Origin of the sequence: Pseudomonas bharatica (assembly GCF_048586865.1) — a bacterium.
Taxonomy (GTDB): domain Bacteria; phylum Pseudomonadota; class Gammaproteobacteria; order Pseudomonadales; family Pseudomonadaceae; genus Aquipseudomonas; species Aquipseudomonas bharatica.
The window spans coordinates 57672-113421 of the sequence record NZ_JBMAWR010000012.1 but is presented as its reverse complement, the minus strand read 5'-3'; the positions used below and the strand labels follow the sequence as shown (position 1 = coordinate 113421).

The 55750-nt window shown below is 65.5% G+C and carries 53 protein-coding genes and 2 pseudogenes (2 of these 55 only partly in view); 23 read left to right on the top strand and 32 right to left on the bottom strand.

Annotation, left to right across the window (positions count from 1 at the left end; translation table 11 throughout):
* The 6 genes in view from ACKLLE_RS15495 to mdcA are tightly spaced (at most 5 nt apart) and all read right to left on the bottom strand, a layout consistent with a single transcriptional unit that may run on beyond the window.
* Nucleotides 1-58, bottom strand: the start of a protein-coding gene (locus ACKLLE_RS15495) for a malonate decarboxylase holo-ACP synthase (RefSeq protein WP_420058439.1). The gene continues 560 nt to the left of window position 1, outside the view; 58 of the gene's 618 nt are visible here — the first part of the coding sequence; it begins with the start codon at nucleotides 56-58; its stop codon lies off the left edge, out of view.
* A gap of 5 nt (nucleotides 59-63) precedes the next feature.
* Complete coding sequence (gene mdcE / locus ACKLLE_RS15490; RefSeq protein ID WP_420058438.1) at nucleotides 64-846, bottom strand: biotin-independent malonate decarboxylase subunit gamma; 783 nt, start codon at nucleotides 844-846, stop codon at nucleotides 64-66.
* Complete coding sequence (locus tag ACKLLE_RS15485) at nucleotides 843-1697, bottom strand: biotin-independent malonate decarboxylase subunit beta (protein WP_420058437.1); 855 nt, start codon at nucleotides 1695-1697, stop codon at nucleotides 843-845. Before ACKLLE_RS15485 ends, mdcE begins: the two co-directional genes overlap by 4 nt.
* Nucleotides 1690-1989 carry a malonate decarboxylase subunit delta gene (locus ACKLLE_RS15480; RefSeq protein ID WP_009401959.1) on the bottom strand — a complete coding sequence of 100 codons (300 nt, stop codon included), beginning with the start codon at nucleotides 1987-1989 and terminating at the stop codon, nucleotides 1690-1692. Before ACKLLE_RS15480 ends, ACKLLE_RS15485 begins: the two co-directional genes overlap by 8 nt.
* Before the next feature lie 2 nt (nucleotides 1990-1991).
* Nucleotides 1992-2846, bottom strand: a complete 855-nt coding sequence (locus tag ACKLLE_RS15475) for a triphosphoribosyl-dephospho-CoA synthase (protein ID WP_420058436.1) — start codon at nucleotides 2844-2846, stop codon at nucleotides 1992-1994.
* The gene (gene mdcA, locus ACKLLE_RS15470) at nucleotides 2847-4508 is read right to left on the bottom strand and encodes a malonate decarboxylase subunit alpha (protein ID WP_420058435.1); all 1662 of its coding nucleotides are present in this window, start codon (nucleotides 4506-4508) and stop codon (nucleotides 2847-2849) included.
* Nucleotides 4509-4626: 118 nt separating this feature from the next.
* Here mdcA and ACKLLE_RS15465 point away from each other — a divergent pair, with 118 nt between their 5' ends.
* Entirely contained in the window at nucleotides 4627-4809 is a 183-nt protein-coding gene (locus ACKLLE_RS15465) for a DUF1289 domain-containing protein (RefSeq protein ID WP_420058434.1), read from the top strand.
* Nucleotides 4810-5126: 317 nt separating this feature from the next.
* Here the strand turns inward: ACKLLE_RS15465 and ACKLLE_RS15460 are convergent, their stop codons facing one another.
* From ACKLLE_RS15460 to ACKLLE_RS15450, 3 genes are all read right to left on the bottom strand, one after another.
* The gene (locus tag ACKLLE_RS15460; protein ID WP_420058433.1) at nucleotides 5127-5618 is read right to left on the bottom strand and encodes a hypothetical protein; all 492 of its coding nucleotides are present in this window, start codon (nucleotides 5616-5618) and stop codon (nucleotides 5127-5129) included.
* Entirely contained in the window at nucleotides 5612-5932 is a 321-nt protein-coding gene (locus ACKLLE_RS15455; protein WP_420058432.1) for a hypothetical protein, read from the bottom strand. The genes ACKLLE_RS15460 and ACKLLE_RS15455 overlap by 7 nt, the downstream gene beginning before the upstream one ends.
* A gap of 190 nt (nucleotides 5933-6122) precedes the next feature.
* Nucleotides 6123-6419 carry a DUF3077 domain-containing protein gene (locus ACKLLE_RS15450; RefSeq protein WP_420058431.1) on the bottom strand — a complete coding sequence of 99 codons (297 nt, stop codon included), beginning with the start codon at nucleotides 6417-6419 and terminating at the stop codon, nucleotides 6123-6125.
* A gap of 457 nt (nucleotides 6420-6876) precedes the next feature.
* Between ACKLLE_RS15450 and ACKLLE_RS15445 the strand changes: the two genes are divergently transcribed.
* Entirely contained in the window at nucleotides 6877-7035 is a 159-nt protein-coding gene (locus ACKLLE_RS15445; protein WP_167654036.1) for a hypothetical protein, read from the top strand.
* 120 nt (nucleotides 7036-7155) lie between these two features.
* On the opposite strand, the gene ACKLLE_RS15440 is transcribed toward ACKLLE_RS15445, so the two are convergent.
* Both ACKLLE_RS15440 and ACKLLE_RS15435 read right to left on the bottom strand, forming a co-directional pair.
* Complete coding sequence (locus ACKLLE_RS15440; protein WP_279898994.1) at nucleotides 7156-7797, bottom strand: 3-oxoacid CoA-transferase subunit B; 642 nt, start codon at nucleotides 7795-7797, stop codon at nucleotides 7156-7158.
* An 8-nt stretch (nucleotides 7798-7805) separates the two neighbouring features.
* Nucleotides 7806-8501, bottom strand: a complete 696-nt coding sequence (locus ACKLLE_RS15435) for a 3-oxoacid CoA-transferase subunit A (protein WP_009404708.1) — start codon at nucleotides 8499-8501, stop codon at nucleotides 7806-7808.
* A 336-nt stretch (nucleotides 8502-8837) separates the two neighbouring features.
* Between ACKLLE_RS15435 and ACKLLE_RS15430 the strand changes: the two genes are divergently transcribed.
* The 3 genes from ACKLLE_RS15430 to leuD are packed head-to-tail and all read left to right on the top strand — an operon-like array spanning nucleotide 8838 to nucleotide 11755.
* A complete protein-coding gene (locus tag ACKLLE_RS15430; protein WP_420058430.1) occupies nucleotides 8838-9731 on the top strand; it encodes an alpha/beta fold hydrolase in 894 nt (297 codons plus the stop codon).
* Nucleotides 9724-11145, top strand: a complete 1422-nt coding sequence (gene leuC, locus ACKLLE_RS15425) for a 3-isopropylmalate dehydratase large subunit (protein ID WP_420058429.1) — start codon at nucleotides 9724-9726, stop codon at nucleotides 11143-11145. The genes ACKLLE_RS15430 and leuC overlap by 8 nt, the downstream gene beginning before the upstream one ends.
* A 1-nt stretch (nucleotide 11146) precedes the next feature.
* Nucleotides 11147-11755, top strand: a complete 609-nt coding sequence (gene leuD / locus ACKLLE_RS15420) for a 3-isopropylmalate dehydratase small subunit (RefSeq protein WP_420058428.1) — start codon at nucleotides 11147-11149, stop codon at nucleotides 11753-11755.
* 112 nt (nucleotides 11756-11867) lie between these two features.
* Here leuD and ACKLLE_RS15415 read toward each other — a convergent pair whose 3' ends face one another.
* Nucleotides 11868-12782 (bottom strand): LysR substrate-binding domain-containing protein, encoded by a 915-nt coding sequence (locus ACKLLE_RS15415; RefSeq protein ID WP_420058427.1) that lies wholly within the window; start codon nucleotides 12780-12782, stop codon nucleotides 11868-11870.
* A 165-nt stretch (nucleotides 12783-12947) separates the two neighbouring features.
* Between ACKLLE_RS15415 and ACKLLE_RS15410 the strand changes: the two are divergent.
* Nucleotides 12948-14339: pseudogene (locus tag ACKLLE_RS15410) on the top strand (GAF domain-containing hybrid sensor histidine kinase/response regulator); the annotation flags it as partial.
* Nucleotides 14340-14343: 4 nt separating this feature from the next.
* Here the strand turns inward: ACKLLE_RS15410 and ACKLLE_RS15405 are convergent.
* The gene (locus ACKLLE_RS15405) at nucleotides 14344-15351 is read right to left on the bottom strand and encodes an alpha/beta fold hydrolase (RefSeq protein ID WP_420058426.1); all 1008 of its coding nucleotides are present in this window, start codon (nucleotides 15349-15351) and stop codon (nucleotides 14344-14346) included.
* 62 nt (nucleotides 15352-15413) lie between these two features.
* On the bottom strand, nucleotides 15414-16313 hold the full coding sequence (locus tag ACKLLE_RS15400) for a LysR family transcriptional regulator (protein WP_064302927.1): 900 nt from the start codon (nucleotides 16311-16313) through the stop codon (nucleotides 15414-15416).
* A 127-nt stretch (nucleotides 16314-16440) separates the two neighbouring features.
* Here ACKLLE_RS15400 and ACKLLE_RS15395 point away from each other — a divergent pair, with 127 nt between their 5' ends.
* From ACKLLE_RS15395 to ACKLLE_RS15345, 11 genes are all read left to right on the top strand, one after another.
* Entirely contained in the window at nucleotides 16441-17562 is a 1122-nt protein-coding gene (locus tag ACKLLE_RS15395) for a muconate cycloisomerase family protein (protein ID WP_420058425.1), read from the top strand.
* Nucleotides 17563-17575: 13 nt separating this feature from the next.
* Entirely contained in the window at nucleotides 17576-17866 is a 291-nt protein-coding gene (gene catC / locus ACKLLE_RS15390) for a muconolactone Delta-isomerase (protein WP_064302925.1), read from the top strand.
* Between the two features lie 170 nt (nucleotides 17867-18036).
* Nucleotides 18037-18993 (top strand): AraC-like ligand-binding domain-containing protein, encoded by a 957-nt coding sequence (locus tag ACKLLE_RS15385; protein WP_420058424.1) that lies wholly within the window; start codon nucleotides 18037-18039, stop codon nucleotides 18991-18993.
* A gap of 213 nt (nucleotides 18994-19206) precedes the next feature.
* Nucleotides 19207-20562: a benzoate 1,2-dioxygenase large subunit gene (benA, locus tag ACKLLE_RS15380; RefSeq protein WP_420058423.1), complete on the top strand. Its 1356-nt coding sequence runs from the start codon at nucleotides 19207-19209 to the stop codon at nucleotides 20560-20562.
* Complete coding sequence (gene benB / locus ACKLLE_RS15375; protein ID WP_064302922.1) at nucleotides 20562-21050, top strand: benzoate 1,2-dioxygenase small subunit; 489 nt, start codon at nucleotides 20562-20564, stop codon at nucleotides 21048-21050. The genes benA and benB overlap by 1 nt, the downstream gene beginning before the upstream one ends.
* Nucleotides 21051-21096: 46 nt before the next feature.
* Entirely contained in the window at nucleotides 21097-22107 is a 1011-nt protein-coding gene (benC, locus tag ACKLLE_RS15370) for a benzoate 1,2-dioxygenase electron transfer component BenC (protein WP_420058422.1), read from the top strand.
* A 61-nt stretch (nucleotides 22108-22168) separates the two neighbouring features.
* Nucleotides 22169-22930 (top strand): 1,6-dihydroxycyclohexa-2,4-diene-1-carboxylate dehydrogenase, encoded by a 762-nt coding sequence (locus ACKLLE_RS15365; protein WP_009404676.1) that lies wholly within the window; start codon nucleotides 22169-22171, stop codon nucleotides 22928-22930.
* 50 nt (nucleotides 22931-22980) lie between these two features.
* Nucleotides 22981-24309: an MFS transporter gene (locus tag ACKLLE_RS15360; RefSeq protein WP_420058421.1), complete on the top strand. Its 1329-nt coding sequence runs from the start codon at nucleotides 22981-22983 to the stop codon at nucleotides 24307-24309.
* Between the two features lie 41 nt (nucleotides 24310-24350).
* Nucleotides 24351-25277 carry a catechol 1,2-dioxygenase gene (gene catA, locus ACKLLE_RS15355; RefSeq protein WP_420058420.1) on the top strand — a complete coding sequence of 309 codons (927 nt, stop codon included), beginning with the start codon at nucleotides 24351-24353 and terminating at the stop codon, nucleotides 25275-25277.
* Nucleotides 25278-25446: 169 nt separating this feature from the next.
* Complete coding sequence (locus ACKLLE_RS15350; RefSeq protein ID WP_064302919.1) at nucleotides 25447-26649, top strand: benzoate/H(+) symporter BenE family transporter; 1203 nt, start codon at nucleotides 25447-25449, stop codon at nucleotides 26647-26649.
* A 90-nt stretch (nucleotides 26650-26739) separates the two neighbouring features.
* A complete protein-coding gene (locus tag ACKLLE_RS15345; RefSeq protein WP_420058419.1) occupies nucleotides 26740-28005 on the top strand; it encodes an OprD family porin in 1266 nt (421 codons plus the stop codon).
* Nucleotides 28006-28012: 7 nt separating this feature from the next.
* On the opposite strand, the gene ACKLLE_RS15340 is transcribed toward ACKLLE_RS15345, so the two are convergent.
* From ACKLLE_RS15340 to ACKLLE_RS15265, 16 genes are all read right to left on the bottom strand, one after another.
* Nucleotides 28013-28879 (bottom strand): DUF6282 family protein, encoded by an 867-nt coding sequence (locus tag ACKLLE_RS15340; protein WP_420058418.1) that lies wholly within the window; start codon nucleotides 28877-28879, stop codon nucleotides 28013-28015.
* Nucleotides 28876-29655 carry an alpha/beta hydrolase gene (locus ACKLLE_RS15335; protein WP_420058417.1) on the bottom strand — a complete coding sequence of 260 codons (780 nt, stop codon included), beginning with the start codon at nucleotides 29653-29655 and terminating at the stop codon, nucleotides 28876-28878. Before ACKLLE_RS15335 ends, ACKLLE_RS15340 begins: the two co-directional genes overlap by 4 nt.
* A gap of 14 nt (nucleotides 29656-29669) precedes the next feature.
* Nucleotides 29670-30659, bottom strand: a complete 990-nt coding sequence (locus ACKLLE_RS15330) for an NAD(P)H-dependent flavin oxidoreductase (protein WP_420058416.1) — start codon at nucleotides 30657-30659, stop codon at nucleotides 29670-29672.
* 55 nt (nucleotides 30660-30714) lie between these two features.
* Entirely contained in the window at nucleotides 30715-31083 is a 369-nt protein-coding gene (locus ACKLLE_RS15325) for an antibiotic biosynthesis monooxygenase family protein (protein WP_279899018.1), read from the bottom strand.
* 29 nt (nucleotides 31084-31112) lie between these two features.
* A complete protein-coding gene (locus ACKLLE_RS15320) occupies nucleotides 31113-31673 on the bottom strand; it encodes a flavin reductase family protein (protein WP_009404662.1) in 561 nt (186 codons plus the stop codon).
* Nucleotides 31670-32836, bottom strand: a complete 1167-nt coding sequence (locus ACKLLE_RS15315) for an LLM class flavin-dependent oxidoreductase (protein WP_009404660.1) — start codon at nucleotides 32834-32836, stop codon at nucleotides 31670-31672. The genes ACKLLE_RS15320 and ACKLLE_RS15315 overlap by 4 nt, the downstream gene beginning before the upstream one ends.
* Before the next feature lie 42 nt (nucleotides 32837-32878).
* Nucleotides 32879-33583, bottom strand: coding sequence for an RraA family protein (locus tag ACKLLE_RS15310; RefSeq protein WP_009404659.1), 705 nt, complete (start codon nucleotides 33581-33583; stop codon nucleotides 32879-32881).
* Complete coding sequence (locus ACKLLE_RS15305; protein WP_420058415.1) at nucleotides 33580-34755, bottom strand: isocitrate/isopropylmalate dehydrogenase family protein; 1176 nt, start codon at nucleotides 34753-34755, stop codon at nucleotides 33580-33582. Before ACKLLE_RS15305 ends, ACKLLE_RS15310 begins: the two co-directional genes overlap by 4 nt.
* The gene (locus tag ACKLLE_RS15300; protein WP_420058414.1) at nucleotides 34755-35777 is read right to left on the bottom strand and encodes an aldolase catalytic domain-containing protein; all 1023 of its coding nucleotides are present in this window, start codon (nucleotides 35775-35777) and stop codon (nucleotides 34755-34757) included. Before ACKLLE_RS15300 ends, ACKLLE_RS15305 begins: the two co-directional genes overlap by 1 nt.
* A 323-nt stretch (nucleotides 35778-36100) precedes the next feature.
* The gene (locus ACKLLE_RS15295; RefSeq protein WP_420058413.1) at nucleotides 36101-37021 is read right to left on the bottom strand and encodes a LysR family transcriptional regulator; all 921 of its coding nucleotides are present in this window, start codon (nucleotides 37019-37021) and stop codon (nucleotides 36101-36103) included.
* Nucleotides 37022-37096: 75 nt separating this feature from the next.
* Nucleotides 37097-38287, bottom strand: coding sequence for an MFS transporter (locus tag ACKLLE_RS15290; RefSeq protein ID WP_009404649.1), 1191 nt, complete (start codon nucleotides 38285-38287; stop codon nucleotides 37097-37099).
* Nucleotides 38284-39285, bottom strand: coding sequence for a zinc-dependent alcohol dehydrogenase family protein (locus ACKLLE_RS15285; protein WP_420058412.1), 1002 nt, complete (start codon nucleotides 39283-39285; stop codon nucleotides 38284-38286). Before ACKLLE_RS15285 ends, ACKLLE_RS15290 begins: the two co-directional genes overlap by 4 nt.
* Nucleotides 39286-39361: 76 nt before the next feature.
* Nucleotides 39362-42535, bottom strand: coding sequence for an efflux RND transporter permease subunit (locus ACKLLE_RS15280; protein ID WP_064302909.1), 3174 nt, complete (start codon nucleotides 42533-42535; stop codon nucleotides 39362-39364).
* A complete protein-coding gene (locus tag ACKLLE_RS15275; protein ID WP_420058411.1) occupies nucleotides 42535-43701 on the bottom strand; it encodes an efflux RND transporter periplasmic adaptor subunit in 1167 nt (388 codons plus the stop codon). The genes ACKLLE_RS15280 and ACKLLE_RS15275 overlap by 1 nt, the downstream gene beginning before the upstream one ends.
* Nucleotides 43702-43728: 27 nt before the next feature.
* Nucleotides 43729-44877, bottom strand: coding sequence for an acyltransferase family protein (locus tag ACKLLE_RS15270; RefSeq protein WP_420058410.1), 1149 nt, complete (start codon nucleotides 44875-44877; stop codon nucleotides 43729-43731).
* Nucleotides 44878-45045: 168 nt separating this feature from the next.
* Nucleotides 45046-46227, bottom strand: a complete 1182-nt coding sequence (locus tag ACKLLE_RS15265; protein WP_420058409.1) for a serine hydrolase domain-containing protein — start codon at nucleotides 46225-46227, stop codon at nucleotides 45046-45048.
* Between the two features lie 130 nt (nucleotides 46228-46357).
* Between ACKLLE_RS15265 and ACKLLE_RS15260 the strand changes: the two genes are divergently transcribed.
* Complete coding sequence (locus tag ACKLLE_RS15260; protein WP_064302905.1) at nucleotides 46358-47236, top strand: LysR family transcriptional regulator; 879 nt, start codon at nucleotides 46358-46360, stop codon at nucleotides 47234-47236.
* A gap of 449 nt (nucleotides 47237-47685) precedes the next feature.
* On the opposite strand, the gene ACKLLE_RS15255 is transcribed toward ACKLLE_RS15260, so the two are convergent.
* Nucleotides 47686-48696 (bottom strand): AbrB family transcriptional regulator, encoded by a 1011-nt coding sequence (locus tag ACKLLE_RS15255; RefSeq protein ID WP_420058470.1) that lies wholly within the window; start codon nucleotides 48694-48696, stop codon nucleotides 47686-47688.
* 182 nt (nucleotides 48697-48878) lie between these two features.
* On the opposite strand from ACKLLE_RS15255, the pseudogene ACKLLE_RS15250 reads away from it, so the two are divergent.
* Nucleotides 48879-49763: pseudogene (locus tag ACKLLE_RS15250) on the top strand (LysR family transcriptional regulator); the annotation flags it as partial.
* Between the two features lie 82 nt (nucleotides 49764-49845).
* On the opposite strand, the gene ACKLLE_RS15245 reads toward ACKLLE_RS15250, so the two are convergent.
* Nucleotides 49846-50739: a LysR family transcriptional regulator gene (locus ACKLLE_RS15245; protein WP_009407939.1), complete on the bottom strand. Its 894-nt coding sequence runs from the start codon at nucleotides 50737-50739 to the stop codon at nucleotides 49846-49848.
* Between the two features lie 147 nt (nucleotides 50740-50886).
* On the opposite strand from ACKLLE_RS15245, the gene ACKLLE_RS15240 reads away from it, so the two are divergent.
* The 4 genes from ACKLLE_RS15240 to ACKLLE_RS15225 form a co-directional block, all read left to right on the top strand.
* Nucleotides 50887-51966, top strand: coding sequence for a 4-oxalomesaconate tautomerase (locus ACKLLE_RS15240; RefSeq protein WP_081263226.1), 1080 nt, complete (start codon nucleotides 50887-50889; stop codon nucleotides 51964-51966).
* Between the two features lie 60 nt (nucleotides 51967-52026).
* A complete protein-coding gene (dctA, locus tag ACKLLE_RS15235; RefSeq protein ID WP_009407943.1) occupies nucleotides 52027-53346 on the top strand; it encodes a C4-dicarboxylate transporter DctA in 1320 nt (439 codons plus the stop codon).
* Nucleotides 53347-53452: 106 nt separating this feature from the next.
* A complete protein-coding gene (locus ACKLLE_RS15230) occupies nucleotides 53453-54757 on the top strand; it encodes a CitMHS family transporter (RefSeq protein ID WP_420058408.1) in 1305 nt (434 codons plus the stop codon).
* 33 nt (nucleotides 54758-54790) lie between these two features.
* Nucleotides 54791-55750 carry the 5' portion of an OprD family porin gene (locus ACKLLE_RS15225; protein WP_420058407.1) on the top strand. Its footprint extends 294 nt past the window's final position, so only the first 960 of its 1254 coding nucleotides appear in the window; the start codon lies at nucleotides 54791-54793; its stop codon lies beyond the right edge, outside the window.

The following is a 55750-nucleotide window of genomic DNA, read 5'->3' as shown; positions in this document are numbered from 1 at the left end:
GCAGTTGCGCGGGGGGCATGCCCCACAGCAGATCGTGTGCGCGAAAGGTGCTGTTCATCCGAGTTACCACTGGGCCCGCAAGCGCTCGCGCACCCGCGACGACATCGCCCGGTTCGGTGCGCCGAGGCGGCCGCGCAGGTCGGTGCTCGTGCCGATGTCCAGCACCGCGCGGGCCAGCACCTCGTTGACCCGGGCAGTGTCCGCCGCGCCGGGCTGCTCGATGCGCTCGACCTTGACCCGCTCCCACAACAGCCCCAGCGAGGCATAGCTGGCGATGTCGTAGGCCATGGGCGGGACGCTGGCGGCCAGGGCTTCGAGTTCCTCGACGCTGCGCAAGGTGATGCGCGCGGCGGCGGCCTTGCCCATGGCATGCACCATCACGCCGTCGTCGTCCAGGGCGATCAGGCGCTGGGCCTGGTAGCCGTGTGCCAGGAAGGCCCCCGACATCGCCTTGCCGACCAGCAGGGCAATCACCGGGTGACCGGCGAGCCGGGCGCGGGCATAGGCATCCACCGCGCCGGCCAGCGCCTGGTGGATACCCAGCGCCTCCTCGCGCCGGCCATAGGCCTGGCTCGGTACATCAACCACCGCCACCAGCACCCGCGGGGTAGCGCCGAGGTCGGCCTCGATGGCTTCGTCTATGGCCTTGGCCAGGCCCCAGCCTTCAAGCAGGCCGACCTCGCCGTGGCGCGCCCGGGGGAACGGATTGCGTGCGTCCGGTACCACCGCCAGGTAGCGCGCGGGGCGGTTCGCCAGTTCGCCATCGATGACTTTCACCGAGGCGGGAAAGCCCGGCAGTTCCTGCCCGGCGGCCAATGCGCGCAGCCACTGGTATCCTCGGCTCATTGCAATTCTCCCTGGTAGATGGCGCGCACGCGGCGCGCGTCCAGTTGTTCGCAGTCCGCCCCGAGCTTGTTCAGCAGGGCAAGAAAATCGGCATGGCGCCGGCTACGGGGCAGGGCGGGTTCGCCGGCGGCGAGGGCCCTTGCCAGCGCCGTACGCAACTGTTCGACATCGTCCGCGATGTAGCTGTCTGCCAGTGCGCAGGCATGCCGTTGTTCGCCGCCGGTAAGACTCCAGATGAAGGGCCGGTCGCGGGAGTCGTATTCGTCGATGCCCGCTTCCTGTTCGATCACCTGAGGGCCATTGAGGCCGAGGCGCGCTTCGCGGGTGACGATCAGGTGACTGCACAGCCCGGCAGCGATGGACATGCCGCCAAAGCAACCGACGGCACCGGCGACCAGGCCGATAACCGGCTGGAACTGACGCAGCTCGACGATCGCCGCCTGGATCTCGGCGATGGCCGCCAGGCCCAGGTTGGCTTCCTGCAGGCGTACGCCACCGGTTTCCAGCAGCAGTACCGCGGCGGTGGGGATGCCCTTGCGGTTGTCCTCGACCGCCAGTTCAAGGGCGCCGGCGATCTTGGCACCGCCGACCTCGCCCATGCTGCCGCCCTGGAAGGCGCCTTCGATGGCGGCCACCAGCAGCGGCCGGCCGTCCAGGGTGCCCTTGGCGATGACCACGCCATCGTCGGCCTGGGGCACGATGCCCTGGCCGGGCAGCCAGGGCGACATCAGGCGATCGAACGGCCCGAGCAGTTCGCGCATGCTGTCGGCATCGAGCAGCGCCCGGGCACGCTCGCGGGCGCCGAGTTCGACGAAGCTGCGGCTGTTGAGCAAGCGGGCGACGTCAGTCATGGGCAATCTCCTCGAAGCCTTGTTCCAGGCGCAGGCGCACCACACCCGGGGTAGCGCCGAAATCGTGGATGTCGATGTTCATGGCCGGCGGCAACTGCTCGGTGAACAGGCGCTGGAACAGCTGCTCCCAGCGTGGTGCGCTGCCGTTGACCGAGGTGACCACGGTGATCGCCAGCACACCGTGGGCGCCGGGTTCGAGCAGCACTTCCAGATCGCCGGAACCGACGCAGCCCACCAGGGCACGGCCGGCGCCAGGCTCGCCGGCGGGAAAGGTGAAAGACAGGGTTTCCATGGTCAGAGGCTCCCGGCGTTATCGAGGAACAGGCAGGCCGCCAGCAAGTCTGCGGCGCCGCCTGGCGAGGCGTTGAGGGCCAGCAGGCTGGTGTCCAGTTCGCGCAGGCGGCGGCGCCCGGCAAGGCTGGCGCTGCCGCCGGCATCGAGGATGGCCCGGGCGCCTTGCTGCATGGCGTGCAAGCCCTGCGGGCCGGCGCGCCAGAGCACGCAGGTGTCGTCGAGGGTGGCCATGATCGCCAGCAGAGCGTCGAGGCGCGCATTCTGCTCGCCCGCGCCGCGGCTGCGGCTGGCCCGCAGCTGTGGCAAGCCATGGCCGAGTACCGCCGGGAAGCCCGATTGCGCTTGTTCCCGGGCGCCGCGTGCACCGTAGCGACGTTGCACCTGAAGGCCGTGGCTGTCCGGCTGCCTTGGCGCGAAGCGGTCGTCGATCAGGGCGATGCGTCCGGCGCGCGCGGCGACTGTACTGGCGTCTTCGCCTGGCTCGCCGAGCGCACGGGCGGCGACCAGCAGGCCCAGGGCCCAGATCGCGCCGCGGTGAGTGTTGACGCCGCCGGTGGTCGCCAACATCGCGCGTTCACCTTCACGGCCAATGCGCCCGAGCGCTTCGCGCAGCGGCAGGCCGACTTCGCCCAGGGCCAGTGCAGCCTCCGCCATTTCCTTGAAGCAGGGCCAGAGCGCCAGGGCCGAGGCGTGCATCAGGCCAAGGTGCAGATCGTGATGGGCACCCGTGCCGCGGCGGTCCACCAGTGCCGGTTTGGGCGACAGGTCGGCCTCGTCGATCAGGGCGTCCACGGCGGCATCGGCCAGCCAGTGGGCGAACGGAAGCGGGGTATGGATCAGTGTGGATACGCTCATTTACCAGCTCCTGAAACGTGCGGGCGGGTTGTACAGTCCGCCGGACCACTCGACCAGTTCGGCGATGCTCTTGGCCGCGAGCAAGGTGCGACTGGCCTGGGTGCGCTGGATGCCGAGGTCCTCGGGCAGGGCGATCAGGCCTTCGCGGCGCATGCGCTGGGTGTTTTTCGGATCGTGGCGCAGGCCGATGGCGGTGACGCCGGCGACCGCGGCGATCATCGCCTGGCGTTCTTCGAGGCTGCGCGCTTTGTACAGGTAGGCGATGCCCTCCTCGGTGAGCAGGTGGGTCACGTCGTCGCCGTAGATCATCACCGGCGCCAGGGGCATGCCGGCTTTCCTGGCCACGTCCACGGCATCCAGGGTCTCGACGAAGGTGGGCTTGCCGCCTTCCTGGAAGGTCTCGACCATCTGCACCACCAGCTTGCGGCCCCGTTCCAGCAGGGTCACCGGCTCGGTCATGTCCAGCCAGGCCGGGGTCGCGTGGCGCCGGCCGCGTGGGTCGTGGCCCATGTTCGGCGCGCCGCCGAAGCCGGCCAGGCGGCCGCGGGTAACGGTCGAGGAGTGCCCGTCGCCATCCACCTGCAGGGTGGCGCCGATGAACAGGTCGACGGCATACTGGCCGGCCAGTTGGCACATCATGCGGTTGGAGCGCATCGAGCCATCGCGCCCGGTGAAGAACACGTCCGGGCGCTGCGCGATGTAGTCTTCCATGCCCAGCTCGGTGCCGAAGCAATGCACGCTCTCGACCCAGCCGGACTCGATCGCCGGAATCAGCGTCGGGTGCGGGTTGAGCGTCCAGTTGCGGCAGATCCTGCCCTTGAGCCCGAGGGATTCGCCATAGGTCGGCAGGATCAGCTCGATCGCGGCGGTGTTGAAACCGATGCCATGGTTGAGCGACTGCACGTTGTGCTTCTCGTAGATCCCGCGGATCGCCATCATCGCCATCAGCACATGGACCGGCTTGATATGGCGCGGGTCGCGGGTGAACAGCGGCTCGATGTAGAACGGCCTGTCGGCGACCACTACGAAATCGACCCAGGACGCCGGGATATCGACCCGGGGCAGGTCGCGGACATCGTCGACCAACTGGTTGACCTGGACGATCACGATGCCGTCGCTGAAGGCGGTCGGTTCGACCAGCGCCGGGGTATCCTCGGTGCTCGGGCCGGTATAGATGTTGCCCTCTCGGTCGGCCATGAAGCCGGCCACCAGGGCCACGTTGGGGATCAGGTCCACCAGCAGGCGCGAGTACAGTTCGATGTAGGTATGGATGGCGCCGACCTCCAGGCGGCCGTCTTCGAGCAACTGGCCGATGCGCAGGCTTTGCGGGCCGGCGAAGGAGAAATCGAGCTTGCGGGCGATGCCCTGTTCGAACAGGTCCAGATGCTCGGCGCGGCTGACGCTGGGCATGATCATGTGCAGGTCGTGCAGCTTGCCGGGGTCGGCCTTGGCCAGCGAGCGAGAGAGGAAATCGGCCTGTTTCTGGTTGTTGCCTTCGAGCACCACCCGATCACCGGGGGCGATCAACAGTTCCAGGGCTTCGACGATTCGTTCACCGGGTATCACCGCGCCATCTGCGAGGTGGCGTAGCTGATCGAGCCGCCGCTGCTTCTCGGTGCGCCGGCGCGACCACTGCGGTGGGGGGGAGGGTCTTGTTGTCATTGGGTGACTCCACGGGTCCGCTTTCGTGGAGGTCAACATACGAGGGGAGGAGGAAAGGCATCAATCAAGATGGTTCGCGGATCATTACGCTTAAATTAACGATCGCTCAGGCTGGAACATGGCAAAAGATGTTGAAAACCCTTGTGTATCGCTCTGTCAGCTGAACAGCGAGATGTGCGTCAGTTGCGGGCGGACCAGGGAAGAAATCCGCAAATGGCGCGGGATGAAAAGGCCGGAGAAGATGGCCGCGGTGCAAAAGGCGGCGCTACGGATGAAGGGCCTCGCGAAGAAGAAAAAGTAGAGCCCGGGATATATGCGCCGCAACCCGGGCCAGCAGCGACAGCAGCTTGCCGCCGACGATCTGGCTGTAGTGCGGAAACTGTGGGAGTCCGCCCAGCCTTTCAGGCTGCGCTGTCGCGCAGAGAACAGTTTCCAAAGCACGACGCGTACCTTGTGGGAGCGGGTTCACCCGCGATTGCGGTAGTGAGTTCACCATAGCAATCGCGGGTAAACCCGCTCCCACAAAGTCCCTGGAAAGAGTTATGTTTTGTTCTATGACAGCTGGCTTGCCAGCGATAGCGGCGGTGAAGTCACTACCGCAATCGCGCGCAAGCTCGCTTATGCAGTAGGCCCACATTGACCTGTCGGGTTGTTGGTTACACCTCGAACGTATCGTGTGAGGCCCTGCAACAACTGAGCGAAACGGTGGGCCATCACTCCACCTTCGGAAGGGCGCAGCAGGGTGCTGCTGATTTCCAACTGCAGGGTCGGGACCTGCTTGCTCGAGGCAAAGCGGGTAATTGTCTGGTTCTTTTCTGCAGCGAAGTAATTATTCGAGAGGTTGGTCATTCCCTCCTGGCGCAGATGTTCAACAAGATCAACCAGAAGGGCCTGATTGCCCAATAACGATTTGCCATTCATGGTGCCGATATCGACATCGTAGGGCCTGAAATCACTGCTTCCGTGGATATCCAATACGAGTGCTGGACGATGGCTGCCGATCAGTTCTGCCAGTTGGTCTTTAAACTCGTTGTCATCGTAATAGTTGGGATCGGATGGCGTGCGGTACTGCGTATAGATGACCGTCGCGCAGGTAGTTCGATTCAGCATTTGCGCCAATGCTGCAGTGCCGGCGCCATCGGAGAACCGATACTTGCCCTCTCGGAAAGGTTCCGTGGCGTGGGGAGCGGTGATGATGACCTTGCTGCTGCCCTTGAAACGACCACTGGCGACTCGCCGCTGGGCGCGGCGGTATCAGCCTGTGCGGAGATTCGGTTCTCCAGCTCGATGGCCTGCTGCACCATCGCGGGCTCGATAATGGCCCGTTGTAACGATGTTTCACGCGGTACTTCGTTGGAGTCAAATGCGAAAGCTGCCGGGCTCAGTGACAAGATGACGAAGGCGGTCATATATGCCTGCTTCATGGTGTCTCCTGCGGTGATATCCATTTCGTTGACGGCCATTTCGAATTATAGGTGTCGACGGCAGGAAGAAACTGATCGTTTTGCCAGGGCGGGGTAAAAGTGGAAAGGGGGACAAGGAAAAAGGGAGGACCGATATCTTTTGTCTTCGATCCTGTTTGAAGGGCCGCATACGCGGCCCTCGCATCGGCTGTCAGCCACTTGCTCTCTGCTGTGCCAACCCACTCAGTAATGACTCCACCAACGCCTGTGAAATCTCCAATGAGTGATAGGTTGCCCAGGCCAGCCCGCCCAGCGACCGTTCGGTCTGTTCGCAAACTTGGGTGTTGGTTTCGGCTGCCGATTTCAGGGTCATCGACAGATGCACCAGCGCATCCTCGATATCGACGCCATCACAGACCGCGAACAGCGGTTTGTGGCTGTTGTTGCAGGCGCTGAACTGGGTATGGACGGTAGTGAGGCGAGGGGGATCGGGTACGGGTTTTTTCATGGTGCATCTCCTTCTGCGGCCAAACTGCCAGCCCTCGCCGCGAAACGAAGGGTGGCAGCTGTACGTGGGTTCGCGGACCGAGGCAAAAGGAACCCGGCAGACCCGAGGGTCTCCCACGCACAGCCGCCATTGGACAAACGGCAGGCGCAAAAAAAGCGCCTGCTATCTGGATGGCGCTATCGAAGCACCTTTCGCCAACAGACCGCGAAGTCTGTGTCGCTGGATCGCAGCGACCGGCGAAGCGTAGGCAGCAAATGCCCAGGAGCGCAACGACTGAGAAGGCGGAAAAGTATGCTTGGGAAATTGCCTACATGAAAGTCGGAAACGGTCCGAGGCCTGTAGGGTTTTTCGGCCATCGGTGAACGATCAAGTCCCTTGCAACGCCTGCATCGCCCACGAATTTTTGAACGACACCTCCCGGCCCCGCCTCCAACGCCCATCACCCGGAGGATTTCCCATGCAGCCCAAGACCGAAGGACTGGAAGAGCACGGCCCAAGCGGCGTGCCCTTCATCAACGACCCCGAGAAGCCGTCTTCGCCACCCTTGAACGATGCCGACGCGACCGACGCCGCAGAGGCGGAGGAAGATATCGAGGACGACGGCCAGGCGCTTTGATCGGCAGCGCCTGGTGGCATGCCGGTGGCTTTGCCGCAGTGTCCCCCTAAGGTTTCCCAATAAAAAATCCGATGCCTGTTACCGGGCACCGGATTTTTCGTGGCCTGCACGTTCAGCGAATCACTTGATCAGCGGTACACCGCTGAGCTTCTGCAGCTCGTCGAAGTCGATATCGGCGCAGATCTCGATGACTTTCAGGCCCTCGGCCGTGACTTCCAGCACCGCCAGGTCGGTATAGATGCGGCTGACGCAGGCGATACCGGTCAGCGGGTAGGTGCATTCGGGGACGATCTTGCTTTCGCCGGTCTTGGTCAGGTGGTCCATCATCACGAACACCTGGCGCGCGCCGGTGGCCAGGTCCATCGCGCCGCCTACGGCGGGAATCGAGCCTTCGGCGCCGGTGTGCCAGTTGGCCAGGTCGCCCTTGACCGATACCTGGAAGGCACCCAGCACAGCGATGTCCAGGTGGCCGCCGCGCATCATCGAGAACGAGTCGGCGTGGTGGAAGAAGGCGCCCCCCGTGAGCAGGGTCACGTGCTGCTTGCCAGCGTTGATCAGGTCGTCGTCCTCCTCGCCCGGGGCCGGGCTCGGGCCCATGCCCAGCAGGCCGTTTTCGCTGTGCAGGAACACTTCCTTGTCGCCCAGGTAGTTGGCCACCAGGGTCGGTGCGCCGATACCGAGGTTGACGTAGGCGCCTTCCTGGATGTCGGCGGCCACGCGCTGGGCCATCTCGGTGCGGGAAAGTTTTTTGGTGATGGTCATGGCAGGCCTCAGACAGCTTTGGCGATCGAAGAAGCGGCAGCGCCGGAAACGGCGACCACGCGCTGGACGAAGATACCGGGAGTGATGATGTGCTCCGGGTCCAGTTCGCCGAGCTCGACGATCTGGTCGACCTGGGCGATGGCGGTCTTGGCGGCCATCGCCATGATCGGGCCGAAATTGCGCGCGGCCTTGCGGTAGGTCAGGTTGCCCCAGCGGTCGCCCTTGTGCGCCTTGATCAGCGCGAAGTCGGCGTGCAGCGGCATTTCCAGCACGTACTGGCGCCCGTCGATCTCGCGGGTTTCCTTGCCTTCGGCCAGCAGGGTGCCGTAGCCGGTCGGCGAGAAGAACGCCCCGATGCCCGAACCGGCAGCGCGGATGCGCTCGGCCAGGTTGCCCTGCGGGACCACTTCCAGTTCGATCTTGCCGGCGCGGTACAGTTCGTCGAACACGTAGGAGTCGGACTGGCGCGGGAACGAGCAGATCACCTTGCGCACGCTGCCAGCCATGAGCAGTGCGGCCAGGCCGATCTCGCCGTTGCCGGCGTTGTTGCTGATGATGGTCAGGTCGCGGGCGCCAGTGGCGATCAGCCCGTCGATAAGCTCGGACGGCATGCCGGCAGTACCAAAACCACCGACCATGATGGTCGAACCGTCGGTGATCCCTTCCACCGCACTGGCGATGGACTCATACGTTTTATTGATCAAAGCGGGCTCCTGGTCATTCCTGGAGTATTGATTGCCGGACTGGCCGACGCGCCACAAGGCCTGGGCCAGTCAGCGCCTGGAGTCGTTGGCTGACTTGTCCATAGCGTGCCGCAGAGAGGGCGACAAGTAGAGGGGGTTTGGCGGAATTGGTGCGATTATCGAACTGTTGTGCGATCTGCGAGCGCTGGCAATTTCTTATAGGAGCGAGGCCGGCGTTCTGTCCCGGCTCAAATTCACGATCCGTGTTCCATCCCTCTCCATTTCACCCGTTGAACCCGTTCCTGCCGCAGCTATCCTCGACACCAGCCTGAAAGAACAAGAAATGGAGTACCGCCGATGTTCCCTGACTTCCATAAATCCACCTGCATCATCGACGGTGTCGAGATTGCCTACCGCAAGGGCGGTGAGGGCCCGGCGCTGCTCCTGCTGCACGGCCATCCGCAGACCCATGTGATCTGGCACAAGGTCGCCGCCACCCTGGCCGGGCATTTCACCGTGATCGCCGCCGACCTGCGCGGCTATGGCGACTCCGCCAAGCCCGAGGCCGACCCCGCCCACGAGCGCTATTGCAAGCGCGCCATGGCCAACGACATGGTCGGGCTGATGCGCGAACTGGGCTTCGACACCTTCGCCTTGATGGCCCACGACCGTGGCGCCCGGGTCGCTCACCGTCTGGCCCTGGACCACCCGCAGCGCCTGAGCCGCCTGGTCCTGCTGGATATCGCCCCGACCCTGGCCATGTACCGGCAAACCAACGAAGCCTTCGCCCGTGCCTACTGGCACTGGTTCTTCCTGATCCGCCCGGCGCCGCTGCCGGAAACCCTGATCGAAGCCGACCCCGAAGGCTACCTGCGCAGCGTCATGGGCGGACGCAGCGCCGGCCTTGCGCCTTTCACCGACGAGGCCTTCGCCGAATACCTGCGCTGCCTGTCCCTGCCCGGCGGCGCCCGCGGGGTATGCGAGGACTACCGCGCCGCCGCCGGCATCGACCTGGAACACGATCAGGCCGACATCGATGCCGGCAACAAGCTCCAGCTTCCATTGCTGGTGATGTGGGGCCGTGATGGCGTGATCGGCAAGTGCTTCTCGCCGCTGCAGGAGTGGCGCGCCATCGCCACGGACGTGCGCGGCGGCGAACTGCCGTGTGGCCACTACATCGCCGAAGAAGCCCCCGAGGCCCTGCTGGAGCACGCGCTGCCGTTCCTCCGTGATGGACATGACCATGACTAGCCCAAGAACGCTGTACCGGAAACACATCGACGCCCATACCGTGTGCGAGCTGGACGACCAAGGCCATGTGCTGCTGTACATCGACCGCCAGGTCGCCAACGAGTACACCAGCCCCCAGGCCTTCAGCGGTTTGCGCGAGGCGGGGCGCAAGGTCTGGCGGCCGGCGGCGACCCTGTGCGTGGTGGACCACGTCAATCCCACCACGCCCGAACGGGGTGCCGAAATGGCGGACCCGGGCGGTGCGCGCCAGGTCAGCTACTTCGAGGAAAACTGCCGCGACTTCGGCATCGAGCTGTTCGGCGTGCTCGACAAGCGCCAGGGCATCGAGCACGTGGTAGCGCCGGAACAAGGCTTCATCCTGCCGGGCATGGTGGTGGCGGCGGGCGACAGCCACACCACCACCTACGGTGCCCTCGGCGCATTCGGTTTCGGCATCGGCACCTCTGAGATCGAGCACCTGCTCGCTACCCAGACCCTGGTGTACAAGCGCCTCAAGACCCTGCGCGTGACCGTCGAGGGCGAGCCGGGCCCGGGGCTGGTGGCCAAGGACATCATCATGGAACTGATCCGCCGCATCGGCGCCTCCGGTGCCACCGGCTACGCCATCGAATTCGCCGGCCCGGCCATCGACGCCCTCAGCGTCGAAGGGCGCATGACCCTGTGCAACATGGCGGTGGAAGCCGGTGCCCGGGGTGCCTTCATGGCCCCGGACGACAAGGTCTTCGACTACCTCAAGGACAAGCCGCGGGCGCCCCGTGGCGCCGTGTGGGAGCAAGCCGTGGCGCGCTGGCGCGAGCTGTCCAGCGACCCGGGCGCGCAGTTCGATCGTGAGGTCACGCTGCAGGTCGGCGCACTGGAGCCCATGGTCACCTGGGGCACCAGCCCCGACCAGGCCGCCGCCATCGGCGCCTGCGTGCCCGATCCACAGGCCGAGCCGGACCTGATCCTGCGCCAGGACCTGCAACGTGCCCTGCGCTACATGGGGCTGCAACCCGGCATGGCGCTCAGTGGCATCCCCATCAGCCATGCCTTCATCGGTTCCTGCACCAATGCCCGCATCGAAGACTTGCGCGATGCCGCCCGCGTGGTTCGGGGACGCAAGGTCGCCGAAGGGGTACGGGCGATGATTGTCCCGGGCTCCACCCAGGTGCGCGACCAGGCCGAAGCCGAGGGGCTGGCGCAGCTCTTTCGCGAAGCCGGCTTCGAATGGCGGCAGTCGGGGTGTTCCATGTGCCTGGCGATGAACGACGACGTGCTCAGTCCCGGTGACCGCTGTGCGTCCAGTACCAACCGCAATTTCGAAGGCCGCCAGGGGGCTGGCGCGCGTACCCATCTGATGAGCCCGGCGATGGTCGCCGCGGCAGCGGTAAGCGGCCATCTTGTCGATGTGCGTTCGCTGCAAGGGGAGGTGTGAGATGCAACCGTTCGTTCATGTACAAGGCGTGGCCGCGCCATTGCTGGCGGCCAATGTCGATACCGACGTGATCATGCCCAAGCAGTTCCTCAAGGGTATCGACCGTGCCGGGCTGGATCGCGGGGTGTTCTTCGACCTGCGCTTTCTTGCGGATGGCTCGCCCGATCCGGCGTTCGTGCTGAACCAGGCACCCTGGCAAGGGGCGGCCTTCCTCGTGGTCGGCCCCAACTTCGGTTGTGGCTCGAGCCGCGAGCATGCGGTGTGGGGGCTGAAGCAACTGGGCATACGGGCGTTGATCGGGACCAGCTTCGCCGGGATCTTCAACGACAACTGCCAGCGCAACGGGGTGTTGACCATTCAACTGAAGCCGGACGAACTCAAGCGTCTGGGCGAGCGGGTCAGCCAGCCTGAAACCAACGGCATCGAGATCGACCTGCCGGGGCAGCGGATTGTGTTGGGAGAGGGGGAGAGCATTGCCTTCCAGATCGATGCGCTGCGCAAGCAAGCCTTGTTGTCGGGGCTGGATGCGATCGGCAGCACCTTGCAGCGCAGCGCGCAGATCCGGGCGTTCGAGGTGCGGCACCTGGCCGCGAATCCCTGGCTGGCTTGAGCCTTGTGGTGCTCTTCAAGGCCCTATCGCTGGCAAGCCAGCTCCCACAGGTCCGGCGGTGCATGCGGTCACTGTGGGAGCTGGCTTGCCAGCGATGAGGCCCGGAAGAGCACTACACAGCCAGATGCTTCAACCGCGCTTCCAGAAACTCCACGCACACCCGCAACTTCGCCGAATCAGCCAGGCGCGTCGGATACACCGCCCAGATATCCGCGCCCTGGCTGTACTCGTGCAACACCTGCACCAGCCGTCCCTGGGCCACCAGCGGTTGCACATCCCACCACGAACGCAGCAACAAGCCGCGATGGGCCAGCGCCCATTGCAGGACGATCTCGCCGCTGTTGGACGATAGCGTGCCGTTGACCTGCACCGTATGTTCCCTGCCGGCAGACTCCAGCCGCCACAAGCCGAACGGGCTGTTGCGTTCCTTGAGCACCAGGCAGTCGTGCTGGCCCAGGTCGTCCAGGGTCATCGGTGTCCCGCAGCGCTCCAGGTATTCAGGCGTGGCACAGATCACCCGCCGGTTGCTCGCCAGGCGGCGGCTCATGTGCTGTCCCGGCAGGTCGTTGCCCACGCGGATTTCCAGGTCGAAGCCCTCGGCGACGATATCCACCACCCGGTCGAACACCTCCAGGCGCACCTCCAGGTCCGGATAGGTCGCGGCCAGTTCGGCGATGGCCGGGGCCACATGGTTGCGCCCGAAGCCGAAGCTGCTGCACAGGTGCAACAGGCCGCGCGGTGCCTTGCGCACCTGGCTCAGGTCGCTCATGAAGTCGTCGAACTGATCGAGTATCCGCTCGGCCCAATGCTGCGTGCGCAGGCCCGCGTCGGTCAGTGCGATGTGCCGCGCCGAACGGTGCAGCAGGCGGGTACCCAGGGTGCTTTCGAGGATCTTGATGCGCTTGCTGACATACGCCGGCGACTGGTCGAGCTCCAGCGCCGCGCTGGCGAAGCTGCCTTTGCGGATGACGGTCAGGAACACCCGCAGGTCGGTGGCCAGGGGGGCGGCTTCGGGAAGGCTGGTCATGGAGGCTGGGTCGGCGGCGGAAGGTGGCGCAATTCTAGCCCCTTTTGGTCCGTCCGCTGTTCATGGCCGGATGGTGGGGCATGCTGAAGATAGTCGGCAGCACCAGGCATAAGCGCGTATAACTATTAACAATCATCTCTTCTGCATGCTCATCAGGCCCCGTCCATGACCCAGACCCAAGTCGTTCAACCTTCGGAGTCGCCCGCGGCTTGTGCCTTTACCGTGCTCGACGAACTGGGTGACCTGGAGCTGGTGCACCGCATCAGCACCATGCTGATCGGCGAACAGGATCTCGCCGCCCTGTACGGCAAGATCGTCGACGCGGCAGTGGCCATCTGCGGGTCGCAGTTCGGCACCATGCAGGTGTTGTCCGCCGGTAGCGACAGCGAGGGCAGCGCCATCGGCCTGCAGTTGCTGTGCGCGCGACATTTGCCCGAGGATGCGGTGCGGTTCTGGCAGTGGGTCAGCCCCTCGGCCCTGAGCAGTTGTGCCCTGGCCCTGCGTCTGCAGCAGCGCGCGATCATTGCCGACTATGAGCAATGGCCGGACATCGCCGGTACCGAGGAGCTGGAAGCGTTTCGCCGCACCGGTATCCGCGCCGCGCAAACCACCCCGCTGGTATCGCGCAAAGGCGCGCTGCTGGGCATGATCTCCACCCATTGGGGCCAGCCCCACCATCCTTCCGAGCGCGATCTGCGACTGCTGGATATCCTCGCCCGCCAGGCTGCCGACCTGCTCGAACGGACGCACTCGGAAGAAGCCCTGCGCCTGCTCAACGACACCCTTGAACAACGGGTCGAAGAGCGTACCCAGGCGCTTATGGCTGCTGAGGCCAGTCTGCGCCAGTCGCAGAAAATGGAGGCGGTCGGGCAGTTGACCGGCGGGATCGCCCACGACTTCAACAACTTGCTGGCTGGCATCTCGGGTGCCCTGGAGCTGCTCGAAGGGCGCATGCTCCAGGGGCGATTCGGCGAACTGGGCAAGTACCTGATCGCCGCTCAGGACGGGGTCACCCGGGCAGCGGCGCTGACCAGCCGGCTCCTGGCATTTTCCCGCCGGCAGCCGCTGGAGCCCCGGGCTACCGATGTCAATGCGTTGATCAGCGGCATGCTCGAATTGATACAACGCTCCGTCGGCCCCGCCGTCACCCTCGAAACCCACGGTGCGCCCGACCTCTGGCCCGCCTTCGTCGATGCCAGCCAGTTGGAAAACGCGTTGCTCAACCTGTGCATCAATGCCCGTGACGCCATGCCCGCAGGCGGGCGGATCCAGGTCAGCACCAGCAACCTGTACCTGGACGACGACCAGGCGCTGGCGCTCGAACTGCCAGCGGGTGGTTACCTGTGCCTGGCCGTGTCCGACACCGGCAGCGGAATGCCCGAGCACGTCCTTGCCCGGGCCTTCGAGCCGTTCTTCACCACCAAGCCGGCCGGGCAGGGGACGGGGCTGGGCCTGTCGATGATCTACGGCTTCGCCCGGCAATCCGGCGGCCAGGCGCACATCGCCTCGCAGGTGGGCACGGGTACCACGGTTTCCCTCTATCTTCCGCGGCAGAACCCGATCACTTCGCCAACCACTCCACCAGTGCCTGGTTGAATTTGGCCGGCTCCTCCATCTGTGGTGCATGCCCCAGCCTCGGGAATTCGATCAGGTCTGCCCCAGGTATCGCCTTTTGTGCGGCTCTTCCCAGTTCGGGGTATTTACCGATCCTGGCCTTGACCTCGGGCGGTGCGATATCGCTGCCGATGGCGGTGGTATCGGTCTGCCCGATCATCAGCAGGGTGGGTACCCGCAGTTTTGGAAACTCATACACCACCGGCTGGGTGAAGATCATGTCGTAGACCAGCGCCGAGTTCCACGCCACTGCCTGGCGGCCAGGCCCGGCATTGAGCCCTGCCAGCATATCCACCCATTTGTCGTACTCGGGCTTCCAGCGGCCATCGTAATAGGTCTTCTGTTCGTAGGCCTTGATGCCTTCCGCCGTTACTTTCAGCTCCCGCTCGAACCATTGATCGACCGTCCGGTACGGTACGCCCATGGCCTTCCAGTCTTCGAGGCCGATCGGATTGACCATCACCAGCCGGGCGGTTTCGGAGGGGTACATCAGGGCGTAGCGGGTCGCCAGCATGCCACCGGTCGAGTGGCCGATGATGCTGGCCTTGTCGATACCCAGGTGCTTTAGCAGTTCATGGGTGTTGTGGGCGAGTTGCTGGAAGCTGTACTGATAGTTGTCGGGTTTGCTCGATGTGCAGAAGCCGATCTGATCGGGCGCGATCACCCGGTAGCCGGCCTGGCTAAGCCCCTTGATCGTGTCTTCCCAGGTGGCCGCGCAGAAGTTCTTGCCGTGCAGCAGTACGACCGTGCCCACCGTTGATCCGGGCTTTTGCGCGGGCACGTCCAGGTAGCCCATCTGCAGGGCCTTGCCCTGGGAGGTGAAGTTCAGGTGCTGCAACGGATAGGGGTAGGCAAAGCCCTCCAGTTGCGGGCCGTAGACGTTGGCTGCGGTGGCGTATGGCAGGCCGGAGCCCAGTAAACCCGCAAGGAGTGCGGCTTGTAGGGTGCTTTTCATAAGGCGTGCTTCCTGTTTTCCAAGGTTGGCCACCACTGGGCATTGCCTGGATTAACCCGGCGTTAACGACTCTCGGAAGGGGGATCCTGTGCCGCGAGCAACCCCTCGATCAGTTCCAGGCAGCGCTGCAACTCTGGCCCGGCGTCGTCCTTGCGCCGGCTGAGGATGATCGGGCTCACGGCATCCCGGTCACTCACGCCTGTGTATTCCAGGTCCGCCCGATGCTGCTGGCGCACCGAGGCCGGCGCGAGGGTCACGCCAAGGCCGGCCGCCACCAGGCCCAGCGCGGTCTGCAATTCATTGCTCCACTGCCCGACCTTGACGCTCAAACCATGGTGGGCGAACAGCGCCAGCACGTGGTCGGCATAACTGGGCCGCGGCGTGGCGGGGTAGAGCACGAAGGGTTCGCCGGCCAGTTGCGCCAGGCTTGGCGTTGTGCCGCACAGCGCATGCCCGCGCGGCAATACCGCCACCAGCGGATCCTCGTACAGCACCCGCTGCTCGATAGCCGGGTCGTCGATGCGGATCCGCCCGAAACCGATATCGATGCGCCCGGCCTTGAGCGCTTCGACCTGCTGCAGCGTGGTCATTTCCACCAGGTCCAGCTGCAGCTCGGCGTCGCGGCGCAGTTCGCGGGTCAGTTCCGGCAGCAGGCCATACAGGGTCGAGGGGGCGAAGCCGATGCCCAGCCAGTGCCGCTGGCCCTGGCCGATGCGCCGGGTGGTGGCGGCGATCTGTTCGAGCTGCTGGAGCAGGGTGCCGGTCTGTTCATGGAAGTAGCGTCCGGCCTCGGTCAGGCGCAGCGGCCGGCCGCGTTCCACCAGCAGGGTGCCAAGCTCTTCTTCCAATTGGCCGATCTGCCGGCTCAGCGGCGGCTGGGCCATGTGCAGGCGTTCGGCGGCGCGGGTGAAGTTCAGGGTTTCGGCGAGCGCCTTGAAGTAACGCAGGTGGCGAAGCTCCATCAGACTTCCTGGGTATGGTGGCAGAGGTAATCGATATTGGATTGCCAGCCGCCAACAGGCAATCCTTTGCCCGTCCACTGAACAACCACGGCGATGCAGGGCGTCGCCGGCAGAAGGTGCCCGGCAAATGAGCAATGCAGTGATCGAACAGGTCCAGGCGGTGATCGTCGACCTCCCCACCATCCGCCCGCACAAGCTGGCGATGCATACCATGCAGCAGCAGACCCTGGTAATCCTGCGCCTGAGGTGCAGCGACGGCGTCGAAGGTATCGGCGAAGCCACCACCATTGGCGGCCTGTCCTACGGCTATGAAAGCCCCGAGAGCATCAAGGCCAATATCGATGCGCACCTGGCCCCGGCCCTGGTCGGCATGGCCGCGGACAATATCAACGCCGCCATGCTCAAGCTCGACAGGATCGCCAAGGGCAACACCTTCGCCAAGTCCGGCCTTGAAAGCGCCTTGCTCGATGCCCAGGGCAAGCGCCTTGGCCTGCCGGTCAGCGAACTGCTGGGCGGGCGCGTGCGCGACAGCCTGGAAGTGGCCTGGACCCTGGCCAGCGGCGACACCGCCCGGGATATCGCCGAGGCCGAGCAGATGCTGGAGTTGCGCCGCCACCGCATTTTCAAGTTGAAGATCGGCGCCAACCCGCTGGAGCAGGACCTCAAGCACGTGGTGGCGATCAAGAAGGCCCTGGGCGACTACGCCAGCGTGCGCGTCGACGTCAACCAGTACTGGGACGAGTCCCAGGCCATCCGTGGCTGCCAGGTGCTGGGCGACAACGGCATCGATTTGATCGAACAGCCGATTTCCCGGGTCAACCGTTCCGGCCAGGTGCGCCTGAACCAGCGCAGCCCGGCGCCGATCATGGCCGACGAGTCCATCGAAAGCGTCGAGGATGCCTTCAGCCTGGCCGCCGACGGCGCCGCCAGCATCTTCGCCCTGAAGATTGCCAAGAACGGTGGCCCTCGCGCCGTCCTGCGCAGCGCGCAGATCGCCGAGGCGGCGGGTATCGCCCTGTATGGCGGGACCATGCTCGAAGGCTCGATCGGTACCCTGGCCTCGGCCCACGCCTTCCTAACCTTGCGCCAGCTGACCTGGGGCACCGAACTGTTCGGCCCGTTGCTGCTGACCGAGGAAATCGTTCGCGAAGCGCCGGTCTACCGCGATTTCCAGCTGCATGTGCCGCGTACCCCCGGCCTCGGCCTGACCCTGGACGAGGCGCAACTGTCGCGCTTCGCCCGCCGCTAAGAAGGACAAGACCATGCTCTTCCACGTAAAGATGACGGTAAAGCTGCCCGTCGATATGGACCCGGCCCGGGCCGCGAAGCTCAAGGCCGACGAGAAGGCCCTGGCGCAGAGCCTCCAGCGCGAGGGCAGCTGGCGCCACCTGTGGCGCATCGCCGGGCACTACGCCAACTACAGCGTATTCGACCTGCCCAGCGTCGAGGCCCTGCACGAAACCCTGATGCAGTTGCCGTTGTTCCCCTACATGGATATCGAGATCGACGGGCTGTGCCGACACCCCTCGTCGATCCACGGGGACGATCGTTGAGAACATGAGGCCCGGCGGGGGCGGCACCCGCATAGTTGCCGAGCACTGTCTGTCGCCGGTGAATTGTGCCAGTCCTCGCCTTTGCGTACTGTGATGCCGGAGGGCGCCCCCGCAGCGTTGCTGCCGGAGGAGCGCCACGACAATAAATACAAGAACCGAGTGCCTTGCCGATGGATAGCCGCCTGCTGAGTGACCGCAGTAGCGTGTTTCGACATGCCGACCCCTATGCCGTGTCCGACTATGTCAATCGACACGTCGGCCAGCACTGCATAGGCCTTTCCCGCAGCACCCACCCCCAGGCCAGCCTCAACCACCGCAAGTTCGCCGACCTCGACCTGTGCCGGATCAGCTACGGCGGCAGCGTCCGCGTCACCTCGCCGGCACTGGAGACCATCTACCACCTGCAGGTGCTGCTCAGCGGCAACTGCCTGTGGCGCGGGCACCGGCGCGAGCACCATCTGGTGCCGGGCGAGCTGCTGCTGATCAACCCGGACGATCCGGTAGACCTGACCTACTCCGAAGACTGCGAGAAATTCATCCTCAAGCTGCCGGTCAGGCTGCTCGAGTCGGTGTGCGACGAACACCGCTGGCAACGCCCGGACAGCGGCGTACGCTTCCTGCGCAACCATTACCGCCTGGATGAACTGGAAGGCTTTTCCAGCCTGCTGGCGATGGTCTGCATGGAAGCCGAAGCCAGCGACCCGTTGCTGCGGGTGCAGAGTCACTACAGCCAGATCGTCGGCAGCAAGCTGCTGTCGCTGCTGAGCACCAATATCCGTCGCGAAAGCCTGGCGCCGTCGGTGGCCGGTTTCCAGCGGATCCTCGACTACATCGAACGCAACCTGAAGCAGGAGCTGTCCAGCGAGCACCTGGCGGAGCAGGCGCGGATGAGCGTGCGTTCGTTGTATGGGCTGTTCGAGCGCCAGTTGGGCATCACCCCGAAGCAGTACATCCGCCAGCGCAAGCTGGAGCGCATCAATGCCTGTCTCAGCGACCCGGACTGCCACGTACGCAGCCTGACCGAACTGGCGCTGGACTACGGCTTCCTGCACCTGGGGCGCTTCTCCGAAAGCTATCGCCTGCAGTTCGGCGAACTGCCCTCCGACACCCTAAAACGCCGGGCATAAAACCAGACAACACTGCGGACCCTGTGGGAGCTGGCTTGCCAGCGATATCGGTAGTGACTTCACCGCCGCTATCGCTGGCAAGCCAGCTCCCACAGGGTTCGCGTCATTCTCACCTGCAAGAAACGGATAACGGTCTGCAAAAACCGGATATCCCGGCCATCCCCGCCTGCTTAACCTTTCCTCCGTCTGATAATAAAAACGGAGGTCCCGGCCATGACCCTGGGAATCGACTACCTGAATGCCCTGCTCGAGGAAGACAAGGACCGAGGCGTCTACCGCTGCAAGCGGGAGATGTTCACCGACCCGCGCCTGTTCGAACTGGAGATGCAGCACATCTTCGAAGGCAACTGGATCTACCTCGCCCACGACAGCCAGATCCCCGAGAAGAACGACTTCCTCACCACCACCATGGGACGCCAGCCGATCTTCATCGCGCGCAACAAGGACGGTGAACTCAATGCCTTCCTCAATGCCTGCAGCCATCGCGGCGCGATGCTCTGCCGGCACAAGAGCGGCAACCGTTCCAGCTACACCTGCCCGTTCCACGGCTGGACCTTCAACAACAGCGGCAAGCTGCTCAAGGTCAAGGACCCGAGCGAAGCCGGCTATCCGTCCTCCTTCAATTGCGAAGGCTCCCACGACCTGACCAGGGTGGCCCGTTTCGAGTCCTATCGCGGTTTCCTGTTCGGCAGCCTCAACCCTGACGTCAAGCCCCTGATCGAGCACCTCGGCGAGTCGGCGAAGATCATCGACATGATCGTCGACCAGTCGCCGGACGGTCTGGAGGTGCTGCGCGGTTCCAGCTCGTACATCTACGAAGGCAACTGGAAGCTCACCGCCGAGAACGGCGCCGACGGCTACCACGTGAGTTCCGTGCACTGGAACTACGCCGCCACGCAGAACCAGCGCAAGCAGCGCGAGGCCGGTGAAGAGATCAAGACCATGAGCGCCGGCAGCTGGGCCAAGCACGGTGGCGGCTTCTACTCCTTCGAGCACGGCCACTTGCTGCTCTGGACCCGCTGGGCCAACCCCGAGGACCGTCCGGCCTTCGAGCGCCGCGACGAGCTGGCCCGGGACTTCGGCCAGGCCCGCGCCGACTGGATGATCCAGAACTCGCGCAACCTGTGCCTGTACCCCAACGTCTACCTGATGGACCAGTTCAGCTCGCAAATCCGCATCGCCCGGCCGCTCTCCGTGGACAAGACCGAGATCACCATCTACTGCATCGCGCCCCGCGGCGAAAGCGCCGAGGCGCGGGCCAAGCGTATCCGCCAGTACGAAGACTTCTTCAATGTCAGCGGCATGGCCACCCCGGACGACCTGGAGGAATTCCGCTCCTGCCAGACCGGCTACGGCGGCGGTCGCGGCTGGAACGACATGTCCCGCGGTGCCGAGCACTGGGTCGAAGGTGCGGATGACGCGGCGAAGGAAATCGACCTGCATCCGCTGCTGTCCGGCGTGCGCACCGAGGACGAGGGGCTATTCGTCCTGCAACACAAATACTGGCAGGACACCATGCTCAAGGCCGTCGGCGGCGAGCCGCAACTGATCGCCGTGGAGGCCGTGTGATGAGCGCTCTCTACGCCACCGTGCGCGACTTCCTCTACCGCGAAGCGCGCCTGCTCGACGATGCCCGGTGGGACGAATGGCTGGAACTGTACGCCGCCGACGCGACCTTCTGGATGCCGTCCTGGGACGACAACGACACCCTCACCGAAGACCCGCAAAGCGAGATCTCGCTGATCTGGTACGGCAACCGCGGTGGCCTGGAGGATCGTGTCTTCCGCATCAAGACCGAACGCTCCAGCGCGACCATCCCCGATACCCGGACCTCGCACAACCTGAGCAACATCGAGATCGTCGAGGAGGGCGAGGGCCAGTGCCAGGTGCGTTTCAACTGGCACACCCTGAGCTTCCGCTACAAGACCACCGACAGCTACTTCGGCACCAGCTTCTACAGCCTCGACCTGCGTGGCGAACAACCACTGATCACGGCCAAGAAAGTGGTGCTGAAGAACGACTACGTCCGCCAGGTCATCGACATCTATCACATTTGAATACCCGGCAGCGGTGCCCCAAGCCCGCTGCCGTGCGAGGTGCAGCATGAGCTTCCAGATCGCGCTCAATTTCGAAGACGGGGTGACCCGCTTCATCGACGCCACCGCCAGTGAAACCGTGGCCGACGCCGCCTATCGCCAGGGCATCAACATCCCGCTGGACTGCCGCGACGGCGCCTGTGGCACCTGCAAGTGCTTCGCCGAAGCCGGCCGCTACGACATGGGCGACAACTTCATCGAAGATGCCCTCAGCGCCGACGAGCTGGCCCAGGGCTACGTGCTGACCTGCCAGATGCGCGCCGAAAGCGACTGCGTCGTGCGGGTGCCGGCGTCGTCCCAGGTCTGCAAGACCCAGCAGGCCAGCTACGAGGCCGCCATCAGCCAGGTACGCCAGTTGTCCGAAAGCACCATCGCCTTGTCGATCAAGGACGAGTCGCTGTCGCGCCTGGCCTTCCTGCCGGGTCAGTACGTCAACCTCAAGGTGCCGGGCAGCGAGCAGAGCCGCGCCTATTCCTTCAGCTCGCTGCAGAAGGATGGCGAGGTCAGCTTCCTGATCCGCAACGTACCGGGCGGGCTGATGAGCAGCTTCCTCAGCGGCCTGGCCAAGGCCGGCGACAGCATGACCCTGAGCGGCCCGCTGGGCAGTTTCTACCTGCGCGAGGTCAAGCGCCCGCTGTTGCTGCTGGCCGGCGGCACCGGCCTGGCGCCGTTCACCGCGATGCTGGAGAAGATCGCCGTGCAGGGCAGCGACTACCCGCTGCACCTGATCTACGGGGTCACCAACGACTTCGACCTGGTGGAGCTGGAGCGCCTGGAGCAGTTCACCGTGCAGATTCCCAACTTCACCTTCAGCGCCTGTGTCGCCAACCCCGGCAGCCAGTACCCGAACAAGGGCTATGTCACCCAGCACATCGCCCCGGCGCACCTGAACGACGGCGATGTCGATGTGTACCTGTGCGGCCCGCCGCCGATGGTCGAGGCGGTCAGCCAGTACCTGCGCGAGCAGGACATCCATCCGGCCAACTTCTACTACGAGAAGTTCGCCGCCGCCGTCTGAACCCTTTTATGGGGTTGCCCTGTCGTGCGGGCGGGGTGACCCCCTTTTATTCGAGGTCGCAATGAACAGATTCGACGACAAGATCGCGCTGGTGACCGGCGCCGCCCAGGGCATCGGCCGCCGCGTGGTCGAGCGCCTGCTGGCCGAGGGCGCCCGGGTGATCGCCGTGGACCGCTCCGAGCTGGTGTTCGAGCTGGAACAGGGCGAGACCTTGCTGGCCCTGACCGCCGACCTGGAACACTACGCCGATTGCCAGCGGGTGATGGCGGCGGCGGTCGAACGCTTCGGCCGTCTCGACGTCCTCGTCAACAACGTCGGCGGGACCATCTGGGCCAAGCCGTTCGAGCATTACCAGGCGCACGAGATCGAGGCCGAAGTGCGCCGCTCGCTGTTCCCCACCTTGTGGTGCTGCCATGCGGCGTTGCCGTACATGCTGGAGCAGGGCAGGGGGGCGATCGTCAATGTCTCGTCCATCGCCACCCGCGGGGTCAACCGCGTGCCCTACGGCGCGGCCAAGGGCGGGGTGAATGCCCTGACCGCCTGCCTGGCCTTCGAGAACGCCGGACGCGGCATTCGCGTCAACGCCACCGCCCCCGGCGGCACCGAGGCGCCGCCACGGCGCATTCCGCGCAACGCCGCGCAGCAGAGCGAGCAGGAGCAGGGCTGGTACCGGCAGATCGTCGACCAGACGATCGACAGCAGCTTGATGAAGCGCTACGGCACCCTCGACGAACAGGTCGGCGCGATCCTCTTCCTGGCCTCCGACGAAGCCTCCTATATCACCGGAACGATTCTCCCCGTAGGCGGAGGCGACCTCGGTTGACCCCTGCGCCGACACGGTTTCTACAACAACAAAAACAAGAGATGGATGCCATGCGAAAAATCGACGTTCACCAGGTCATCGACCAGGCGCCCTTTACCCGCTTTCACTGGATGGTGATGTGCTGGTGCGCCCTGCTGCTGATCTTCGACGGCTACGACCTGTTCATCTATGGCGTGGTCCTGCCGGTATTGATGAAGGAGTGGGGCCTGACCCCGTTGCAGGCCGGTGCCCTCGGCAGCTACGCCTTGTTCGGCATGATGTTCGGCGCCCTGGCCTTTGGCAGCCTGGCCGACAGGATCGGGCGCAAGAAGGGCATTGCCATCTGCTTCGCCCTGTTCTCCACCGCGACCCTGCTCAACGGCTTTGCCAGCAGCCCCAGCGAGTTCGGCATCTATCGCTTCTTCGCCGGCCTCGGCTGCGGTGGCCTGATGCCCAATGCCGTGGCGCTGATGAACGAATATGCGCCCAAGCGCCTGCGCAGCACCCTGGTGGCGATCATGTTCAGCGGTTACTCGGTGGGCGGCATGCTCTCGGCCGGGATCGGCATCTACATGCTGCCGCGCTTCGGCTGGGAGTCGATGTTCTTCGCTGCGGCCATCCCGTTGTTGCTGTTGCCGGTGATCCTTTACTACCTGCCGGAGTCGATCGGTTTCCTGGTACGCCTGGGGCGGTTCGAACAGGCCAGGGCCCTGCTCAAGCGCCTCGATCCGGCGTGTGATCCGCAGGCCGAAGATGTGCTGCAGGCCCACGACAACAAGGGCAAGGGCGTCTCGGTCCTGGAACTGTTCCGTGGCGGCCTGGCGGTGCGCACCCTGTCGGTGTGGGTGGCGTTCTTCTGCTGCCTGCTGATGGTCTACGCCCTGAGTTCCTGGCTGCCGAAACTGATGGCCAGCGCCGGCTACAGCCTGGGGTCGAGCCTGTCGTTCCTGCTGGCGCTGAACTTCGGCGGCATGGCCGGGGCCATTCTTGGTGGCTGGCTGGGCGACCGTTACAACCTGGTCAAGGTCAAGATCGCCTTCTTCCTCGCGGCGGCGGCTTCGATCAGCCTGCTCGGGGTCAACAGCCCGATGCCGGTGCTTTACCTGCTGATCTTCATCGCCGGCGCCACCACCATCGGCACCCAGATCCTCCTGTACGCCGGCGCCGCCCAGCTCTACGGCCTGTCGATCCGCTCCACCGGCCTGGGCTGGGCCTCGGGCATCGGCCGCAACGGCGCCATCGTCGGCCCGCTGCTGGGCGGCGCGCTGATGGGCATCAACCTGCCGCTGCAACTGAATTTCATTGCCTTCGCCATTCCCGGCGCGGTCGCCGCCCTGGCCATGACCATCCATGTGCTCAGCGGCAAGCGCCAGGCCCTGGCGGCTGCCCCGGCGGTGTGAAGGCACCCCGCGATACCCATCGATAACAAGAGGTGAACAGCATGACCGTGAAGATTTCCCACACTGCCGAGGTACAGAAGTTCTTCGAAGAGGCCGCCGGCCTGGGTAACGACGAGGGCAGCCCGCGCCTGAAACGCATCATGCTGCGGGTACTGCAGGATGTGGCGCGGATCGTCGAGGACCTGGAGATCACCGAGGACGAATTCTGGAAGAGCGTCGATTACCTCAACCGTCTTGGCGGGCGCAATGAAGCCGGCCTGCTGGTGGCGGGCCTGGGTATCGAGCACTTCCTCGACCTGCTGCAGGATGCCAAGGACGCCCACGCGGGCCTGACCGGCGGCACCCCGCGCACCATCGAAGGCCCGCTGTACGTGGCCGGTGCGCCGCTCGCCGAGGGCGAGACGCGCATGGACGATGGCAGCGAGGAGGGCGTTGCCGTGCCGATGTTCCTCGATGGCCAGGTGCTCGACCCGCACGGCAAGCCGGTGGCCGGCGCCATCGTCGACCTGTGGCATGCCAACACCCGGGGCACCTATTCGTTCTTCGACCCGGGCCAGTCCGAGTACAACCTGCGCCGCCGTATCGTCACCGACGCCGAAGGCCGCTATCGCGCCCGCAGCATCGTGCCCTCCGGCTACGGCTGCGACCCCCAGGGCCCGACCCAGGAATGCCTGGACCAGCTCGGCCGCCACGGCCAGCGTCCGGCCCATGTGCACTTCTTCATTTCGGCCCCGGGTTATCGCCACCTGACCACCCAGATCAACCTGTCCGGCGACCAATACCTGTGGGACGACTTCGCCTATGCCACCCGCGAGGGCCTGGTGGGCGAGGTGCGCTTCCACGAGGACGGCGCCCGTGGTGTACCGGGGCGTTATGCCGAACTGAGCTTCGACTTCCAGCTGCAAGCCGCGCCGGATGCGGCTGCCGAGGTGCGCAGCAAGCGTCCTCGTGCCCTGCAGGAAGCCTGAACCGAGCGCGATACCTGTGGGAGCGGGTTCATCGGAGCGCCGAACCCGCTCCCACAGGGTACGCGTCGTGCTTTGGAACTGTTCTCTGCGCGACAGCGCAGCCTGTAAGGCTGGGCGTACTCCCACAAGGTACCCGTAGCAGCCCCCAAAATGGCCCAAGTGAGGTCCCATGAAAGACCTTTTCAAGGATTGTTCGCTGTCCGCCCTGGTGGCCGGGATGATCGCCACGCTGATCTCCTACGCCGGCCCGCTGGTGCTGGTGTTCCATGCGGCGCAAAGCGCGGGGTTGTCCCACGAGTTGCTGTCGTCCTGGGTCTGGGCGATTTCCGTCGGCAGCGCCGTGCTCGGCGCCGTGCTCAGCCTGCGCTACCGGGTACCGGTGGTGATCGCCTGGTCGATCCCGGGTTCGGCGTTGCTGGTCACCGCCTTGCCGCAGATCGGCCTGAACCAGGCCATCGGCGCCTACCTGGTGACCAACCTGGTGTTGCTGGCGATCGGCCTGAGCGGTGCCTTCGACCGCCTTATCGCCCGCCTGCCGGGCTCGATTGCCGCCGGGATGCAGGCGGGCATCCTGTTCAGCTTCGGCATCGAGGTGTTCAAGGCCCTGCCGGCGCAACCGGCGCTGGTGCTGGGGATGTTCGTCACCTACGTGACGATGCGCCGGCTGTGGCCGCGCTACTCGGTGGCGGCGGTATTGCTGGTGGGCGTCGGCATTACCCTGTCCGGCGGGCATTTCCATAGCGAGGCGTTGGTCTTCGACGTCGCCACGCCGCAGTGGATCGCCCCGCAATTCAGCCTATCGGCCGTGCTCAACCTGGCCCTGCCGCTGGTGTTGGTGTCGCTGACCGGGCAGTTCATGCCGGGCATGGCGGTGTTGCGCAACGCCGGCTACCAGACCCCGGCCAGCCCGATCATCAGCAGCAGTGCGCTGGTGGGCGGCGTGCTGGCGCCGTTCGGTTGCCATGGGCTGAACCTGGCCGCCGTCACCGCCAGCCTGTGCACCGGGCGCGAGGCCCATGACGACCCGCGCAGGCGCTATATCGCGGCCTTGTCCGGCTGTGCGCTGTACCTGCTGTTCGGCATTGCCGGGGCGACCCTGGTCTCGCTGTTCGCTGCCTTTCCGGCAGAGTTGATCGCGGCGCTGGCGGGGCTGGCGCTGTATGGCGCGATCAGCGAGGCCCTGGCCCGCAGCCTGGCTGAACCCAAGGAGCGCGATGCCGGGTTGTTCACCTTCCTGGTCACCGCGTCGGGCGTGTCTTTCCTTGGGCTGTCGGCGGCGTTCTGGGGCCTGCTGTTCGGCCTGGCGACCCACTTCCTGCTGGCGCTGCGGCGTCCATCCAGCCGCGAGGCTGCCTTGCGCCGCAGCCACTGATCCACCCGTTCCACACCAACGGCAGCGGCCTCACCGGACCGCCGCCTGGAAAGCTGCACCCCAATAAAAACAAGATCAGAGAGCTTCCCGATGAAACATGCACCTTGCGCTACCCGAGTCATGCTGCCGCTTGGCCTGGCCGTTGCCAGCCCGTCGCTGATGGCGGCCGAGGCGGACTTCTTCAAGGATTCCACCGCCACCCTGACCACCCGCAACTACTACTTCAGCCGCGACTTCTCCGACATCGTCGGGGCCAACCGGCAGTCGAAGGCCGAGGAGTGGGCCCAGGGCTTCATCCTCACCTTCAAGTCCGGCTACACCCCGGGCACCGTCGGCTTCGGCGTGGATGCCATCGGCCTGCTCGGGGTCAAGCTCGACAGCAGCCCGGACCGCGCCAACACCGGCCTGCTGCCGGTGCAGGAAGACGGCGAGGCGGCCGACAACTACAGCCGCCTCGGCCTGACCCTCAAGGCGCGGCTGTCGAAGACCGAGCTGAAGTTCGGCGAGCTGCAGCCCAACCTGCCGGTGCTGGCCTTCAGCGATATCCGCCTGTTGCCGCCGACCTACCAGGGCGTGGCCGTCAGCTCGGCGGAAATCGACGGGCTGACCTTGCAGGCCGGCCACCTCACGTCCACCCACCTGCGCAATGAAAGCGGCGACGGCAAGATGTCCGCCATGCTCGGCCACGTGCCGCAGCGCCAGGCGCAAAGCGATGGGTTCAACTTTGCCGGTGCCGACTACGCCTTCAACGGCAACCGCACCACGGCGAGCCTGTGGTACGGCCAGCTCGAAGACATCTATGAACAGGGTTTCCTCGGCCTCAAGCATTCGCAGCCGCTGGGCGATTGGGTCCTGGGCGCCAACCTCGGTTATTACACGGCGCGCGAAGACGGTGATGCGCTGCTCGGCAACATCGACAACCAGGCGCTGTTCTCGCTGCTCTCGGCCAAGCGCGGCGGCCATACCTTCTACATCGGCTACCAGGCCATGTACGGCGACAGCCCGTTCCCGCGGGTATTCGCCAACATCACCCCGCTGGGCAACGAAGTGCCGACCTACGAGTTCGCCTACACCGACGAGCGTTCCTGGCAGGCGCGCTACGACTACGACTTTGCCGCCATGGGCGTTCCCGGCCTGACTGCCGGGGTGCGCTATATCACTGGCGACAACGTCGATACCGGGCGCGGTTTCGAAGGCAAGGACCGCGAGCGTGACCTGGACATCGCCTATGTGGTGCAGAGCGGCGTGCTGGGGGGCCTCGGCATTCGCGTGCGCAATGCCGTGGCCCGTTCCAACTACCGCAGCGACATCGACGAGAACCGGCTGATCCTGACCTACACCTGGAAGTTGCTCTGAAGGCAGGCTACGCCAGCTTCAGCATCTCCCGGGCATGCCCGCGACCGACCTGCAACGCCCGCTCGCGATCGAGCCCCATGCGCTCGAACCACAGCAGGCTGTCCACCTGCCATTGCTCGATGTCCGGCTGCGAGGTCTGGCCCAGGTCGGAGCTGTAGAGCGCGCGGGGCACTTCGCGCAGCACCCTGGCGAAGTCATCCCAGCCCTGGTAGCCGAGCAGGTAGGTGAGGGCGGTCTGCTCGGTGTACACCATGGGCGCCCGGGCCAGTTCAAGCAGGGCCTCGGCATCGAGGCCGGTGAGCGGGTTGGCCGGCTGGTTGAGCATCAGCCGGGGTACCTCCAGTTGCTGCGCCGCCTCGATCAGCAGGCGCACCTCATGGGCGTCGGCATGGCCGCTGGAAATGACGATGGGGTAGTCCCGGGCCATGCGCAGCACGTCCAGGGTCTGCGCGTTGAGGCGGCCTTCGTGGCTGACGGTGAGCGGCTTGATCGGATGCTCGTCGAGGATCCAGTGCGCGCTGTTGCGCTTGAGCCGCGAAGTGTGGGCGCGGCCGGTGACGGTCGGCAGGTGCACGATCAGCCGGGCGTCGCTGTCGCCGTGCTGGCAGAGCGAACGCTGGACGACACGGAAGTCGATGCCGCCGGCAATCTCGTTGAGCACCACCGAGCCGGACACCGGCAAACCCTCCTGGCGGGCTTCCCAGGCCTGGGCGGCGGTACAGCCCAGGTGATTCTTCAACACCACCCAGCCGTTCAGCGCGGCGTAGCGCCGACCGGCCTCGATCACCCCATGACGCCGGACAAAGGCGTCGGGGCCGGCGTGATAGTGCACATCGATGAATTCGGCGTCGAGCAGGTTTGGCGTGGCATTCATGCGGCCACCTCCAGGTCGATGCCCAAGTGCTCGCGCACGCTGCGCAGGACCAGCCCCGGCGCATCGAGCAGCGGGCGCATGCCGCCACCGGGAATGGCCAGGCGATGGTGGCGCGCCCGCGCATGGGTGTGCACGTTGATGCTGCGTACCAGTTGCGATTGCTCGCCGTAGACCGTCAGCAAGCTGCCGCCGAAGGCTTCGCTGGCCTGGCGCACGTCGAGGCGGTTGAGCAGGCGGAAGCCCAGGTGCAGGCGTCGGGCCTGCAGCGCGGCACTGGCCGGATCGACCTCGATCGGCCCGCTGGGTTGTATCCGCGAGGCCGGCTGCACCCATTCATCGAGCAGTTGCAGGGCCCGCTCGAGCTCACCGAGCTGGGCCAGGTCGGCCATCCGCCCGAGGCGGCCGTCGAGGATACCGTCGGCCAGCGCGGGCGAGGACAGCAGCAGCACCTTGCCGATCTGCTGGCCGATGGGCAGGCCGAGCAGGCTCTGCACCAGCGCGCCGCCCAGGGCCGAGCCGGCGAGCAGGTCGATGTGCCCCAGCGTCGTCAGTTCCGCGTGCCAGCGTTGGGCGAACGCCGGCAGCGATTCGTCCGCGTCGTCCAGCAGCGACAGGGTGTCGAACACCAGTACCCGGTAGCCGGCCTTGACCAGCGGGGCGATCATCGGCTCGAAGAACCGGCCTTCATCCCACACTGGCATGACCGGCGACATGACCACTGCCAGCAGGCTGCCATCGCCCCATTGCCGGCGTGTAGCGGTTGAGCGTTGCGTCATCATGGCCTCCGCGCTCAGGCGATCTTGTCCAGCGCCAACAGTCGCTGACCGTTGCGCAGGATGCGGGTGGTGTCTTCCAGCAGGTCGCTGACGATCTGCCGCGCGGGCTTGATGTCGCCGACCAGGTCCAGCACTTCGCCGGCCCAGATCACCCGCTGTTCGAGGTCGTCGGCGAGGACGGCCCGGGCATAGTCCTGGCGTACCGACTCCGGCGCTTCGGCCAGTGCGTCGTCACGGCCCAGCCAGGCGTCCGAGAAGCGGTTGGCGATGGCCCGGCCGCTGTACTGCTCGGGCCACTCGATGCCGCGCACGCGGTCGAAGATCCGCGTGCGCACGGTGTCGGAGGTGGCGGACTCGATCAGCCGGCGCTTGAAGGCCTCCGAAGGCAGGGCTTCCTCGGAGGCCAGGAAGCGGGTGCCCAGCATCACGCCATCGGCGCCCAGCACCAGGGCCGCGGCCACGCCACGGCCATCGGCGATGCCGCCGGCGGCGATCAATGGTACCCGGTCGCCGACCAGGTCCTGCACCGCGGGCAGCAACGGCAGCAGGCCGCGGCGCAGGCTGTGTCCACCGGCTTCGGCGCCTTGCACGATCAGCGCGTCGGCGCCGGCATCCACGGCGGCGCGGGCCTGGTCCAGTTCGTGGATCTGCACGATGGCCTTGGCGCCGCCGCGGTGGATGGTCGGGATGAAGTCGGCCGGGTTGCCGAACGACAGCGCGACGACGTCGGGGCGATAGTCCAGCGCCAGGTCCAGCAGGGCCATGTTGCGGGCCACGGTGAACATCACCAGGCCGACGCCCCAGGGCTGTTCCAGTTCGCGCATGGGGGCCAGTTCGGTGCGCATCCATTGTTCGTCGCCGTAGCTGGCGCCGACCAGGCCCAGGCCGCCGGCCCGCGACACCGCGCTGGCCAGCCTGGCCCCGGAGGCGCCGCCCATGGGCGCGAGGACGATCGGGTTGCGGATGTTCAGGCTTCGGGTAAGACGGGTATCGAGATCAGTCATGTCAACGCTCCTGTTGGGGTGGCGGCAGGCCGCGCCTGCCGCCCGGGTCGGTCCGTCACTCGGCGAGGGCAGCCACGGTCAGCGCCTGCGGGATGTAGTCGCTGACGTGGTAGAGGTGGAACTCCCAGGTGCCGGTGTTCTTCAGGCCGTTGTAGCGGGACAGGAACTCATCGTCGTGGAACAGCGAGTCGAAGGCGTCCTGGCTGCTCCATTGCGCCTGGTTGATCACGGTCTTGCCGTCGGTGCTTTTGTACAGCCGGCTCCACTGGAAGGCCGGGTAGGTGCGTGCCACGTACTGCACGGTGTCGCGCAGTACCTGCAGGGCAGCATCCTGCTGGCCCGGGTTCACGTGCACCACGTTCACCAGGAAGATGGCCTGGTCTTCGCCCGGTTGAGGGGCCTGGAACTGTTCGATCTGGGTCATGGGTGTCGCTCCTTGAGAGGTGTGAAGGTTCATTGCGCCAGCCGGGCGGAGATCGCCGGGCTGCCGTTTTCCCAAAGCAGGGGGTTGATGGATTCTGCGAAGCGCACTTCGTCGACGCGGCCGATGATCACGTCGTGGGAGCCATAGTCGACGCGTCGGTCCAGGGTGCAGACCAGGCTCGATTGCGCGTCCGCCAGGCAGGGCAGGCCCTGGATGTCTTCCCAGTGGCCGTGGGCGAAGCGCTCCGGGCCCTTGACCTGGCCGGCGAACACCGGCACCAGATGGCTGTGGCGGGCGCTCAGCAGGTTGACGCTGAAGCGCCCGGAGAGGGTCAGCGGGCTATGCAGGCTGGCCGAGCGGTTGACGCAGATCAGCAACGCCGGCGGCGTGGTGCTGACCGAGACCACCGCCGTGGCGACCATGCCCACCGGGTCGTCGCCGTCGCGGCTGGCGATGATCGCCACGCTCGAGGTCAGCCGGCGCATGGCGCTCTTGAAGCGATCGGCGAGTTCGAGGGCATCGTCCTCGCCGTCGACCGGCAGGTGCGCGAGCGCACCGGCAACGGCCTGGGCCTGTGGGTATCCGCTCATGCCACCGCCTCCATGATCCGGCCCGGTTTGTACGGGGCGCGCTGTCCGGCCTGTTCCATCAGCGGCAGGACTTCCTTGACGAAACGTTGCAGGCCGCGCTGGTAGTCCAGCCAGGTCAGGTTGATGCCGTCCACGCCCAGGTCGGACCAGCGTTGCATCTGCTCGACGATCATCGGCGCGGTGCCCACCAGCGGCACGCCGGCAAAGCCTGCCTTGAAGTGGAAGCGGAAGCGCTCGGCGTCCTCTTCGTCCTTGAACATGCCGCTCTGCACGCCGATCTCGCGGGTCACGTTGTCCAGCGCGGCGTCGTCGCCATGCCGGGTGACGTAGTAGTCGAGTTGCTCATGGGCCTGCTCCAGGGTGTCCTCGTGGACCACATAGGCGTACACCCAGATCTGCAGGTCGCGGCCCTGCTCGCGGGCGAGGTCGCGGTAGCCCTGGATCTGCGCGCGGATGGTGTCGTCATCGTCCTCGTGCTTGAGGATCAGGAACGCGGCATCGCAATGGGTGGCACAGAACTGCTTGCCCCGCGCCGAGCCGCCGGCGTTCATCAGGAACGGCCGGTTCAGCGGCTTGGGTTCGGAATAGCCTTGCTTGACGTTGAAGAACTCGCCCTCGTAGTCGAAGTAGCCGTTGGCTTGCCAGGCGGTCTTGGCGATCTCGATCCACTCGTCGGCGTGGTCGTAGCGTTTGTCGTGGTCGCGCTGGTGGCCGTTGAACATGCCCATCTCCTGGCCGAACCAGCCGCAGATCATGTTCAGGCCGAAACGACCGCCGCTGATATGGTCGATGGTCGCTGCCTGCTTGGCGGCGAACAGCGGGTGCACGGTTGACAGGTGCGAGGTGGTGAACAGCGCGATCTGCTCGGTGACCGAGGCCAGGCCGGCGGCCCAGGTGTAGGTTTCGTAGGAAACGCCCATGGGGTTGCTGGCGCCTTCCCAGCCACGCCAGCGGCCCACCGGCAGCAGCAGTTCGAGGCCGGCGCGGTCGGCCAGGGTGGCGATCGCCAGGTTGCTTTGCCAGTCGGCGGCACGGTGGCGTTCCGGGGCGCTGGTCAGGGTGCAGCCGCCTTCGATGTTGAAGCCGAAGACGCCGAGCTTGATCTTGTTCTTGCTGTCGCGCACCGGGTTTGGCTTGCGGATGGACGGGGTTGCATTGGTCATGTCGTACGTACTCGCTGCAAGAAAAATGGAAGGGTTCGCGGCTCAGGCGCTGGTGCGTTTTTCGCCGCTGGAAAGCCAGGGCTGGTCGTAGCGGTGCAGGGCGCGGGCCTGTTCCAGGGAGTAGCCTTCGTTGACGCTCTGGATGATGTCGCGCTCGGTCTGCTCCACGGCCCGGGCGCGGCGGATCACCTCTTCGGCCTGGCCGGCGGGGATCACCAGGCAGCCGCTGCTGTCGCAGACCACCAGGTCGCCCGGGTGGACCGTCACCCCCGACACCTGCACCGGCACCTGGGCAGCCTTGAGCTGCACGCGGTTCTTCGCCGACTGCATGAAGCGCGCGCGGCTGAACAGTGGGTAGCCCAGGCGCTGGACGGTGTCGATGTCCCGCGCCGCGCCGTCGATCAGCGTGCCGCGGATGCCGCGGCTGACCGCCACGTGGGTGAGGATGTCGCCCCAGGTGGTGCAGTCGGTGCGTCCGGGATTGCTGGAAACGATGACCGCATCGGACGGCACGTCATCGATGTAGTTGGCGGCGTTCCTGAAGCCGCTGCGTTCCTGCACCGGTTCGTACAGCACGGTGTAGGCAAAGCCGACGCAGCGGGTGCCGGGCACTTGCTGGTGCAGGCCGGCCAGGCCGCCGGAAATACCCAGGCTATCGAGGGCATCCGACAGGCTGGCGGTATCCAGCGCTTCGCAGGCCTTGAGCAGGGCAGGGTCCTGGCGGACGGGCGACGTGATTGCGTTCATGCGTGGGCTCCTGTGTTCACGGTGTGCGGGGTGCGGCTGGCGCCGGCGTCGAGCTTCGCGGCCCATTCGAGGGTCTGCCGGACGATCACCGTTGCCACCTCGAAGGTGTTGGCGGTGCCGCCCAGGTCGTAGGTGCGGCAGGCGCTGCGTGCCACCTGGGCCACGGCGTTGCGGATCGCCAGGGCGGCCTGGGCATGGCCCAGGTGTTCGAGCAACAGGGCGACGGTGAGGAACATCGCGCTCGGGTTGGCCCGGTTCTGCCCGGCATAGGCGGGCGCGCTGCCATGCACCGGCTCGAAATAGGCACCCTGGGCGCCGATGTTGGCGCTGGGCGCCAGGCCCAGGCCGCCCATCACGCCGGCACCGAGGTCGGAGAGGATGTCGCCGAACATGTTTTCCGCCACCACCACGCCGAAGCGCTCGGGGCGGCGCACCATCCACAGGGCGACGGCATCGACGTTGTCGATGGCGAAGCCGATGTCGGGATAGTCCGCCGCGACCGTTTCCAGGATGTCGCGGGCGAACGCGCCGCTGTAGCGCAGCACGTTGGGTTTGTCCGCCAGGGTGACGCGGTCATGCCCCTGCTCGCGGGCATGCTCGAAGGCGAAGCGGAACAGGCGCGTCAGCCCGGCGCGGGTCTGCAGGCGCACGGTCATGGTGGCGTCGTCCAGCCCGGCGCGGGTCCAGGCCGCGCCGTTGCGCTCGCGCTCCTCGAGAATCGGCGCGAAGGCCTCGGGAATGCTGGCGAAATCCAGCCCCGCGTACAGGCCCTCGGTGTTTTCGCGGATCACCGAGAAGCGGTAGCGGTTATCGCCCAGCACATCGGTCACCGGCCGCACATTGGCGAACAGGCCAAGTTTCTGACGCAACTGGATCACCGGCGAAACATACACTTTGCCACGGCCGCGAAGTGCCTCTGGAAGTTCCGCTTCGGCTTCGCGCAGGGGTTTGCTGGTGATCGCTCCCAATAAGGTCGCATCACTGGACTCGATCAGTTTCCAGGTGGTGTCGGGAATGCAGTTTCCTTCCTTCTGCCAGCAACTCCAGCCGATGTCGCCGAAACGCAGGTCAATCGGAAGATTCAAGGCTTCGAACAACGGAAGTACCGCTTCGGTTACTTCGATGCCGATACCGTCGCCGGGCAATACTGCAACTTTCTGGCGCGGGCTCATTAAACAGTTCCTCCGCTGGCAAGGGGCGCTGATTGAGCGCGCGACAAAGGTTTGATCAGCCGTTGTTCCTTGCTGTTGTCCTGTTCATGAAGAAGTTGCAAGGCATGGAAAGTTGAAGTCGGGTTATGCAGGCGGATCACTTCATCGAGGCGTTGTTGAACATCGAAGGGCATGTTGTAGGTGCCCATCATCAGGTCGGTCAGCGACAGCGGCAGGCTGCTGGCCGGCACGGTGTCGGCGGTGTGCTGCGACAGGTGCAGGGTGCTGGCCAGGTCGTAGTCGTTGCGGATCCCGGCACGGTGCAGGTAGGCGACGAAGACGCCCAGGTGCAGGTTGCCGGCGCCCTTGCCCATGCCGCACACCGAGGCATCGATGTACTCGGCGCCGGCATCCATGGCGGCGATGGCGTTGGAAAGGGCCAGGGACAGGTTGTTGTGGGCATGGAAGCCCAACGGGATCAGGACCCGGCTGGAAATGCGGCTGATCAGCCGATCGACGTCGGCCGGGATCATGTTGCCGTTCGAGTCGGCGAACACCAGCACGTCTGCCCCGGCGCTTTCCGCCCGCAGGCTCATGTCGGAGATTTCCCCTGGGCCGAGGGTGGTGACATGGGTGATGTTGGCGCTGACCTGGAAGCCATGGGCCTTGGCCAGGCGCAGCGTGGCCAGGCCGTCCTCCAGGCGGTCACGGCGCAGGCATACGCGGATCATCGATACGCCGTGCTCGCGCAGCAACTGGAAGTCGCTGGCATCGACGTTATGCGGATGGACCATGACGCACAGGGCGATGCGGCCCTGGGCGGCGGCCTGCAGGGCCTCCAGGTAGCGCGCGTCCACCGCGCTGGTCAGGCCGTGTTCGCGCTTGGGGGCGAAGGGGCCGTTGCGATAGCCGATTTCACAATAGGGAATACCGGCATCGATCATTTGCGAAATGGCGGACTGGGCGTAGTCCACCGTGAAGTTGAAGTTGTTGCGGTAGCCGCCGTCACGCAGCGTGACATCGATAATCTTTATCTGGTTCATGAACACAGTCCCTTTATCATGTTTCGAAGGCACGCAAGTGTGCCGCTTTTACTTCGAATAAAACCGAGGTCACCAGGAGTAGCAATGTCGTGTACGACCGAATGCATATAACGATCCGTCGGCAGAGGTATCGTTATATGCATATGGCCGCTTTGCTTATTATTATGGAAGTGTGGCAGCAACGTGATACAGCGAAGTCATGGCATTTGCGGTGTTGTATACGCCTGACCAGGTTGGATACTGGACAATACAGCCGGGTATGTAAACAGGTTGTTTTTAACAGTGGCTGTTAAAAAATTCACAAGGCACGGCGATAAACCACTTTATTCATGGTGGGCGGCAAAACAATCGATAAGGAAGTCCATCATTGCGCGGATACCGGGGGCAGTGCGCATATCGCGGTGGACCACCAGCCAGAGTTCCGCGTGCAGGGGACGTTCTTCGATCGCCACCCGTTGCAGGCCATCCTGGGCATCGGCCATGAACACCGGCAGCAAGGCGATGCCGGCACCGGCCCTGGCCGCCTCGGCCTGTACGTCGAACGACTTGACCCGCAGCACCACGGGGCGCTGTCCGGCGGCGTGCTCCAGCCAGATGCGCTGCGGCGAGGGCTCCTGGTCATCGTCGTGGGCGATGAATTCATAGTCCGCTTCGCTGCGGCCCTGCAGGTAGGCGGGGGCGGCGAAGAAACCGAAATCCAGGGTGCCGATCTTGCGCACCACCAGGTCGGTCTCGGTCGGTCGCCCGACACTGATGGCGATGTCCGCCTCGCGCCGCGCCATGGACGCCATGCGCAGGCTGGAGAGGATGCGCACGTTGACGTCCGGGCACTGCTCGCGCAGCCGCCCCAGGTGCGGGGCGATGAAGTGGGTGGCCAGGTGCGGCGGGGTGCTGAGGGTGATGTCCGCCACCCGCTCCGTGCGGATGGCGCACACCGTGCGGCTGAGGGCGCAGGCGGTTTCCTGCATGCGGTTGCCCAACTGGGCGATGCGCTCGCCGTTTTCGGTCAGCTCGTAGCGGTGGCTGCGACGGTCCACCAGGCGGATCTTCAAGGCACTTTCCAGGGCGGCGATGCGCCGTGACACCGTGGCGTGCTCGACATTCAGCACACGGGCGGCGGCGGCCAGGGAACGTATGCGGGCAAAGGCAATGAAGTAGCGCAGGTTCTCCCAGTCGAACTGGGTGCTGTCCACGGCAAAATCCATGGGCTGCGCGGTGCTGAGCGAAGAGGTACTGACATCCATTTCGTGACTCCGTCCTAGGCGATGGAAACTGCAAAAGGAAAACCGTGGCTCGCCACGGTTTTCCAGTCACTCACTCTAGTGCAAAACCGCTCGGGTTTCTGGCTCGGGTTCCACCGGCCGAGCGCCGTACATCAACACTTTGGCGGCGATGGTCGCCGCGGCCAGGGCGCAGAACAGCAGGCCGGAGAGGATGGTGCCCTGCATGCCCAGGCGCTCCAGGAACCAGCCACCGGTGGTAGCGCCCAGGGTCACCCCCAGGTTGATGAACGAGATGTACAGGCCGGTGACGAACTCGGGTGCCTCGGGGGCCTCCGAGGTGAGCCAGACCTGGGTGACGATCAGGCCGCTGGTGTGGGTCGCCCCCCACAGCACCACGATGATGATCATCGGCACGATCGCCGGGCTGGCGAAGAAGTGCAGGAGCAGGTACGCCGCGCCGAGCATGATCGGGTGCATCAGCGTGGTACCCACCTTGCTCCGCGCCAGCAGGCGCCCGGCCAGCAGGTTGCCGGCGACACCGCCGACGCCGAACAGGATGAGCATGGCGCTGATCACCTCGCCGCTCATGCCGGCCTCGCGGGACAGGTACTCGGCGCTGTAGGCATACACCGAGAACATCGCCCCGAAGATCAGCGTGGAGGCAAGGATGTTCAGCCACAGGGTCGGCTTGCGCAGGATCGCCAGTTGCTTGCCGTAGGGCGCCCGTTGCCCGGCGAAGGTGTCGGGCAGGCGGGCGATGATGCCCAGGCCGGCGATCACGTTCACGGCGGTGCAGAACAGGAACGCTGCCTCATAGGAAAAGCGCGCGGCGATCCAGGTGGTGATCGGCACGCCGAAGACCATGCCCATGCTGGTGCCGACGAAGGCCTTGGCGGTCGCCTGGGTTGCCTGCTCCTTGGGGTACAGCGACACCACCGCGACGAATGCCAGCGAGAAGTACACCGGGTGGAAGAACGCCGGGATGATCCTCAGCAGCGCCAGGGACTCGTAGTTCGGCGCGTAGGCCGACAGCGCGCTGGCGGCGGCGAAGATGAACAGCGACAGGGTCAGCACGCGCTTGCGGTTGTAGCGCGAGAACAGCAGCACCATGAACGGCCCGAACACCGCGATGATCAGGGCGAACAGGCCGACCAGGAAGCCGGCCTGGGAAGCGCTGACGCTGTAGCGTTCGATGATCACCGGGAGGATCCCGACCACGCCGAACTCGATGGTGTAGACCCCGAACAGGCCCAGGGCGATGAAGAACAGTGGGTTGAACATTTTCACGGTCGGTCCTCCAGGGTCACGATGATCTTGCCGAACTGCTCGCCGGCCTCCAGGTACTCATGGGCCTGGACAATCTCTTCGAAGGGGAACGTGCGGGCGATCACCGGGACCAGGCTGCCGTCCTCCAGGCCGCTGGTAACGAAGGCCTTGCCCTGGCGGAACAGCTGCGGATCGTTGACCACCTCGTGCAGCAGGTAGCCGCGCAAGGTCAGGCTTTTGCCCAACACGGTGAACAGCGGGAAGGGCGACGGTTCGCTGCTCAGCGCGCCGTACTCGATGATGATCCCGCCGCGCGCGGTGGCCTCGGCCAGGCGCGCGATGGCCGGGCCGCCGACCGGGTCGAAGACCACCCGCACACCGTTGCCGTCAGTGATCTGCGCGACCCGGGCGACCAGGTCTTCCTGGTCGCTGACGATCACCTGCACCGCGCCGGCGGCCAGCAGCTTGCGCACCTTGTCCTCGCCCCGGGTCACGGCAATCGGGATCGCGCCCAGCCGGTTGGCGATCTGGATCGCCGCCAGGCCGACGCTGCTCGAAGCCGCGGTGATCAGCACATGGTCGCCGGCACCCACGCCGGCCACCGCCACCAGCGCACCCCAGGCGGTGAGGTATTGCATCCACACGCCGGCGGCCTGCTGCATGTCGAGGTTGTCCGGGTGGCGCACCAGCATGGCCGCCGGCACCACCGCCTGCTCGGCATAGGTACCCCAATGGGCGATGCTCGACGGCGGCACCAGGCTCACCGCATCGCCAATCCGCACCTCGCGTACGCCTTCGCCAACCGCCTCGACCAGCCCGGCCGCTTCGTAGCCCAGGCGGCTGGGGAAATCGGCCTGCTCCAGGTACTGGCCGCGGCGGAACATGGACTCGGCGCGGTTGAGGCCGATGGCCTTGACCCGGATACGCACCTCATCGGGGCCGGGCTGGGGCTCCGGCAATTCTTCGATCCGCAGGACCTGTGGATCACCGTACTCATGGAAGCGAACGACACGTGTCATGGTATTTCTCGCAAGGTTGGCAAAGTCGCAGTCTATGGGCGCGTCCAATGAAGAAAAACGCGCTGGAGTTCCGCTGTTAATGGACAGGAATGTCCGCAATCCTCGTCGGGCGCGGTTGGGCCAGACGGCTGGCGAGGTTGCGCACCAGCACATAGAACAGCGGGGTGAACAACAGGCCGAAGGCCGTCACGCCGAGCATCCCGAAGAACACCGCCACGCCCATGGCCTGGCGCATTTCCGCGCCGGCACCGGTGGACAGCACCAGGGGCACCACGCCCATGACGAAGGCGATCGAGGTCATCAGGATCGGCCGCAGGCGCAGCCGGCTGGCCTCTCGCGCCGCACTGGCGATGCTGTGGCCCTGGCGTTCCAGCTCGCGGGCGAACTCGACGATGAGGATGGCGTTCTTCGACGCAAGCCCCACCAGGACCATCAGGCCGATCTGGGTGAAGATGTTGTTGTCGCCGCCGGTCAGCCACACGCCGGCCAGCGCCGACAGCACCCCCATGGGCACGATCAGGATCACCGCCAGGGGCAGCAGCAGGCTTTCGTACAACGCCGCCAGCACCAGGAACACCAGCAGGGTGCTGACCGCCAGCACCCAGGCACTGCTGTCACCGGCCAGGCGTTGCTGGTAGGTCAGGTCGGTCCATTCCATGCGGATGCCCTGGGGCAGGGTGTCGCGGGCGATGCGTTCGATGGCGGCTTCGGCCTGGCCCGACGAATAGCCCGGCGCGGGCGCACCGTTGACGTCCGCCGCGGTGAAGGCGTTGTAGTGCACGACCATTTCCGGCCCGTAGCCCTGGCCCACGCTGAGCAGGGTCGAGAGCGGCACCATGTCGCCATGGGCATTGCGCACCTTGAGCCGGGTGATGTCCTCGGGGTTGGCGCGAAACGGCGCATCGGCCTGGGCGCGCACCTGGTAGACCCGGCCGAACAGGTTGAAGTCGTTGACGTACAGCGAGCCCAGGTAGATCTGCAGGGTTTCGAACACGTCCGTCACCGACACCCCGAGTTGCTTGGCCTTGACCCGGTCCAGGTCGACGTCCAGTTGCGGCACGTTGATCTGGTAGCTGGAGAACAGCGGCCCCAGTTCCGGCGCCTTGGCGGCCTCGGCCATGAACGCCTTCAGGGCGCTGTCGAGGGCGACATGGCCGAGGCTGGCGCGGTCCTCGATCTGCAGCTTGAAGCCGCCCAGGGTACCCAGCCCCAGCACCGGCGGCGGCGGGAACACGGCGGTGAACGATTCGCTGATCGCGCTGAACTGGCCATTGAGTTCGGCGGCGATCCGGTTGGCCCCCAGCGCCTCGCCGGAGCGTTCGGCGAATGGCTTGAGGATCACGAAGATGATCCCCGAGCTCGACGAGTTCATCAGGCCGTTCACCGACATCCCGGGGAATTCCAGGGTGTGGGCCACGCCCGGATGCTTGAGGGCGATGTCGTTCATCTGCTGGATCACCGCTTCGGTGCGGTCCAGCGAGGCGCCGGCGGGCAGTTGCGCGAAGCCCACCAGGAACTCCTTGTCCTGGGCCGGGACGAACCCGGTCGGCAGGCTGTGGCCGAGCCAGGCGCAGGCTGCCAGCAACACGCCGAACAGCGCCAGGGTCCGGCCCTTGTGCGCCAGCACGCCGCGCACGCCGTTGCCATAGCGCGCTTCGGCGCTACGGAAGCGGGCATTGAAAGCGCTGAAGAAACGCCCGGCGAGGCGGTCGATCGCGCGCTCCAGGGCATCCTTCGGCGCGCCGTGGGGCTTGAGCAGCAGGGCGCACAGGGCCGGCGACAGGGTCAGCGAGTTGAAGGCCGAGATCACCGTGGAAATGGCGATGGTCAGGGCGAACTGGCGATAGAAGCCACCCGACAGGCCGGGCATGAACGCCAGTGGAATGAACACGCAGACCAGGGTCAGGGTAATGGCGATGATCGGCTTGCTGACTTCCATCATCGCCTTGTGCGTGGCCTGGCGTGGCGACAGGCCCTGGGCGATGTTGCGCTCGACGTTTTCCACCACCACGATGGCGTCGTCCACCACGATGCCGATCGCCAGCACCAGGCCGAACAGCGACAGGGCATTGATGGAAAAGCCGAAGGCCAGCAGCACGGCCAGGGTGCCGACGATCGACACCGGCACCGCCAGCAGGGGAATCACCGAGGCGCGCCAGGTCTGCAGGAACAGGATCACCACCAGCACCACCAGGACGATGGCTTCGAACAGGGTGCTGATCACCGCATTGATGCTCGAACGCACGAACTGGGTGGGGTCGAAGACGATCTTGTAATCGACGCCCGCCGGCATGTCGGCCTTGGCATCGGCCATGATCGCCCGCGCCCGGGCGGAGATGTCGAGGGCGTTGCCGCCGGCCATCTGGAACACCCCGAAGCCCACCGCCGGCTGGCCGTCCACCAGCGAGCGCAGGGCGTAGGTGGAGGCGGCCAGCTCGATGCGGGCGACATCGCGCAGGTAGGTGACGCCGCCGTCGGGCAGGCTCCTGACCACGATCCGGGCGAACTCTTCCTCGGTCTTCAGGCGGCCCTGGGTGTTCACCGACAACTGCAGCGGCACCCCGGCCTTCATCGGCGAGGCGCCGATGACCCCGGCCGCGACCTGGACGTTCTGCTCGCGGATCGCCTGTACCACTTCGCCGGCGCTGAGGCCGCGCTGCGCCACGCGATCGGGGTCGATCCAGATGCGCATGGCGTAGTCGCCACCGCCCCAGATGCGCACCTCGGCGACGCCGGGGATGCGTTCGAGCTGGCTCTTGATGTTGAGGATGCCGTAGTTGCGCAGGTAGTTGGCGTCGTACGCGTTGTTCGGCGACACCAGGTGGATGGCCAGGGTCTGGGTGGAGGACGACTTGCTGGTGTTGACCCCCAGGCTCAGCACGTCCGGCGGCAGGCGCGGCAGCGCCTCGGAGACGCGGTTCTGCACCAGTTGCTGGGCCTTGTCCGGGTCGGTACCGAGGGCGAAGGTGACGTTGATCGCCAGGCTGCCATCGCTGTTGGCCTGGGATTGCATGTACAGCATGCCTTCCACGCCGTTGATGCGCTCTTCCAGCGGCGCGGCCACGCTTTGCGCCACCACCTCGGGGTTGGCCCCGGGATACTGGGCGTTGACCACGATCAGCGGTGGCACCACGTCGGGGTACTCCGATACCGGCAGGCGCGTCAGCGCCAGCAGGCCGGCGAGCAGGACCAGGGCGCTGAGCACGCCGGAGAAGATCGGGCGGTCGATAAAGAATGCGGAGATATTCATCATTGCTGCGCCTGTGGTCGGGAGGGCACCTGGACCGGCGTGACCTGGCTGCCTGGCGTGGCCAGGTGCAGGGAGCTCACCACCACCTGTTCATCGGGCTCGATGCCCTGGTCGATGACCCGCAGCGCACCCTGGCGGATGCCGGGCTTGACCTGGCGGTACTGCACGCGGCCCTCGGCATCGACCACCAGCACGTATTTCTTGTCCTGGTCGGTGCCGATGGCGCTGTCGTCCACCAGCGTGGCCGGCCGGCTGGCGCTGCCCGGCAGCAGCACCCTGGCGAACAGCCCGGGGCGCAGCTCGCCGTTGGCGTTATCGAAGCTGGCCCTGACCCGGATGGTGGCCGAACGGGTATCCAGGCGGTTGTCCAGGGAACTCAGGGTGCCCTGGCGCGGGTAGCCTTCCTCGTGGGCCAGGCCGAGCCTGACCGGTACCGGCTCGCCACCCGGGCGGTTGCCCAGGTAGCGCAGGAAGGTGGTCTCGTCCACGTCGAAGTCGGCATAGATCGGCGAGATCGACACCAGGTTGGTCAGCGCCGTCGAGCGTTCGCCGACATCGACGATGTTGCCCGGGGTGACCTCGACCCGCGAAGCACGCCCGTCGAACGGCGCCAGGATGCGGGTGTGCTCCAGGTCCAGGCGCGCCAGTTCCACCCGCGCCTGCGCCTCGTCGACCCGGGCCCGGGCTTCGTTGGCGCTCTGCACGCGTTTGTCCAGGTCGGTCTTGGCGATCGCATTGCTGTTGATCAGGTGCTCGTAGCGTTGCAGTTCCTTGTCCGCGAACTGGCTCACCGAACGTGCCGCCACCAGCGCCGCCTGGGCCTGTTGCAGGGCGGCGGCGTAGGGGCGCGGGTCGATCTGGAACATCAGGTCGCCCTTGCGCAGCAGTGCGCCATCCTTGAAATGCACGCTGACCAGGGTGCCGGCCACCAGTGGCTTGATCACCACCGTGTCGGTGGCGACCAGGCGGCCGGTGTAGCCCTGCCAGTCAACCACGTCGCGGCTGACCGCGTTCATCACCTGGACTTGCGGCAGCGGCGCCGGGGCGTTGGTGGCCTGGGCCCGGGGTGCGCGCAGGCCCATGGCGACCCCGGCAAGCGCTATAAGGGTCAAACCGGCCAGGGCCCAGGCGGGCACGCCGGTCAATTTGCGAAGGTACGAAGACATGGCAAGCATCCTTTCGAATGGAATGGTTCAGGCCAGGGGCACGCCCAGTGGCTGTGGCGCCGGACGGGCCTTGCCCCAGCGGCGCATGGCGGGTTGCTCGACGAAGGCGAACAGCAGCCAGCCGCCCAGCAGCGACAGGGCGAACGTGGCGATGAGGATCAAGGCGGCGGGGCCGGCAGCGAAGGTCTGGCCGCCGAGCAGGTTGGTCACGCAGGTCATGATCAGCAGGTGGATCATGTAGAAGCCGAACGAGATCTCGCCCAGCCAGACCATCAGCGGATGACGGAACCAGGAGCGGCGCCGGGTCACATCGGCCGCCGCCAGGCTGGTGATCAGCAGGGCGATGGGGATCACGGTGGTCAGCGACAGGCTATAGATGAAGGGCACTTCGCCGGCGAGGAAATAGGCCAGCGCCGCCAGCGCCAGTGTCGGTGCGACCGGGATCGCCGGCCAGCGCCCGGCCATGAGAATGCGCGCCATCAGCATGCCGAGCACGAACTCGAACAGGCGCAGCGGCGGGAAGTAGTAAGCCAGCCACCACTGTTGGAGGGAGATCGGGTACTCGGCGATCTGCGGCGTGGCGCCGACGAACCTGGCGATCGCCCAATGGGTGGCGGCCAGCGCGCCCACGGTCAGGCCCGCGCTCAGCCACAGGCGCTCCTCGCGGACTTTCCACAAGGCCCGCAGCAGGAACGGGAAGGCCAGGTAGAACAGCAGTTCGCAGCACAGCGACCAGGATGGGCCGTTGACGCTAAGGAACACCGACATGTCCGGCACCCAGGCATGCACCAGCAGCAGGTTGGGCAGCCAGGCGCCGATGGCCCCCAGCGGCACGGCGAACAGCACCATCGCCAGGACGAAGGTCACCAGGTGGTTGGGGTAGATCTTCACCAGGCGCCGGCGCCAGAACGCTACCAGGGTGTCGTTGCGCCGCGCCGACCAGGTGATCACGAAGCCGCTGAGGACGAAGAAGAACGACACCCCGGTCCAGCCGCCGACGCTGAACAGGCGCTGGAAGCCTGCGATGATGTCGGGGTCGGCGAAGGGGTTGAAACCAATGATCTTGGTCAGGGAGGCGTGGAAGAAGAACACCAGGGCTGCGGCGATGAAACGAAACCCGGTGAGGGAATCCAGGCGCGCGTGGGGGTGCTGGTGGTACAGGTGTGAATGCGTCATGAGTCGATACCTTTCATTAAAGATCCGGCGCCGTCGGGGATCGACGGGCCTGGTCAATTCCATGGGGCAGCTAGACGGGGCCACTCAAGCGGCATTCGCAGCAGGACCGGCGGGGTGGCCGGTCCTGTAGTCATGGGCTCCTTGTTTGCAGCGTGCAGGCGGGTGGGGTCAGGCGCCGTAGACGGCGTTGCACAGATCGACGGTGAACTGGCCGAACATGCCTTCGAAGGCGGTGTTGGTAAAGGCCACGACCGACAGTTGCTGCGCCGGATCGACGAACCACGAATGGCCGAAGGCGCCGCCCAGGCGCCAGGTGCCGACGGATTCCGGGGTCTGCGCGGCCTGTGGGTCGGTCAGCACGGTGAAGCCCAGGCCGAAGCCGCGGCCGGGCCAGTTGGCCAGTTCCAGCTGGCCGGTCTGCACACTGCCCAGTTCCTTCACCAGGCTCGCCGGCATCAGGGCGCCGCCACCCTGGCGCAGGGTTTCGAGCAGGACCAGGAACTCCCCGGCGGTGCCGACCATCCCCGAGCCGCCGGACGCATAGGCGTTGTCATCCAGGACACGGTCGGCGTCCATGCGAATGCCAGCGGTATTTTCGAATACCTCGATCACCTCGACGCCCTGCATGCGCCGTGGCGCCGGCTCGGCATTCAGGTAGGCGGCGGTCAGGCGCGAGCGGTCCACCACCTGGAAGCGCGTATCGGTCAGGCCCAGGGGCTTGCTCACCAGTTGCTCGATCGCTTCGGCCAGGCCGGTCTCGGTGACCCGTTCGATCAAGGCACCGAGCACATCGGTGGCGATCGAGTAGCCCCAGTCGGTGCCCGGGCGATACAGCAGCGGCGCGGTGGCCAGGCGGCGGATGTTCTCTTCCAGGCTCAACGGGGCGTTTTCCAGTCCGTCGCAGACCCCGGCGCGGGCATAGGCGCCGCCGCCCTGGGCTTCAAGGAAGCCGTAGCCCAGGCCCGCCGTGTGGCTGAGCAACTGGCGCACGGTGATGGCTACGCGCGTGCCGTCGGCCAGGGTTGGCTGGAACTCCGGCAACCAGCGGGCGATAGGGTCGTCCAGGCCGATGCGGCCTTGGGCGACCAGGGCCAGGGCGGCGGCGGAGGTGATTGGCTTGGTCACCGAGGACAGGCGGAACAAGGCGTCGGCACGCATGGCGAGGCCGGCCTCGCGGTCGGCCAGGCCGACGGCCCGGCGGTAGGTGACTTCGCCGCGGCGGGCCACCAGGACCACGGCGCCGACCAGGCGCTGTTCATTGATGGCGCTGTCCAACGCGGCGTCGATGCGTGCCTGCATCGGGTCGGTGGCGACGGCGTTGGCGAGCTGGATGGTTTGTTTGACGGTCATGTCTGCATTTCCCTGCTGTAGTAGACGGCGCCATGCTAGGGCGCGGACATCTGCGGAAACAGAGGCTAGAATTCCGGACACATCGGACATCGGGTTCCGTAATCAGGAGCCCAGGACTCAAGGACAGAGCGTGGATAACCTCAGTGGTATCTCGGTTTTCGTGCAGGTTGCCGAAACCCGGAGTTTCGTGGCGGCGGGGCGGCAATTGGGCGTTTCGTCATCGGCCATCGGCAAGAGCATCGCCCGCCTCGAGCAGCGTCTCGGGGTCAGGCTGTTCCACCGCAGCACCCGCAGCATCAACCTGACTGCCGAGGGCGCGCTGTTTCTCGGGCGCTGCCAGCGTGTGCTGAATGAACTGGAGGCGGCGGAGCTGGAACTGTCCAGCAGTAGCAGCGAGCCGCGGGGCAAGCTGCGGGTCAGCCTGCCGCTGGCCGGGCAGTTCCTGTTCAGCCTGCTGTCCGGCTTCGCCAATCGCTACCCGGACATCCATCTGGAACTGGACTTCAGTGATCGCCTGGTGGACGTGGTGGAGGAGGGCTTCGATGCGGTGATCCGCACCGGCGCCCTCAACGACTCGCGCCTGGTGGCCCGGCGCCTGGGCGCGTTCCGCTTCCTGCTGGTGGGCGCCCCGGGCTATTTCCAGGCCCACGGCGAGCCGCGCTGTGCCGACGACCTTGGCCAGCATGACTGCCTGCTGTACCGCGTGCCCTCCACCGGCAAGCTCGAGCGTTGGCCGCTGCCGGAGCAGGCGCCCAATGGCCCGCAGAACCTGCGCGTGGTGCTGGTGTGCAACAACATCGACATGCTGCTCAACGCGGCGCTGGCCGGGCGCGGCATTGCCTGCCTGCCCGAGTTCTCGGTCAAGGCCGCGCTCGATGCCGGGCAATTGCAGGCGGTGCTGACCGAGGAAGTGACCCGCACTATCCACTTCAGCGTGCTATGGCCGCCTAGCCGGTTCATTGCGCCGAAGCTGCGGTGTTTTGTGGATTTCATTTCCATGCATATGTGAGGGGGGGGCTGGTCCTTGTGGTGCTGGTGCTGGTGCTGGTGCTGGTGCTGGGTATTGGGTGTTGATCCGTTTGCTTGGGCGACGCTGAGTCACCTTTTCGCCCTTACGGCGACCCACTTTTGAAGAGCGCAAAAGTGGGCAAAACGCTCTTGCTCCTACATCCGGCCCTCCGCTTCGCTCCGGGTCCCTTCCTTCCGCACTGATTCCAGGGGCCGCGCCATAGGGCAGGAGCCCGTATGGCGCGGCCCCCGGAATCAGCGCGGAGGGAGGGAACCCGGAGCGAAGCGTAGGGCCGGATGTGGGAGCGAAAGCGTTTTGTCGGACCGCCGAACCGCCACTTTTGCGCTTTTCAAAAGTGGGTCGCCGTAAGGGCGAAAAGGTGACTCAGCGTCGCCGGAGCAAACGGATCAACACCCAATACCCCGCACCAACACACCAAAGCCAACCACTTACCGCTCGGTCAAACGAATAATCTGCCTGGCACAAAACGCCCCGGTGAGAATCACCCCGAACAGCCGCAAGGTCTGCATGGCCAGAACCAGGCCGACATCCGCGTGGGTTTCCACCGCGATGATGGCCATGGCATCCAGCCCGCCGGGGCTGGTGGCCAGGTACATGGACAGGAAATCGGTTCCGGCGACACGGGCGAGCAGCCAGGCGCAGCCCGCGCAGAGGAGGATCAGCACCAGCGCGCCGCTGATCATCGCCGGCAGGCGTTTGCCCACGTAGCCCAGGGTCTGGCGGTCGAAGCGCAGGCCGATGTAGCAGCCGATGGCACCGTAGGCGAAGGCCAGCAGCCATCCGGGCATTTCGATCACCAGCACGCCGCCCAGCTGCAACGCGCCGCCGAGCAGCAGCGGCATGAGCAGGGCGCCGGCGGGCATGCGGTTGCCGAGGGTGATGCCCAGCAGGATCACCAGCAGGCCCAGGGCCAGGTTGACCGGGTCCGGATCGCTGACCCGCGCCGCGGCGACCAGCCCCTCGGCCGGGGACACGCCCAGGGCATGGCTGACCAGCGAACCGACCATCACCACGCACACCACCCGCACGTACTGCATGGTCGCCACCACCCGCCCGTCGGCACCGTATTCCTCGGCCATCGACACCATCGCCGAGGCGGCGCCCGGCGCCGTGCCCCAGGCCGCGGTGCTGCCGGGAATCCCGCCGAAACGTACGGTGCCGAGGCCGACCAGGGCGCTCAGCACCACGGTCACCAGGGTGGCGAACAGCATCAACGGCCAGGCCTGGGCCAGCGACACCAGCACTGCCCAGGTCACCGAGTGGGCGACCAGCAGCCCGACGCAGCCCTGGCCGAAGCGGAACACCTGGCGATGCAGGTGCAGGTTGGCGCCGCTGACGCCGAACACGATGGCCACCAGCATGGGGCCGAGGAACAGCCCGGCGGGCACTGACAACGCATGGAGCAACTGGCCCGTGGCGCCGGCGCTCAGTACCAGCATCAGCCAGCGCAGCCAGGAAGGTCGGGGAGGGCGCTCCAGAGTAGGGGAAGGCAAGGTCGAAGGTCTCCTGCAGATGGGACAGCGACCGGGACGCAGCCCGGCCGGCAGGAAAATTATCGACGTCGCCAATCATCAAGTCTATTTTCTACTTTCGATCAATCGATAACTGAAATTCATGAATCATGGACCTTCGCGACCTTAAGTATTTCGCCACCATCGCCGAGCTCGGCCACCTCGGCAAGGCGGCGGAGAAGCTCAACCGCAGCCAGCCGGCCTTGAGCAAGAGCATCCAGCGCCTGGAGGAGTCCCTCGGTGCGCGCCTGTTCAAGCGCGACGGTCGGCGCATCAGGCTCACCGATGTCGGTGAACTGTTGTTGGCGCGGGGGCGGCAATTGCAGATGAGCATCGCCGAGACCGAGCGCGAAATCCGCGATTTCGCCGGCGGCCTGACCGGCACCCTGCGCCTGGGTTGCGCGGCGAGCATGGCCGAATACCTGCTGCCGCAGCTCACCGCCGCGTTGCTGGAGCGGGCCCCGGAACTGGTGGTGAAGCTGTCGATCGCCCAGGATGACGTGCTCAGGGAATCGCTGCGCGCGGACCGGCTGGATGTGATCATTTGCCCTTTGGTCACGGATGATGAGCACTTCGTTTCCTACCCGGTACTCGAGGATGAAATGGTCGTCGTGGCCAGCGTCGATCATCCGCTGTGGGACGCGCCGATCCAGATGAAGGACCTGTGCCGCTACCGCTGGGTGCTTGGCGGGCCTACCGTCAGTGCCAGGCGCTGGATCGACAATGCCTTCATCGCCCAGCAGTTGCCGGTGCCGCAGGTGCAGGTCGAGACCAACTCCATTTCCCTGCTGCCGCGGCTGATCGCCCGGACCCGGCTGCTGAGCTTCGTCGCCCGCGAGATCCTCGAGCATGGACAAGGCATGTCGCGTCTGCGCGAGGTGCCGCTGGCGCAGACCACCATGCAGCGTTCCATCGGTATTTCCCTGGCGGCGGGCCGCTATGTTCCGCCGGCGGCGGCAGCGCTGGTGGAGTTGCTGAAGGCAGACGGGCGGCGCTCGATCTCGAGGACGCTGAAGATCTTCCGGCATGCGCCTGGTGGCCATAACGCGGTTCTCAGGCGGTATAGGCGGGGCGCACTCACCGCTCCCGCCATTTCTCCAGCAGGATCGCCACGAATTTCTCCGCCGCCGGCGACAGCGACGCACCGCGGCGATAGACCAGGCCCAGGGTGCGGGTCACCTCCGGCTCGGCCAGCGGGATGCTGACCAGGGTCGGGTGATCGGCATCCGGCATTGCCAGGCTCGGCATGGCGGATACCCCCAGTCCGGCCTCGACCATGCCCAGCGATGTGGACAGGTGCTGCACCTCATAGAACCACTTGGGCCTGATGTTCAGGCCGCTCAAGGCATGGTCGAGGAGCATGCGGTTGCCGCTGAGGCGACCCACGCCGATCAGCCGATAGGGCGCCAGCTCCGACCAGGTCAGGGCCTTGCGCTCGGCCAGTTCGTGGTCGCGACGGCAGGCCAGGACGAACTTCTCTTCCACCAGCGGTACGAACTCGATGTCGGCGTGCTGGCCGCTCATCATGTTGATGCCGAAGTCCGCTTCGCCGCGCAGTACCGCCTCCAGCCCGTCGTTGGCACTGAGGTCGAGCAGGCGGATGCGGATCTTCGGGTATTGCTCGTTGTATTGGCCGATCACCGACGGCAGGAAGTAGAAGGCCGCGGTCGGAATGCAGGCCAGGGTGACCTGGCCGCTCTGGCGCTCGGCCAGCTCGCGGATGCTGAGGATCGAGTCTTCGAAGTCGTCGAGCAGGCGCCGGGCCTTGGGCAGGAAATCACGTCCGACGCTGGTCAGCCCGACCCGACGGGTGGTGCGCTCGAGCAGGGGCGTGCCCAGGCCTTCCTCCAGTTTCTTGATACGCCGGCTCAGGGCTGGCTGCGACAGGTGCAACGCCTCCGCAGCCTCGTGGAAGCTGCCAAGTTCGGCGATTTTGACGAAAGATCTCAGATCTTGAAGCTCGTATTCCATCGAGAAGGGCCTTGTTCGAGGTACCTGTGATTAATGTTTGAAGTGCAATAATCCGGACGATCTTTGCATTGGATTGATCTATCCAAGCCTGTCACTCTTGTTCGCACAGCATCAATTGTGTCGATTGATAAACGAGAGTCAGTAGTCATGCAACGTATTCCTTGTGTGCTCATGCGCGGCGGTACCTCGAAAGGCCCGATCTTCCATGCCTGGGATCTGCCGGCCAATGTGGTCGAGCGCGACGAAGTCCTGCTCAACCTGATGGGCTCGGGCCACGAGCTGGAAATCGACGGGATCGGCGGCGGCAGCCCGCAGACCAGCAAGGTCGCGATCGTCAGCCCGTCGCTGCATGCCGATGCCGACGTCGATTACCTGTTCGTCCAGGTCATGGTGGCACAGCGTCGGGTCGATACGGCTCCGAATTGCGGCAACATGCTCTGCGCGGTCGGGCCCTTCGCCATCGAGCAGGGCCTGGTCAAGGGCCAGGAAGGGCGTACGCTGGTGCGCATTCGTAACCTGAACACCGGTACCTTCGTCAACTCGCTGGTGGAAACCCCGGGCGGCATCGTTCGCTACGAGGGCCGTACCGCCATCGATGGCGTGCCGGGCACCGCCGCGCCGATCCACCTGACCTTCCTCGACGCGGTCGGCAGCAAGACCGGCAAGCTGTTCCCGACCGGCAAGCCGCGCGACGTGATCGATGGCGTTCCGGTGACCTGCATCGACATGGCCATGCCGATGATGATCGTCGATGCCACCCAACTGGGTGTCACCGGTTCGGAAACCCCGGCGGACCTGGACGCCAACACTGCCTTGCTCGAGCGCCTGGAAGCGCTGCGGCTCAAGGCGGGCCGGGCGATGGGCCTGGGCGATGTCAGCAACATGGTCATTCCCAAGCCGGTACTGATTTCGCCACCGCGCCAGGACGGCACGCTGCAGGTGCGCTACTTCATGCCGCACAACTGCCATCGTGCATTGGCGATCACCGGTGCCATCGGGCTGGCGACTGCCTGCGTCAGCCCGGGTACTGTGACCATGGACATGCTTGGCGACAGCGCCGCGGAACTGACCGAGGTGCGTCTGGAACATCCGGGTGGCGGCATCGATATCGCACTGTCGCGCAGCGGTCCGGACGGCAAGACCATCCAGGCCTCCGTGGTACGTACCGCCCGTCGGTTGTTCTCCGGTTTCGTCTACGCACCTGCCTCGCGACGACTTGCCGGCTGATACTTGTAGCAAATAGTCACAACAGCGCATCCGCACAAATTCAAGAATGGGTGATGCCTCATGAAACTCGCAAAATCGCTGTACTTCCAGATCATCTGCGCCGTCCTGCTCGGCGTCCTGGTCGGCCATATCTGGGGGCAGCAGGCAATCGCCCTGAAGCCCCTGGGTGACGCCTTCATCAAGCTGATCAAGATGATGATCGCCCCCGTGGTGTTCTGCACCATCGTCACCGGCATCGCCGGGATGACCGACAAGAGCAGCCTGGGCCGCCTGATGAGCAAGACCCTGCTGCTGTTCCTGGTGCTGACGGTGATCAGCCTGGCCATCGGCCTGGCCGCGGTCCATCTGTTCAAGCCCGGCGTGGGCATGAACATCGACCCGTCCACCCTGAGCATGGCGGGCCTTAGCCAGTACACCGATTCGGCGGCGAAGCTGGGCGTGGTGGACTTCTTCATGCACATCATCCCCGAGACCTTCGTCGGTGCCTTCAACAAGGGCGAGGTGCTGCCGGTGCTGTTCATCGCCGTGCTCTGCGGTTTCGCCCTGTCTGCCATGGGCGAGCGCGGCCGGCCGGTGCTGGATGTGCTGGAAGCGGTGTCGCAGATGGTGTTCCGCATCTTCGGCTACCTGATGCGTTTCGCTCCGGTCGGCGCCTTCGGCGCGCTGGCGTTCACCGTCGGCCAGTACGGCATCACCTCGCTGGGCTCGCTGGCCAAGCTGGTGATGACCCTGTACATCGCCTGTGCCTTCTTCGTCATCGTGGTGCTGGGCGCAGTGTGTCGCTTCCATGGCTTCAGCCTGTGGAAGCTGCTGCGCTACTTCCGCGAAGAGTTCCTCGTGGTCCTTGGCACCTCGTCCACCGAGCCGGTGCTGCCGCGGATGATCGAGAAGCTCGAAGGCCTGGGCTGCCGCAAGGGTGTGGTCGGGCTGGTGCTGCCGACCGGCTACTCCTTCAACCTCGATGGTACGGCGATCTACCTGTCGCTGGCCGCGGTGTTCATCGCCCAGGCCTGCAATATCGAACTGGGCCTGGGCCAGACCCTGACCATGCTGGCGATCATGCTGCTGTCGTCCAAGGGCGCGGCAGGGGTGACCGGCAGCGGCTTCGTCGCGCTGGCTTCGACCCTGACCGTGATCCACGACATCCCGCTGGCCGGCCTGGCCCTGCTGATCGGCATCGACCGCTTCATGTCCGAGGCCCGCGCCCTGACCAGCCTGGCCAGCAACGCGGTTGCCACCGTGGTCATGTCGCTGTCGGAAAAGGCCTGTGACCGCGAGGTGCTGATGCGTGCCCTGGAGGAGGGGCACCAGGCGCCTGTGGCCGAACCCGGCGAGCAGGCGGTGACCTGGACTGCCGAGCAGCCCCAGCGCCACAGCTGATCCATACCGCGTTACCCCGATACAACACTCCGATATCCCTGTCCGGCAGTCATACTGCCGGGTAGCGGATACGGCTGCCTTCACAATAAAAACAAGAGTGAATCCTATGCTCGCATTGCTTGGTTTGATCATGGTGGTGACCTTTACCTACCTGATCATGAGTAAACGTCTTTCCCCGATCGTCGCCCTGACGGTGGTACCGATCGTCTTTGCCCTGATCGGCGGTTTCGCCCCGGACCTGGGCAAGATGATGCTCGACGGCCTGAAGATGGTCGCGCCGTCCGCCGCGCTGCTGCTCTTCGCCATCCTGTTCTTCGGCCTGATGATCGATGCCGGCCTGTTCGACCCGCTGATCCGCAAGATCCTCAAGCGGGTCAACGGCGACCCGATCAAGATCGCCATCGGCACCGCGCTGCTGTCGCTACTGGTGGCCCTGGACGGTGACGGCACCACCACCTACATGATCACCTGCGCGGCGATGCTGCCGCTGTACAAGCGCATCGGCATGAACCCGATGATCCTGGCGACCATTTCCATGCTCTCGCTGAGCATCATGAGCGGCATGAGCCCTTGGGGCGGGCCGGCGACCCGGGCGATCGCAGCCCTGGGCCTGGACGCCACCGAGTACTTCATCCCGATGCTGCCAACCATGATCGGCGGTGCGGCGTGGGTGGTATTCACCGCCTTCCTGCTGGGCCGGGTAGAGCGCAAGCGCATCGGCAACATCAAGCTCGAGTCCGGCGGCGGCAACTGCTACATCAAGGCGATCCTCGAAGATACCCCTTACAAGCGTCCGCGCCTGGCCTACGTCAACCTGCTGCTGGTGATCGTGGTGATGGTCGCCCTGGTGATGGGCCTGATGCACGCGGCGATCCTGTTCATGATCGGCTTCGTTGCGGCCCTGATGATCAACTACCCGCAGCTGGAACTGCAGAAAGAGCGGATCCTTGCCCATTCCGGCAACGCCATGACCGTGGTCCTGCTGGTGTTCGCCGCCGGTATCTTCGCCGGGATCTTCTCGGGCACCAAGATGGTCGATGCCCTGGCCCAGACCCTGGTTGCCTGGATTCCGGACGCCTGGGGCCACTGGTTCCCGCTGGTGGTGGCGCTGACCAGCATGCCGCTGACCTTCGTGCTGTCCAACGACGCCTACTACTTCGGCGTAGTACCGATCCTGGCCAACGCTGCCGCGGCCTACGGTATCGACCCGATCGAAATCGCCCGCGCCTCGGTGCTCGGCCAGCCGGTGCACTTGATGAGCCCGCTGGTGGCCTCGACCCTGCTGCTGGTGGGCATGGTCGATCGCGATATCGGCGATTTCCAGAAGGCCACGGTGAAATGGGCGGTGCTGACCTCCCTGGTGATCACTGCACTGGCCGTGCTGACCGGCGCCATTTCGTTCTTCGTCTGAAAACACCCAATAAAAATAAACCGAGTTTTCATCATGACCCGTATCTACAGTCGTGCGGCCGCCTGCGGCCTGTGTTTCTGCTACCTGCCCGGTGTCGGCGCCGCAGGTTTCATCGAAGACAGCAAGCTCAAGCTGCAACTGCGCAATGTCTATTTCAACGAAAACTTCCGTGACGAGCAGGGCATGAGCGCCCGCGCCGCGGCCACCGCGAAAAGCGAGCGGGTCGAGTGGGCGCAGGGCTTCCTGCTCGATTACCAGTCCGGGTTCACCCAGGGCACCCTGGGCTTCGGGGTCGATGCCCTGGCCCTGGTCGGCGTGCGCCTCGATTCGGGCAAGGGCCGCAGCGGTACCGGCCTGCTGCCGGTGCATGACGATGGCCGCGCTGCCGACGAATTCGCCAGTGCCGGGGCGACGGCCAAGGTCCGCCTCGGCCAGACGGTGCTGCGCCACGGCACCCAGCTGCCGAAGAACCCGTTGCTGGTCTACAACGACGCCAGGTTGCTGCCGCAGACCTACCAGGGCACCGAACTGGTGAGCAAGGACATCGCCGGCCTGACCCTGACCGCCGGCCATCTGGACCGCTTCAAGCTGCGTGATTCCACCGACAGTGTCGGCCTGTTCCTCGATGGCTACAGCGGCGGCGCCTCCGGCGATTTCAACTACGCCGGTGCCGACTACGCCTTCAGCAAGCAACTGCGCCTGAGCTATTTCCACGGCGAGCTGCAGAACTTCTATCGCCAGGACTTCGCCGGTATCCAGCACGACCTGCCGCTGGCCGGCGGCGTGCTGACCAGCGACCTGCGCTACTTCAAGAGCCAGGACAGCGGCGCAGCCCATGGCGGCAAGATCGACAACGACATGCTTAGCGGGCAGCTGTCCTACGCCCACTCCGGGCACACGGTCGGGGCCGGCTACCAGGTGCTCCAGGGTGACGCCGGCCTGCCTTATATCAGCGGCGCCACCGTGTATTCCTTCAGCAACGTGGGTATCGGC

Bases quoted from the DNA above. Each gene is read 5' to 3' on its own strand.
- ACKLLE_RS15405 (WP_420058426.1), bottom strand. From the start codon at position 15,351: ATGAAAAGCACCCTACAAGCCGCACTCCTTGCGGGTTTACTGGGCTCC.
- ACKLLE_RS15430 (WP_420058430.1), top strand. From the start codon at position 8,838: ATGTTCCCTGACTTCCATAAATCCACCTGCATCATCGACGGTGTCGAG.
- ACKLLE_RS15315 (WP_009404660.1), bottom strand. From the start codon at position 32,836: ATGACCAATGCAACCCCGTCCATCCGCAAGCCAAACCCGGTGCGCGAC.
- benB (WP_064302922.1), top strand. From the start codon at position 20,562: ATGAGCGCTCTCTACGCCACCGTGCGCGACTTCCTCTACCGCGAAGCG.
- dctA (WP_009407943.1), top strand. From the start codon at position 52,027: ATGAAACTCGCAAAATCGCTGTACTTCCAGATCATCTGCGCCGTCCTG.
- benA (WP_420058423.1), top strand. From the start codon at position 19,207: ATGACCCTGGGAATCGACTACCTGAATGCCCTGCTCGAGGAAGACAAG.
- ACKLLE_RS15245 (WP_009407939.1), bottom strand. From the start codon at position 50,739: ATGGAATACGAGCTTCAAGATCTGAGATCTTTCGTCAAAATCGCCGAA.
- ACKLLE_RS15395 (WP_420058425.1), top strand. From the start codon at position 16,441: ATGAGCAATGCAGTGATCGAACAGGTCCAGGCGGTGATCGTCGACCTC.
- ACKLLE_RS15455 (WP_420058432.1), bottom strand. From the start codon at position 5,932: ATGAAGCAGGCATATATGACCGCCTTCGTCATCTTGTCACTGAGCCCG.
- ACKLLE_RS15305 (WP_420058415.1), bottom strand. From the start codon at position 34,755: ATGAGCCCGCGCCAGAAAGTTGCAGTATTGCCCGGCGACGGTATCGGC.
- ACKLLE_RS15385 (WP_420058424.1), top strand. From the start codon at position 18,037: ATGGATAGCCGCCTGCTGAGTGACCGCAGTAGCGTGTTTCGACATGCC.
- catA (WP_420058420.1), top strand. From the start codon at position 24,351: ATGACCGTGAAGATTTCCCACACTGCCGAGGTACAGAAGTTCTTCGAA.
- ACKLLE_RS15485 (WP_420058437.1), bottom strand. From the start codon at position 1,697: ATGACTGACGTCGCCCGCTTGCTCAACAGCCGCAGCTTCGTCGAACTC.
- ACKLLE_RS15335 (WP_420058417.1), bottom strand. From the start codon at position 29,655: ATGACGCAACGCTCAACCGCTACACGCCGGCAATGGGGCGATGGCAGC.
- ACKLLE_RS15310 (WP_009404659.1), bottom strand. From the start codon at position 33,583: ATGAACGCAATCACGTCGCCCGTCCGCCAGGACCCTGCCCTGCTCAAG.
- ACKLLE_RS15460 (WP_420058433.1), bottom strand. From the start codon at position 5,618: ATGCTGAATCGAACTACCTGCGCGACGGTCATCTATACGCAGTACCGC.
- ACKLLE_RS15450 (WP_420058431.1), bottom strand. From the start codon at position 6,419: ATGAAAAAACCCGTACCCGATCCCCCTCGCCTCACTACCGTCCATACC.
- ACKLLE_RS15440 (WP_279898994.1), bottom strand. From the start codon at position 7,797: ATGACCATCACCAAAAAACTTTCCCGCACCGAGATGGCCCAGCGCGTG.
- ACKLLE_RS15475 (WP_420058436.1), bottom strand. From the start codon at position 2,846: ATGAGCGTATCCACACTGATCCATACCCCGCTTCCGTTCGCCCACTGG.
- ACKLLE_RS15445 (WP_167654036.1), top strand. From the start codon at position 6,877: ATGCAGCCCAAGACCGAAGGACTGGAAGAGCACGGCCCAAGCGGCGTG.
- benC (WP_420058422.1), top strand. From the start codon at position 21,097: ATGAGCTTCCAGATCGCGCTCAATTTCGAAGACGGGGTGACCCGCTTC.
- ACKLLE_RS15270 (WP_420058410.1), bottom strand. From the start codon at position 44,877: ATGACGCATTCACACCTGTACCACCAGCACCCCCACGCGCGCCTGGAT.
- ACKLLE_RS15340 (WP_420058418.1), bottom strand. From the start codon at position 28,879: ATGAATGCCACGCCAAACCTGCTCGACGCCGAATTCATCGATGTGCAC.
- ACKLLE_RS15360 (WP_420058421.1), top strand. From the start codon at position 22,981: ATGCGAAAAATCGACGTTCACCAGGTCATCGACCAGGCGCCCTTTACC.
- ACKLLE_RS15320 (WP_009404662.1), bottom strand. From the start codon at position 31,673: ATGAGCGGATACCCACAGGCCCAGGCCGTTGCCGGTGCGCTCGCGCAC.
- ACKLLE_RS15400 (WP_064302927.1), bottom strand. From the start codon at position 16,313: ATGGAGCTTCGCCACCTGCGTTACTTCAAGGCGCTCGCCGAAACCCTG.
- ACKLLE_RS15265 (WP_420058409.1), bottom strand. From the start codon at position 46,227: ATGACCGTCAAACAAACCATCCAGCTCGCCAACGCCGTCGCCACCGAC.
- ACKLLE_RS15300 (WP_420058414.1), bottom strand. From the start codon at position 35,777: ATGAACCAGATAAAGATTATCGATGTCACGCTGCGTGACGGCGGCTAC.
- ACKLLE_RS15295 (WP_420058413.1), bottom strand. From the start codon at position 37,021: ATGGATGTCAGTACCTCTTCGCTCAGCACCGCGCAGCCCATGGATTTT.
- ACKLLE_RS15330 (WP_420058416.1), bottom strand. From the start codon at position 30,659: ATGACTGATCTCGATACCCGTCTTACCCGAAGCCTGAACATCCGCAAC.
- leuD (WP_420058428.1), top strand. From the start codon at position 11,147: ATGCAACCGTTCGTTCATGTACAAGGCGTGGCCGCGCCATTGCTGGCG.
- ACKLLE_RS15480 (WP_009401959.1), bottom strand. From the start codon at position 1,989: ATGGAAACCCTGTCTTTCACCTTTCCCGCCGGCGAGCCTGGCGCCGGC.
- leuC (WP_420058429.1), top strand. From the start codon at position 9,724: ATGACTAGCCCAAGAACGCTGTACCGGAAACACATCGACGCCCATACC.
- ACKLLE_RS15275 (WP_420058411.1), bottom strand. From the start codon at position 43,701: ATGTCTTCGTACCTTCGCAAATTGACCGGCGTGCCCGCCTGGGCCCTG.
- mdcA (WP_420058435.1), bottom strand. From the start codon at position 4,508: ATGACAACAAGACCCTCCCCCCCACCGCAGTGGTCGCGCCGGCGCACC.
- ACKLLE_RS15280 (WP_064302909.1), bottom strand. From the start codon at position 42,535: ATGAATATCTCCGCATTCTTTATCGACCGCCCGATCTTCTCCGGCGTG.
- ACKLLE_RS15345 (WP_420058419.1), top strand. From the start codon at position 26,740: ATGAAACATGCACCTTGCGCTACCCGAGTCATGCTGCCGCTTGGCCTG.
- ACKLLE_RS15415 (WP_420058427.1), bottom strand. From the start codon at position 12,782: ATGACCAGCCTTCCCGAAGCCGCCCCCCTGGCCACCGACCTGCGGGTG.
- mdcE (WP_420058438.1), bottom strand. From the start codon at position 846: ATGAGCCGAGGATACCAGTGGCTGCGCGCATTGGCCGCCGGGCAGGAA.
- ACKLLE_RS15240 (WP_081263226.1), top strand. From the start codon at position 50,887: ATGCAACGTATTCCTTGTGTGCTCATGCGCGGCGGTACCTCGAAAGGC.
- catC (WP_064302925.1), top strand. From the start codon at position 17,576: ATGCTCTTCCACGTAAAGATGACGGTAAAGCTGCCCGTCGATATGGAC.
- ACKLLE_RS15285 (WP_420058412.1), bottom strand. From the start codon at position 39,285: ATGACACGTGTCGTTCGCTTCCATGAGTACGGTGATCCACAGGTCCTG.
- ACKLLE_RS15325 (WP_279899018.1), bottom strand. From the start codon at position 31,083: ATGACCCAGATCGAACAGTTCCAGGCCCCTCAACCGGGCGAAGACCAG.
- ACKLLE_RS15230 (WP_420058408.1), top strand. From the start codon at position 53,453: ATGCTCGCATTGCTTGGTTTGATCATGGTGGTGACCTTTACCTACCTG.
- ACKLLE_RS15365 (WP_009404676.1), top strand. From the start codon at position 22,169: ATGAACAGATTCGACGACAAGATCGCGCTGGTGACCGGCGCCGCCCAG.
- ACKLLE_RS15255 (WP_420058470.1), bottom strand. From the start codon at position 48,696: ATGCTGGTACTGAGCGCCGGCGCCACGGGCCAGTTGCTCCATGCGTTG.
- ACKLLE_RS15465 (WP_420058434.1), top strand. From the start codon at position 4,627: ATGGCAAAAGATGTTGAAAACCCTTGTGTATCGCTCTGTCAGCTGAAC.
- ACKLLE_RS15350 (WP_064302919.1), top strand. From the start codon at position 25,447: ATGAAAGACCTTTTCAAGGATTGTTCGCTGTCCGCCCTGGTGGCCGGG.